This is a genomic window from Bradyrhizobium sp. LeoA1Lang (assembly GCF_055413685.1).
This window is the reverse complement of record NZ_JBVAPG010000045.1, coordinates 1-56,759: the sequence shown is the minus strand read 5'-3', so window position 1 is coordinate 56,759 and position 56,759 is coordinate 1. Positions and strand designations below refer to the sequence as shown.

The 56,759-nt window shown below is 63.9% G+C and carries 45 protein-coding genes and 1 pseudogene; 25 read left to right on the top strand and 21 right to left on the bottom strand.

The features are described from left to right. From ACZYOF_RS17375 to ACZYOF_RS17335, 9 genes and pseudogenes are all read right to left on the bottom strand, one after another. A pseudogene (locus ACZYOF_RS17375) lies at positions 1-506 on the bottom strand (IS4 family transposase); the annotation flags it as partial. A gap of 169 nt (positions 507-675) precedes the next feature. Continuing rightward, entirely contained in the window at positions 676-1,344 is a 669-nt protein-coding gene (locus ACZYOF_RS17370) for a P-loop NTPase family protein (RefSeq protein ID WP_282531637.1), read from the bottom strand. A 60-nt stretch (positions 1,345-1,404) separates the two neighbouring features. Continuing rightward, positions 1,405-2,154, bottom strand: coding sequence for a P-loop NTPase family protein (locus tag ACZYOF_RS17365; protein ID WP_463716514.1), 750 nt, complete (start codon positions 2,152-2,154; stop codon positions 1,405-1,407). 168 nt (positions 2,155-2,322) lie between these two features. After that, on the bottom strand, positions 2,323-3,549 hold the full coding sequence (locus ACZYOF_RS17360) for a M48 family metalloprotease (protein WP_463716513.1): 1,227 nt from the start codon (positions 3,547-3,549) through the stop codon (positions 2,323-2,325). A 170-nt stretch (positions 3,550-3,719) separates the two neighbouring features. Continuing rightward, positions 3,720-4,280, bottom strand: a complete 561-nt coding sequence (locus tag ACZYOF_RS17355; RefSeq protein WP_463716512.1) for a LemA family protein — start codon at positions 4,278-4,280, stop codon at positions 3,720-3,722. A 163-nt stretch (positions 4,281-4,443) separates the two neighbouring features. Further along, a complete protein-coding gene (locus ACZYOF_RS17350) occupies positions 4,444-5,412 on the bottom strand; it encodes a small ribosomal subunit Rsm22 family protein (RefSeq protein ID WP_463716511.1) in 969 nt (322 codons plus the stop codon). A gap of 133 nt (positions 5,413-5,545) precedes the next feature. Then, complete coding sequence (gene smc, locus ACZYOF_RS17345) at positions 5,546-9,007, bottom strand: chromosome segregation protein SMC (protein WP_463716510.1); 3,462 nt, start codon at positions 9,005-9,007, stop codon at positions 5,546-5,548. 205 nt (positions 9,008-9,212) lie between these two features. Further along, entirely contained in the window at positions 9,213-9,869 is a 657-nt protein-coding gene (locus ACZYOF_RS17340) for a DsbA family protein (RefSeq protein ID WP_463716509.1), read from the bottom strand. Positions 9,870-9,987: 118 nt separating this feature from the next. Beyond that, entirely contained in the window at positions 9,988-10,467 is a 480-nt protein-coding gene (locus ACZYOF_RS17335) for a DUF721 domain-containing protein (protein WP_282531643.1), read from the bottom strand. Positions 10,468-10,575: 108 nt separating this feature from the next. On the opposite strand from ACZYOF_RS17335, the gene mutY reads away from it, so the two are divergent. From mutY to ACZYOF_RS17320, 3 genes are all read left to right on the top strand, one after another. Continuing rightward, positions 10,576-11,718 (top strand): A/G-specific adenine glycosylase, encoded by a 1,143-nt coding sequence (gene mutY, locus ACZYOF_RS17330; RefSeq protein ID WP_463716508.1) that lies wholly within the window; start codon positions 10,576-10,578, stop codon positions 11,716-11,718. 61 nt (positions 11,719-11,779) lie between these two features. Next, on the top strand, positions 11,780-12,199 hold the full coding sequence (locus ACZYOF_RS17325; protein ID WP_130584166.1) for a PaaI family thioesterase: 420 nt from the start codon (positions 11,780-11,782) through the stop codon (positions 12,197-12,199). 77 nt (positions 12,200-12,276) lie between these two features. Then, positions 12,277-12,894, top strand: coding sequence for a glutathione S-transferase family protein (locus tag ACZYOF_RS17320; protein WP_463716507.1), 618 nt, complete (start codon positions 12,277-12,279; stop codon positions 12,892-12,894). A gap of 979 nt (positions 12,895-13,873) precedes the next feature. Here ACZYOF_RS17320 and ACZYOF_RS17315 read toward each other — a convergent pair. Next, positions 13,874-14,788, bottom strand: a complete 915-nt coding sequence (locus ACZYOF_RS17315; RefSeq protein WP_463716506.1) for a LysR family transcriptional regulator — start codon at positions 14,786-14,788, stop codon at positions 13,874-13,876. Between the two features lie 94 nt (positions 14,789-14,882). Between ACZYOF_RS17315 and ACZYOF_RS17310 the strand changes: the two genes are divergently transcribed. After that, a complete protein-coding gene (locus ACZYOF_RS17310) occupies positions 14,883-15,326 on the top strand; it encodes a nuclear transport factor 2 family protein (RefSeq protein ID WP_463716505.1) in 444 nt (147 codons plus the stop codon). Positions 15,327-15,595: 269 nt separating this feature from the next. Here ACZYOF_RS17310 and ACZYOF_RS17305 read toward each other — a convergent pair whose 3' ends face one another. Both ACZYOF_RS17305 and ACZYOF_RS17300 read right to left on the bottom strand, forming a co-directional pair. Continuing rightward, a complete protein-coding gene (locus ACZYOF_RS17305) occupies positions 15,596-16,411 on the bottom strand; it encodes a tetratricopeptide repeat protein (protein ID WP_463716504.1) in 816 nt (271 codons plus the stop codon). A gap of 156 nt (positions 16,412-16,567) precedes the next feature. Beyond that, complete coding sequence (locus tag ACZYOF_RS17300; RefSeq protein ID WP_282526925.1) at positions 16,568-17,227, bottom strand: FecR family protein; 660 nt, start codon at positions 17,225-17,227, stop codon at positions 16,568-16,570. Positions 17,228-17,683: 456 nt separating this feature from the next. Between ACZYOF_RS17300 and ACZYOF_RS17295 the strand changes: the two genes are divergently transcribed. After that, complete coding sequence (locus tag ACZYOF_RS17295; protein WP_463716503.1) at positions 17,684-20,683, top strand: VCBS domain-containing protein; 3,000 nt, start codon at positions 17,684-17,686, stop codon at positions 20,681-20,683. A 100-nt stretch (positions 20,684-20,783) separates the two neighbouring features. On the opposite strand, the gene ACZYOF_RS17290 is transcribed toward ACZYOF_RS17295, so the two are convergent. Beyond that, positions 20,784-21,470 carry a glutathione S-transferase family protein gene (locus ACZYOF_RS17290; protein ID WP_463716502.1) on the bottom strand — a complete coding sequence of 229 codons (687 nt, stop codon included), beginning with the start codon at positions 21,468-21,470 and terminating at the stop codon, positions 20,784-20,786. A gap of 245 nt (positions 21,471-21,715) precedes the next feature. Between ACZYOF_RS17290 and ACZYOF_RS17285 the strand changes: the two genes are divergently transcribed. Further along, on the top strand, positions 21,716-23,476 hold the full coding sequence (locus tag ACZYOF_RS17285) for an EF-hand domain-containing protein (protein WP_463716501.1): 1,761 nt from the start codon (positions 21,716-21,718) through the stop codon (positions 23,474-23,476). A 51-nt stretch (positions 23,477-23,527) separates the two neighbouring features. On the opposite strand, the gene ACZYOF_RS17280 is transcribed toward ACZYOF_RS17285, so the two are convergent. After that, positions 23,528-23,854 (bottom strand): hypothetical protein, encoded by a 327-nt coding sequence (locus tag ACZYOF_RS17280; RefSeq protein WP_463716500.1) that lies wholly within the window; start codon positions 23,852-23,854, stop codon positions 23,528-23,530. Between the two features lie 269 nt (positions 23,855-24,123). Further along, positions 24,124-25,257: a site-specific DNA-methyltransferase gene (locus ACZYOF_RS17275; protein WP_282526929.1), complete on the bottom strand. Its 1,134-nt coding sequence runs from the start codon at positions 25,255-25,257 to the stop codon at positions 24,124-24,126. A 400-nt stretch (positions 25,258-25,657) separates the two neighbouring features. On the opposite strand from ACZYOF_RS17275, the gene ypfJ reads away from it, so the two are divergent. Together ypfJ and moaB are read left to right on the top strand one after the other, a co-directional pair. Further along, on the top strand, positions 25,658-26,587 hold the full coding sequence (gene ypfJ / locus ACZYOF_RS17270) for a KPN_02809 family neutral zinc metallopeptidase (RefSeq protein ID WP_282526930.1): 930 nt from the start codon (positions 25,658-25,660) through the stop codon (positions 26,585-26,587). 19 nt (positions 26,588-26,606) lie between these two features. Further along, complete coding sequence (gene moaB / locus ACZYOF_RS17265) at positions 26,607-27,170, top strand: molybdenum cofactor biosynthesis protein B (protein WP_130581446.1); 564 nt, start codon at positions 26,607-26,609, stop codon at positions 27,168-27,170. Between the two features lie 214 nt (positions 27,171-27,384). Here moaB and ACZYOF_RS17260 read toward each other — a convergent pair whose 3' ends face one another. Beyond that, the gene (locus ACZYOF_RS17260) at positions 27,385-28,308 is read right to left on the bottom strand and encodes a bifunctional helix-turn-helix transcriptional regulator/GNAT family N-acetyltransferase (RefSeq protein ID WP_282526931.1); all 924 of its coding nucleotides are present in this window, start codon (positions 28,306-28,308) and stop codon (positions 27,385-27,387) included. A gap of 205 nt (positions 28,309-28,513) precedes the next feature. Then, on the bottom strand, positions 28,514-29,095 hold the full coding sequence (locus ACZYOF_RS17255) for a glycosyltransferase (RefSeq protein ID WP_130581457.1): 582 nt from the start codon (positions 29,093-29,095) through the stop codon (positions 28,514-28,516). A 163-nt stretch (positions 29,096-29,258) separates the two neighbouring features. On the opposite strand from ACZYOF_RS17255, the gene ACZYOF_RS17250 reads away from it, so the two are divergent. The 3 genes from ACZYOF_RS17250 to ACZYOF_RS17240 all read left to right on the top strand — a co-directional run bounded on the left by ACZYOF_RS17250 (position 29,259) and on the right by ACZYOF_RS17240 (position 33,158). Next, on the top strand, positions 29,259-30,422 hold the full coding sequence (locus tag ACZYOF_RS17250) for a PA0069 family radical SAM protein (RefSeq protein WP_130581444.1): 1,164 nt from the start codon (positions 29,259-29,261) through the stop codon (positions 30,420-30,422). Between the two features lie 218 nt (positions 30,423-30,640). Then, positions 30,641-31,408 carry a ribonuclease HII gene (locus ACZYOF_RS17245; protein ID WP_463716499.1) on the top strand — a complete coding sequence of 256 codons (768 nt, stop codon included), beginning with the start codon at positions 30,641-30,643 and terminating at the stop codon, positions 31,406-31,408. A 247-nt stretch (positions 31,409-31,655) separates the two neighbouring features. Then, positions 31,656-33,158 carry a glycosyltransferase family 39 protein gene (locus tag ACZYOF_RS17240; RefSeq protein WP_282526933.1) on the top strand — a complete coding sequence of 501 codons (1,503 nt, stop codon included), beginning with the start codon at positions 31,656-31,658 and terminating at the stop codon, positions 33,156-33,158. A gap of 104 nt (positions 33,159-33,262) precedes the next feature. On the opposite strand, the gene ACZYOF_RS17235 is transcribed toward ACZYOF_RS17240, so the two are convergent. Continuing rightward, on the bottom strand, positions 33,263-34,087 hold the full coding sequence (locus ACZYOF_RS17235) for a uracil-DNA glycosylase (RefSeq protein ID WP_463716498.1): 825 nt from the start codon (positions 34,085-34,087) through the stop codon (positions 33,263-33,265). A gap of 143 nt (positions 34,088-34,230) precedes the next feature. Here ACZYOF_RS17235 and ACZYOF_RS17230 point away from each other — a divergent pair, with 143 nt between their 5' ends. The 3 genes from ACZYOF_RS17230 (at position 34,231) to ACZYOF_RS17220 (ending at position 38,888) form a co-directional block, all read left to right on the top strand. Next, entirely contained in the window at positions 34,231-35,889 is a 1,659-nt protein-coding gene (locus ACZYOF_RS17230; protein WP_130582917.1) for an electron transfer flavoprotein-ubiquinone oxidoreductase, read from the top strand. A 298-nt stretch (positions 35,890-36,187) separates the two neighbouring features. Beyond that, positions 36,188-37,972: a tetratricopeptide repeat protein gene (locus ACZYOF_RS17225; protein ID WP_463716497.1), complete on the top strand. Its 1,785-nt coding sequence runs from the start codon at positions 36,188-36,190 to the stop codon at positions 37,970-37,972. A gap of 28 nt (positions 37,973-38,000) precedes the next feature. Continuing rightward, a complete protein-coding gene (locus ACZYOF_RS17220; RefSeq protein WP_130582919.1) occupies positions 38,001-38,888 on the top strand; it encodes a 4-(cytidine 5'-diphospho)-2-C-methyl-D-erythritol kinase in 888 nt (295 codons plus the stop codon). A 147-nt stretch (positions 38,889-39,035) separates the two neighbouring features. Here the strand turns inward: ACZYOF_RS17220 and ACZYOF_RS17215 are convergent, their stop codons facing one another. After that, complete coding sequence (locus ACZYOF_RS17215; RefSeq protein WP_130582920.1) at positions 39,036-40,046, bottom strand: polyprenyl synthetase family protein; 1,011 nt, start codon at positions 40,044-40,046, stop codon at positions 39,036-39,038. 169 nt (positions 40,047-40,215) lie between these two features. Between ACZYOF_RS17215 and ACZYOF_RS17210 the strand changes: the two genes are divergently transcribed. From ACZYOF_RS17210 to ACZYOF_RS17180, 7 genes are all read left to right on the top strand, one after another. Continuing rightward, the gene (locus ACZYOF_RS17210) at positions 40,216-40,443 is read left to right on the top strand and encodes a putative signal transducing protein (RefSeq protein WP_028166900.1); all 228 of its coding nucleotides are present in this window, start codon (positions 40,216-40,218) and stop codon (positions 40,441-40,443) included. Then, positions 40,436-41,191, top strand: coding sequence for a methyltransferase (locus tag ACZYOF_RS17205; RefSeq protein WP_463716496.1), 756 nt, complete (start codon positions 40,436-40,438; stop codon positions 41,189-41,191). Before ACZYOF_RS17210 ends, ACZYOF_RS17205 begins: the two co-directional genes overlap by 8 nt. 233 nt (positions 41,192-41,424) lie before the next feature. Further along, positions 41,425-42,336 carry a S49 family peptidase gene (locus tag ACZYOF_RS17200; protein WP_463716495.1) on the top strand — a complete coding sequence of 304 codons (912 nt, stop codon included), beginning with the start codon at positions 41,425-41,427 and terminating at the stop codon, positions 42,334-42,336. Between the two features lie 214 nt (positions 42,337-42,550). Next, the gene (locus tag ACZYOF_RS17195) at positions 42,551-42,742 is read left to right on the top strand and encodes a hypothetical protein (RefSeq protein WP_130582922.1); all 192 of its coding nucleotides are present in this window, start codon (positions 42,551-42,553) and stop codon (positions 42,740-42,742) included. A gap of 284 nt (positions 42,743-43,026) precedes the next feature. Then, positions 43,027-43,974, top strand: a complete 948-nt coding sequence (locus tag ACZYOF_RS17190; protein WP_463716494.1) for a glycine--tRNA ligase subunit alpha — start codon at positions 43,027-43,029, stop codon at positions 43,972-43,974. Next, complete coding sequence (gene glyS / locus ACZYOF_RS17185; protein WP_463716493.1) at positions 43,974-46,427, top strand: glycine--tRNA ligase subunit beta; 2,454 nt, start codon at positions 43,974-43,976, stop codon at positions 46,425-46,427. The genes ACZYOF_RS17190 and glyS overlap by 1 nt, the downstream gene beginning before the upstream one ends. Before the next feature lie 232 nt (positions 46,428-46,659). Beyond that, positions 46,660-47,751, top strand: a complete 1,092-nt coding sequence (locus tag ACZYOF_RS17180; RefSeq protein ID WP_463716492.1) for a hypothetical protein — start codon at positions 46,660-46,662, stop codon at positions 47,749-47,751. A gap of 222 nt (positions 47,752-47,973) precedes the next feature. On the opposite strand, the gene ACZYOF_RS17175 is transcribed toward ACZYOF_RS17180, so the two are convergent. Further along, positions 47,974-48,336 (bottom strand): DUF1236 domain-containing protein, encoded by a 363-nt coding sequence (locus ACZYOF_RS17175; protein WP_463716491.1) that lies wholly within the window; start codon positions 48,334-48,336, stop codon positions 47,974-47,976. 351 nt (positions 48,337-48,687) lie between these two features. Here ACZYOF_RS17175 and ACZYOF_RS17170 point away from each other — a divergent pair, with 351 nt between their 5' ends. Continuing rightward, the gene (locus tag ACZYOF_RS17170) at positions 48,688-48,843 is read left to right on the top strand and encodes a DUF3096 domain-containing protein (RefSeq protein ID WP_080663951.1); all 156 of its coding nucleotides are present in this window, start codon (positions 48,688-48,690) and stop codon (positions 48,841-48,843) included. A gap of 69 nt (positions 48,844-48,912) precedes the next feature. Here the strand turns inward: ACZYOF_RS17170 and ACZYOF_RS17165 are convergent, their stop codons facing one another. Further along, positions 48,913-49,083, bottom strand: a complete 171-nt coding sequence (locus tag ACZYOF_RS17165) for a hypothetical protein (RefSeq protein WP_245476405.1) — start codon at positions 49,081-49,083, stop codon at positions 48,913-48,915. Between the two features lie 76 nt (positions 49,084-49,159). On the opposite strand from ACZYOF_RS17165, the gene ppdK reads away from it, so the two are divergent. The 3 genes from ppdK to ACZYOF_RS17150 all read left to right on the top strand — a co-directional run bounded on the left by ppdK (position 49,160) and on the right by ACZYOF_RS17150 (position 56,595). Next, a complete protein-coding gene (ppdK, locus tag ACZYOF_RS17160; RefSeq protein ID WP_463716490.1) occupies positions 49,160-51,883 on the top strand; it encodes a pyruvate, phosphate dikinase in 2,724 nt (907 codons plus the stop codon). Positions 51,884-52,232: 349 nt separating this feature from the next. After that, positions 52,233-54,794, top strand: a complete 2,562-nt coding sequence (locus ACZYOF_RS17155) for an ATP-binding protein (RefSeq protein ID WP_282526939.1) — start codon at positions 52,233-52,235, stop codon at positions 54,792-54,794. Between the two features lie 394 nt (positions 54,795-55,188). Then, positions 55,189-56,595 (top strand): cell wall hydrolase, encoded by a 1,407-nt coding sequence (locus tag ACZYOF_RS17150; RefSeq protein WP_463716489.1) that lies wholly within the window; start codon positions 55,189-55,191, stop codon positions 56,593-56,595. Positions 56,596-56,759 lie beyond the last annotated feature (164 nt).

The following is a 56,759-nucleotide window of genomic DNA, read 5'->3' as shown; positions in this document are numbered from 1 at the left end:
AAGTGCGCGTAGATGTCGCTTTCCCGGTCCGATACCACCGTGATGCTCGCAGCCTCCGCCAGCACCTCTGCGGCGCGCCTCGTGCTATCGAGCCAACGTTGCGATTCCTTCTGTTTCGTCGTTCGCGAACGTCGATGCTTGGCCTTGCCGCCCGTGCGGTTCCACACCTTCGCATCGACGAGGCCGATCACTCCGCCGTTGCTGGCATCGACCGCCAGGGCGGCATGCAGCAACAGGCCCCGCAGCGCTCCGCCTTTCCCGATCGGCCCGTAGCCGTTCGCTTTCGCACGCCGCCCTCCCAGCGAAAGCTCGCTGGTATCCTGGACCACGACGACATCACGTCCCCTCGCCCGCGCCGCTGTGCGTTCCGCCGCGTACGCGGCTATCTCTTCTGCCGTCACCGCGTCGTTGCGAAGAAAGCGCGTGAACTGAATCTCACGCGCGCGGCTGCATTGCGCCAGTTGACGGATGCACGAGCCTGGCCGCGCAACCAGCGCCGCATGCAAATGCGCCCCCCTTTTTCCAGCCGCGCATCGCCAAACCGACCCAGCCCGTAGTCCATCCCAGACATCGCTCACTCCCGCGAATCATCGTTCAACTCACGGAATCAGCGATCAAATTCCTTCGCAAGATGTGCGAATATGACAGCCGCAAGAGCGGGGCGAGGGAGCACACCTAGGACCGCTGCAGCATCACGCTCAATTCGAGATCGCGGAAGATCGTATAGTTGCGCCGGATCCACTGATGCAACTCGGTGGACGAGTCCTTCTCGTGCCGGAGATAGCCGGTGAAGGAGAAGTTCAGCCGGTCGATATAGGTCTTCAGGAACACCGGCAGCGCGCTGAGGCGGAGCACCCGGCCTTGGCCCATGGCCGCCGGCAGTTCGCCGCGCACCACGAATTCGTTGTCGATGGTCATAAGCGCCCGCGGCGGAACCTGCCGGCGCAGCATCTCATAGCTGCGCGCGGAGACGCGGTCGATATCGGCAACGAACAGGATGACCGGCGCGACGTGGCGGCGCAGCGCTTCCTTCATGAAGCCGATTTCGTCGATCATCTTGAAGAATTCGTCGAAGGCGTGGAAGCCGAGGTCGATCACCTTCGCCACGCCGTCATTGACGATCAGCCGGTCCATCAACTGCATCTTGCCGTAGGTGTCGATGACATCTGCCGTCTCGGTGGTTTTGGGCAGGTAGTCGAGCAGCGACGGCTCCTTCAGGTTGATGTCGAAGGAAATCACGTCGCCGTTCTTCAGCAGCAGAAATTCGCTCAGCAGCCGCGCGGCCAGGGTCTTGCCGACCTGGGGGCGGGGCGAGCAAATGATGTAGATGGGCGTAGCTGACATCGCCTGCTATATCAGGCGATTTTCCTGCCTAATCCAGCCCCGCATCCTCCGGGGGTGCGACTATTTTTCGCTGCCGCGCGTCACCGACTTGGCGCCGACCAGGTCGGTCAGCTTGATGCGGTCGAACTCGCTCCAGACGTTGGCGAGCCAGTGCCGGACATAGCCGCGGAGCACGAAAGAATAGTTCGCCGCCTCGTCGTGCGGGCCCTTGTTGGCGACGAATTTGAGGAACGGGACGGAAGCGACCTCGACCTGCTCATAGGCCATCTCGTTCAGCTTCGGGATGGTCAGGTCGGTGGCATCCTTGATGCGATGGAAATAGGAATTGTAGGTCGACTGGTCCCACTGGAAGAACTGCGTGTCGTTGATGAAGTTCTTCACCAGGAAGTATCTCGCGCCGCTCATGAAATTGGCGGTCTCCGCGATCTCGTCCAGCGAGGCGATCGAGGGGCCGAGGATATGGAACACCGCGAAGGTAATCTGGCCGGACCGGGCCGCATCCAGGAAGCCGATGTCGCGGAGCGAGGCGAGCGCAGGCGACAACAGGCCGGCGCGGACGTCGATCACGGTAACCATGGAGCCGGCGTTCAGGGTGTCGAAGATCTTCATCTGGTCCGCGGTCGTCGTCATATCGACGATCTCGGTGATCTCAGGATGGAAGCGCTTCAGCGTTCCCCGCGGCGATTCGGTGTCGAAGGCCCGCGTCCCGACGTTGTTCGCGTTGAAATAGTCCAGAAGCGTCCGCGACACGGTCGTCTTGCCGACCCCGCCCTTGTCCGCGCCCACTACAATCACGACTGGCTTTGCCATGGAAATCCCTTACGACCGCGCCCCCGACCGCGAGGGCGCGATCGGAAAGTCCCCATTCCTGCTTTGGGCGCGAACATGGCAGAAACAAGGGAGAATTCAATTCCTTGAATGCCAAGCAGCGCGTTTAGTAGGGATTTTCTTAATGAGTTGAAGGGCGTGAGGCCACAATCAAAAATGTCGGCCCCAGGGACCCTGAATCGGACCCTGAAGCGGCGGTTGCTGCGACGGGCCGACCGGCTCGGCTGCGTCGCCCCAAGGGCCGGGCAATGGACCGCGTGAAGGGCCGCGCGGAGCGGGAGGCGCAAGTTCGCCTTGTGCCGACGGTTCCTGTGCACCTTCTTCGGGACTAGCCGCGGGATCGTCCGGCAGGGCGATCGGTCCAGGATCATGGCCGCCGCCGAACTTCACCAATGCATCCACCCTCGATTGCACCGACGGATGGGTCGCAAACAGGTCGGCGAAGCCCTCCCGCGGATTGTCCACACATAGTTCCATCACCGCCGAAGTGGCGCCCGGCAGTTCGCCGCGATTTTCGATCTTGCGCAGGGACGAGATCATCGCATCGGGATTCTTGGTCAGCTCGACCGACCCGGCATCGGCCAGATACTCGCGCGATCGCGACAGGGCCAGCTTGACGACCTGCGACAACAGCCACGCCGCCACGATCAGGATGATGGCGATGATGATCACGATGATGGCGCCGCCACCGGAGCTCTTGCGATCGGACGAAGACGAGGAGGAGGAGGACGACGACGAGGAGGACGACCAGCCGCCGCCGGTTGAATTCCAGGATAGGTTGGTGAACATCCGGAAGAATAGTTCGCCGAAGAAGCCGACCGCGCCGGCGATGATGACCGCGATCACCATCAACTGCACGTCGCCGTTGCGGATATGGGTGAGCTCGTGACCGAGCACGGCCTCGATCTCCTGGTCGTTCAGCGCCCGCAACAGGCCCGTGGTGACCGTGACGGCATATTGGCGCTGGTTCAGCCCGCTCGCGAAGGCGTTCAGCGCCGGGCTGTCCATGATCTTCAGCTTCGGCATCGGGATGCCACGTGAGATGCAGAGGTTTTCCAGGAGATTATAGAGCCGCGGCTCTTGCTGCCGCGTCACGCTTTCGCCGCCGGTGACGGCGTCGATCATGTTCTGGTGGAAGAAGTAGGCGATCACGATCCAGAGCGCCGCGCCGATCGTCGCATAAGGGGAAGCCGAGATCAGGTCATGCAGCGCCCGCATCAGGTAATCGTCGACCGAGCGGCCGCTGTCGATCATGACTTCAGCGACCAGCGCGCCGGCATAGACCAGCACGTAGATCAGGACGAACAGCCCTCCGAGCAGGAGCATCGAACGGAACCTGTTCGACGCGATATGGGTGTAGAGACCGTAGGCGGCCATGCTGGACGTCCGCTAACCACTGTCATTCCGGGATGCGCCGCAAGGCGCAGGCCCGGAATCCATTTCACCGCATCGCCTGCGGCACGATGGATTCTCTGATGTGCAATTGCACATCATAGCTCGCGCATCGCGCGCCCCGGAATGACGGAGAAGATGCAGCGTCATCTCGCTCAGAACTTCACGCTCGGCGCGGTCTCGACTTGGCTGCGGTTGGCGCCGAGGTCGAAGAAGTCCTTGCGGGTGAAGCCGAACATGCCGGCGAACAAAGCGGCCGGCATCTGCTGGATGCCGGTGTTGTATTCCTGGACCGCGTTGTTGAAGAAGCGGCGGCTGGCGGCGATCTTGTTCTCGAGATCGGAGAGTTCGCTTGCGAGCTGCTGGAAATTGGCGTTGGCCTTCAGGTCCGGATAGGCTTCCGACAGCGCGATCAGCCGGCCGAGGGCGCCGCTTAGCTGGTTCTCCGCGGCGGAGACCTGCGCCGGTCCCTGCGCTGATATCGCGGAGTTGCGTGCCTTGATCACGTCGTCGAGCGTGCCGCGCTCATGGGCGGCGTAGCCCTTCACGGTCTCGACCAGGTTCGGGACCAGATCGTGGCGCTGCTTGAGCTGGACGTCGATGTCGGCAAAGGCCTGGTTGACGCGCTGGCTCAGCGCCACCAGCCGGTTGTAGGCGGCAAACGCAAACAGCACGAGGACGACGATGACGCCGAGAACGATCCAGCCGGTCGACATGGAAAAACTCCTGATGGGATTGCGCGCGAAGCCTAGAGCATGATCCGGAAAAGTGGAAACCGGTTTTCCGAAAAGATCATGCTCAAACAAAGAGATAAACGGCGGCGCGCGTCAGCCTGCCCAGCGGCAGGCATGCGTTGGTCGGACCGGGCAGGGCATTAGTTCAAGCGCCCGTCACGGCGTCGCCCCATCGCCAGCGCCGGGCGCGGGCATAGTCGGCCTTGGCGCGGCGGGGGATCTTTGCAATCGAAAGGCCGCTCGGGGTGCAGAGCTTTGCGGTCACCTCCGCCTTGCCGACGACGGGCTGCGCCAGCACGCGGGAGGGATGGCTCGCAATCGGCGTCCGCGTCAGCGCGACATAGGCGAACCGCTCGTCCTCGAACGGCACCTCCGCGCCCTTCACCTGCATGTGCGCGCGCGAGCGGGCCAGCCGCTGGCTGAAATGGCACCAGTCCGGCGCTTCAAGCGGGCATGCTTCGTCATGCGGGCAGGGGGCCGCGACATATGCGCCGGCCGCGATCAGTTGCGCCCGCAGCGCGATGATCCGCGCATAGCCCGCGGGCGTGCCGGGTTCGACGATCACAAGCGCCTCGCCCGCCTTCTCCCACATCAGGCGTGCGAGCGCGGTTCGCTCGGCCTCATCGATTTCGCCGATCATGTAGCTCGCGACGACAAGGTCCGCCCGCTCGGCATCGGCGAGCAGCTTCCGGGCCGGTCCAAGCTCATAGTGCGCCTCGCGCAGCCGCGTGGCGGCGAGCTCAAGCGCCAGCGCGCGCAAGCTGGCGTTGGCATCGAGCAAGACGAATCGTTGCAGCGACGAGAAGGCTTGCGCCACCGCCCAACTCGCCGTGCCCGGTCCGGCGCCGATATCGAGCAGCGACGTCGGCGCGAAATCCGGCCTGATCTCGACGAGCACATTGAGGCTGGCGGCGACGGCGGCATAGGTCGCCGGCATTCGGGCCAGCGCGTAGGCGAGGGCATCGGTTTCGGATTTGATCGTGCCCGAGCCGCCGCCGTCGCGGTAGGTCCGCGAGATCGCGGCAGCGCGGCTTGCCGCCTCATTGCGCGAGAACCCCTGCAGCCTCGCGTCGAGTGCCGCTTTCAGTTCGGCGGGAAGGTCGGGCGAGATCATCTGTTCGTCACGTCACGACGCGCTCTCCCGTCATTGCGAGCGGGGCGAAGCAATCCACTTCTCCGCTCGCGGCGCTATGGATTGCGTCGCTTGCGCTCGCAATGACGGCAGGACCAGCGGCGGGCGTGCAACCTCACGCCACGTGCTGGTCCAGGATGCCGACCGCGCCTTCGAGGTCGACCGAGACCAGTTGCGACACGCCGCGCTCGGCCATGGTCACGCCGAACAGCCGGTTCATCCGCGCCATGGTGATCGGGTTGTGGGTGATGGTGATGAAGCGCGTTTCGGTCGACGACGTCATCTCGTGCAACAGGTTGCAGAAGCGCTCCACGTTGTGGTCGTCCAGCGGCGCGTCGACCTCGTCCAGCACGCAGATCGGCGAGGGGTTGGTCAGGAACACCGCGAAGATCAACGCCAGCGCGGTCAGCGCCTGCTCGCCGCCCGAGAGCAGCGACAGCGACTGCGGCTTCTTGCCCGGCGGCTTTGCAATGATCTCGAGGCCGGCCTCGAGCGGATCGTCGCTCTCGATCAGGTGCAGCGCGGCCTCGCCACCGCCGAACAACTCGACGAACAATCGCTTGAAGTGGTTGTTGACGGTCTCGAACGAGGTGAGAAGGCGCTCGCGCGCTTCGCGGTTGAGGCTCTGGATGCCCTGGCGCAGGCGCTTGATCGCCTCCACCAAATCGTCGCGCTCGGTGGTGAGCCCGGTGTGCTGGGTCTCCACCTCGCGCAGCTCTTCCTCGGCGCGCAGATTGACTGCGCCGAGGCGCTCGCGATCGCGGCGCATCTTTTCCAGCTCTTCCTCGATCTGGCCGACCGGCGGCAGGTCGGCGCCCGGCTCGATCTCGGCGAGGCCGGCCAACGCCTGTGGCTCGACCTCGAGCATGTCATGGACCTCGCGCTCGATATCGGCGAGCCGACGCCGGGTTCCTTCCGTCCGCTCCTCGGCGCGGGCGGTCGCCTCGCGGGCGCTCGACAGCGCTTCCAGCGAGGCCTTGGCGGCGCGGTCGGTCTCCGCCATCGCGGTCTCGGCAGCGGCGAGCGCGTCGGCGGCGCCGCGGCGATCACTCTCGGCGTACTCGATCTCGCTGATCAGCGCGCTGCGCTTCTCCGCAAACACCTCCGGCGCATTGACGAGCTCCTCGCGCTCCGCCGTCACCTCGGTGATGCGGGCCTCGATCGTTCCGATCTGCGAGGCGCCGCTTGCTTTGCGGTTCTGCCACTCGTTGCGCTCGGCGAGGATCGCCTGCACGCGGCGGTCGGCGAGTTCGGCTTCACGGGCCAGCGCCTGCGCTTCGGCGCGCACCTGGGCGGCCACGCGGCGCCGGTTCTCGATCTCGGCGCGGACGGCGGCAAGTTGGGCTTCGGTCTCCACGCTCGGCGGCAATTCGGAGAGCGCCGCATCGGCGTTCTCGTGTGCGGCCTCGGCTTCGGCGCGGTCGGCGGCAAGGCGGTTGTGCGCTTCCGTCAGCGCGGATTTGCGCGCGGCGTGACGGTTGATCTCGCGCTCGGCCGCGGCATGGCGCTCGCGCGCGGCATCGGCCTCGCGGCGCGCGGCACGCACCGCCTCGCGCGCGGCCGTCTCGGCGGCGGAGGCGGCGCGCAATTCGGCTTCCGCATTTTCCAGCGCCTGCCGCTTGGCGATCACCTCGCTGCGCGCCTGCTCGAGCTCATGCTCGATGTCGACGAGGCGGGCACGCTCGGCGAGGCGCCGCGCCGCGCCTGTCGGGGCATGGGCGGCGGTGACAAAACCGTCCCAACGCCAGACGTCGCCCTCGAGCGACACCAGCCGCTGGCCGGTCTTCAATTGCGACACCAGCTCCGCGCCGCGCTCCTTCGCCACGACGCCGATCTGGGCGAGGCGGCGCGCCAATTCCGGCGGTGCCTGCACATGGTTGGCAAGGCAATCGACGCCTTCGGGCAGCGCCGGGTCCTCGCTGGCGGGGACGTTGGTCCATCGCATCGGCGCCGAGGGATCGACGGGCGCATCGAGATCATCGCCGAGCGCGGCGCCGATCGCTTTCTCATAGCCCTTGGCGACTGTGATGCCGTCAATGATCGGCGGCCACAGGTTCTTGGTCTCGCCATTGAGGATCTTGGAGATGGTGCGCGCCTCGGTCTCGAGCCGCTGCACGCGCTTCTCTGCTTCGGTCAGCGGGCTGCGGGACGCTTCCAGTGTCTGCCGCGCGACCACGTGACCGGCTTCGCTCGCCTGCACGGTGGCTTCGGCCTCGGCCAGCGTCTGCTGCGCGGTCTCGACCGTGGCCGCGAGCACATCGATGTCGCCGAGCGAACCGGTCTCCTGCGCGAGCCGCTCTTCCTCGGCCTGGACGCTCGCGATCTCGTGGTCGAGTCGGGCGAGCCGGTCGCGATGGGTGCGCACGCCGGCTTCGAGCTGATTGCGCTTGGCGGTGAGGTCGGCGAGCTCTGTGGTCAGCTCGGCAAACCGACGCTCGGTTTCAGCAAGCATGGCTTCCGCTTCCGCGACGCGCTCGTCGACGCCGGAGCGTTGCTCGACCCGAGACTTGATCTCTTCCTTCAGCTCGGCATCCTCGGTGTCGAGCCGCTGCAGCGCGACGTCGGCGTCTGCCGTCTGTTGTTGCTCGCGCGCGATGTCGGCGACGAACTGCGCCAGGCGCCGGTCGAGTTCGGAAACGCGTTCCTTGGCACGCTCCTCTTCGCGGTCGAGCAGCTCGCGCGCATTGTTGAGCCGCTGCAGGCCCGCCGCGGCGCGGGCTTCCGCCTCGCGCAGTGCCGGCAGTTCGGCGGCGCGGATCGCCTGGATGCGCGCGGATTCCGCTTGCTCACGGGTGCGCTCGGCCGCCTCGCGAACCGCGAGATCATGCGTCTGCGCGGCATCGTTGACGTCGGCATGAGCCTCGATCCAGCGCAGATGGAACAGCATCGCCTCGGACTTGCGGACCTTCGCCGCGACCTCGCGGTAGCGGATCGCTTGCCGCGCCTGCTTCTTCAGTCCGTCCATTTGGCCGGTGAGCTGGCCGATCACGTCCTCGACGCGGGTGAGGTTGGTCTCGGCCGCCTTCAGCCGCAGTTCTGCTTCATGGCGGCGGGCATGCAAGCCGGCGACGCCGGCGGCATCTTCGAGGATGCGGCGGCGCTGTTCAGGCTTGGCCTGGATGATCTCGCCGACCTTGCCTTGGTGCACCAGTGCCGGCGACCGCGCGCCGGTTGCGGCATCGGCGAACAGGAGCTGCACGTCGCGCGCGCGCACGTCGCGGCCGTTGATGCGATAGACGGAACCCGCTTCGCGCTCGATGCGGCGGGAGATTTCCAAGACCTGGCTGTCGTTGACCGCCGCCGGTGCCGTACGATCGGCGTTGTCGATCGTCATCACGACTTCGGCGTGGTTGCGCGCCGGGCGATTGCCGGAACCGGCAAAGATCACCGCGTCCATGTCGGCGGCGCGCAGCGACTTGTGCGAGGTTTCGCCCATCGCCCAGCGCAGCGCTTCCACCAGGTTGGACTTGCCGCAGCCGTTCGGCCCGACCACGCCGGTGAGGCCCGGCTCGATCATGAAGTCGGTGGGTTCAACGAACGACTTGAAACCGTGGAGGCGTAGGCGCGTGAGCTTCATGAACACAAATCTCTGTTGGCCGGGCGCGAATCTCCCTGCCGTGACAATACCATGGAAGGCAATGTCGGTATGTAGGTGGTCCGCTCGCTGCGGCCCTCATGGCCGCGACAATGGCGAGGCCGGGGCGTACCGGCAACCGCCGCCTCGAGCTTTTCCCAAGGCTTTTGCTTGGTTTATCGCGCGCTAACGAATAGCTGTGGACGAATCAGCTTTTCAACAATGAATTGATGCGCTTGCTGAATTCGTCGAACGAGGTTTCGCCCTTCAGCATCTCGCCATTGATGAAGAAGGTCGGCGTCGAATTCACCTTCAACACGTCATTGGCGTATTTCTGGTCGGCTGCGATCTTGTCGAGCAGCGTCTGGTCCTTCAGGCAGTCCTCGACCTGCTGCTGGCTGAGGCCCGCCTGCTTGCCGATTCGCGTCAGCGTCTCCGTGGTGTTCTTCATCACCCAGTCGTTCTGCTGGCGGAACAACAGGTCGATGACCGCGAAATATTTCGGTGCGTCGTCCTTGGCGATGCAGCGCGCCAGCATCGAGCCGGCGGCGGCCTTGATGTCGAGCGGGAATTCGCGGAACACGTAGCGGATCTTGCCGGTGTCGATGTATTCCGACTTGATCTTCGGGAACACCGTGTCGTTGAAGTTCGCGCAGTGCGGGCAGGTCATCGAGGCGTATTCGGTGATGGTCACCGGGGCATTCTGCGGGCCGAGCGCCATGTCCGGCAGCGATTGCGGCTTGGCGACATCGGCGGCGGTCTGCGCCATCGCCTCCGAAATCAGCCGCAGCGGCGAGAGACCGATCAGGGCGGCAAGACCAGTCAGTGACAGAGCGGCGGTGAAGGCGCGGCGCGTGATGATCAAGGTCGGCTCCCGGATTGGCGCATTCACGCCTAAAGAGGTCTAAAAAAGCGAGCTTTCGCTAGCTTGAAATGGTGATTGTGGCAATGCTGCGCTCCAAGGCCTGCCACGCAAAAAAGTCTCAATTTCGCTTGATCGAGGCCCCCAATCGCGCCAGCGCGGCGCGTAGCGCCTCGTCCTCCACGGCGGACAGGGTCTTTTCGACCGCCGCCACCGCCTTGGCGTCCGGCGGCCGCGGCCGCACCACGCGCTCCCGCCGCGACAGGGGGGCCTGCCGCAGCGCCAGCCGGCCGACCGCGTGCCAGCCGAAGAAGCGGTTGACCCGCTCCAGGATGCGGTCGGAGGAATGCTGGATCTCCAGCGCCATCGGCCCCTCGACCCGGAGCACCAGCGTTGCCGGCTCCTGCGGCTGCCCCTCCACCGGCCGCGGCCATTGCATCTTCATCGGCTCCGAATACCGCGCGATCTCGACCCCCGCGATCTCCGCCCACCGCGTTACCAGCTCGCGCGCGGCGAACCCCTGCTTGGCGTAGGCGTCCGAGAAGACGTCGTTGAGCAGGATGGAGAGCGGCTTTGCGCTGATCGGGCCGGGCTTTGACATAGTTTGTCATATCACCTCGCAACGATCCCAGGAATAAAGACGTGGATGCCCCGGCACAGGCACGGGCATGACGTGGAGAGATTCGTGCTCCGACATTAAGATAGGCTCATGAGCTCTCGCGCCGCCGCCAGGACCAAGCCACGAGAAGCGCCTGACGCGCTCGCCGCTCGTCCCGCCCTTCTGCTCGCCTGGTATGACCGGCATCGCCGCCGGTTGCCGTGGCGGGCGGGGGCTGGCGAGGCGGCTGATCCGTACCGGGTGTGGCTGTCGGAGATCATGCTGCAGCAGACGACGGTCAAGGCGGTCGGGCCCTACTTCGAGAAATTCGTTTCCCGCTGGCCGGACGTCGCTTCGTTGGCGCGCGCTTCGCTGGACGATGTGCTGCGGATGTGGGCCGGGCTCGGCTACTATTCCCGGGCGCGTAACCTGCACGCCTGCGCGGTGGCGGTGCTGCGCGACCACAGCGGCATCTTTCCCGATAGCGAGGAGGGGCTTCGCACGCTGCCGGGGATCGGGCCATACACGGCGGCCGCGATCGCTGCGATCGCCTTCGACCGCCGCACCATGCCGGTCGACGGCAATATCGAGCGCGTGGTGTCGCGGCTGTTCGCGGTCGAGGAGGCGCTGCCGCAGGCCAAGCCGCTGATTCAGCAATTGGCGAGCACCTTGCTCGGTCCTTCCCGTGCCGGCGACGAGGAGTCTCGCGCCGGCGACGAGAAGTCTCGCGCCGGCGATAGCGCGCAGGCGCTGATGGATCTGGGCGCCTCGATCTGCTCGCCGAAGAAGCCGGCCTGCGCGCTCTGCCCGCTCAACAACGACTGTGCGGCGCGCGCCCGCGGCGATCAGGAGAGCTTTCCGCGCAAGGCGCCGAAGAAGACTGGCGCGCTGCGCTCCGGCGCGGCCTTCGTCGTCACCCGCGGCGATGAGCTCCTGGTCCGCACCCGCCCCGAGAAGGGCCTGCTCGGCGGCATGACGGAAGTGCCGACCTCCGAATGGCTGGCCGGGCAGGACGATGCGGCCGCACTTGAGCAGGCGCCATTTCTGAAGGGCGTGACGCGCTGGCACCGCAAGGCCGGCGTCGTCACCCACGTCTTCACGCATTTTCCGCTCGAGCTTGCGGTCTATACCGCGACCGTTCCACCGCGTACGCGGGCGCCGGAGGGGATGCGCTGGGTGCCGGTCGCAACGCTTGCGGACGAAGCGTTCCCGAATGTGATGCGCAAGGTGGTCGCGCATGGGCTCGGCATGTGAGGCTGCTGACAGCATGCTGGCAGGAGGCCTGCGTTAGGTAGGAGCGACAACGGAGGCTTCGATGATCGCGACCGCGCTTGACCGTCTCGCCGCGCCACCCTGCTCCAAGCTGCTCGGCTGGCGCCCGCTCGACGCACGCCCGGGCGAAGGCTGGATTCGGATCGGCTTCGAGGGCAAGCCGGAGTTCTGCAACCCGGCCGGCTTTATCCAGGGCGGCATGCTGTCGGCGATGCTCGACGACACCATGGGCCCGGCTGTATTCGTCATGACCGACGGCAAGCTCTACACCGCGACCATCACGATGACAGTGAATTTCCTGGCGCCGGCGAAGCCGGGTCCGATCATCGGCGAGGCCAGGGTCTCCCAGCTCGGCAAGACCGTCGCCTTCGTCGAAGGCAGGCTGATGGCGGAAGATGGCGCAGTGCTTGCGACGGCATCGACCAGTGCGCGCCTGGTGGAGACGGCAAAGGCTGTTCGCTGAGCCCATCAGTCAGAGCAGGGATGGACGGGCCAAGAGCACGCCGTTAACTTCGCGTCCCTCTGAATGAGGGATGGAACATGCTCAAGCTCTATTACACCCCCGGCACCTGCGCGCTCGCCTCGCACATCGCGCTCGAAGAGGCCGGCGCGCCCTATACGATCGAACGGGTCGACTTCAAGACCAACCAGCAGAACAGCCCGGAATATCTCAAGGTCAACCCGAAGGGACGGGTGCCGGCGCTGGTCACCGATCATGGCGTCCTCACCGAGACGCCCGCGGTGCTCGCCTTCATCGCGCAGAGCTTTCCGAAGGCAAAGCTCGCGCCGCTCGATGACGCCTTTGCGTTCGCGCAGGCGCAGGCGTTCAACAGCTATCTCTGCTCCACGGTGCATGTCGCGCATGCCCACAAGATGCGCGGCTATCGCTGGGCTGCGGAGGAATCCTCCTTTGCCGACTTGAAGCGCATGATCCCGAAAACGGTCGGCGCGAGCTTTGCGCTGATCGAGCGCGACATGCTGAAAGGCCCGTGGGTGATGGGCGAGGCCTTCTCGATCTGCGACATCTATCTCTTCACGATGGCGCAGTGGCTGGAGGGCGACGGCGTCGATCTCGCGCCGCTGTCGAAAGTGGTCGATCACCGCAACCGCATGGCCGCGCGGCCTGCCGTGAAGAAGGTGCTGGACGCGGAAGCGTGAGCGGTTTGCAAGAGCGGCGTGGCTTTGTCGTAGGATGGGTAGAGCGCAGCGAAACCCATCGCGATGGAGCAAGCCGCGCGAATGATGGGTTTCGCGGCGCTCTACCCCATCCTACGATTCTCGTCGTCGTCCCCGCGAAGGCGGGCCCATAACCACCGATGTGTGTTGTGGCGCGAGCAAGCGGTTGCGTAGGGTGGGCAAAGGCGCACTTGCGCCGTGCCCACCATCCAGCACCGTGCTCACGAGGGTGGGCACGCTTCGCTTTGCCCACCCTACGGCGTCGTCGCGAGTTATGATTCAAAATTTCAAACAGCGGTGAGGATGTGAGTTCGCATTCTCGCGGCGTGATGCGCCCGAGGTTTGCTTCACTTTTCACCCTCCTCGATATCAGAGGGTGCAGGGAAAGCCGGGTGCCGGTTGCACCCATGGGTCCCGTGCAACAAAAAGCACGGGGGTAGGACCACAGGTTCAACCGAAGCATTCCGGCTTTCCCTGCGCGATGGTGTTACGGCTTATTTCGTGCTCTCCCCGGTGACCGGGCTTTCTTGCCACCGTCATCTCAAGCGCGAACTTTTTCGCGCGAAAAACTTAGCGCCAGCGTCGGGGCGCCAGGACCACACGACTTCGCCGTCCGCACTGCGCGTGCTCGTCAGTCACACGCATCGCGTCCACCGCATCCCACCGCAACGTTCGTGACGATCGCGACCCGCCCCTCATTCGCCGTGAGACGCGCGGAGTTAAATCACTGATTTGCCCGACGGCGAAAGCGGAATGTTTTTTGCGCGAGGGCTGGATGGGGCAAATCAGGTTGGAATCGCTGGTGAATTTTTCTCCGCCGTCATTCCGGGGCATCGCGAAGCGATGAGCCCGGAATCCATGTCTCCGCTCGCGCCGGTGGCGCAATGGATTCCGGGCTCGTCCTTCGGACGCCCCGGAATGACGGAGGGCGGGGTGACACGCTGCGTTTCCCAATGCGGACCTACATTTTTCGCCCGCCCAACTCCCGTCCCGTCTCCAGCATCAATTGGCGGAGCCAGATCGAGCCGGGATCCATCTGGGCGCGGGTGGGGTAGAACATGTACTGCTCGTCGATGCCGGGATCGAGCGGTGGCGTCACGGTCAGCAGTGATAACTGCCTGGCGAGTGCTATGATCAGGCGGCGCGGCACGAAGGCGACGAGGTCGGTGCGGGCTGTGACATGCAGCGCCTCGATATAGCCTGGCACCACGAGAGCGATGCGCCGCTCGATGCCCTTGGAGCGCAGCCAGCTATCGATCAGATCCTCGTTCTGGCCGCGGATCACGACGGCGACATGCCTTGCCGCGAGGAACGCCTCGCGTTTCTTCAATCTCGCGCCGACCGGATGGCCGCGGCGCACCGCGAGCGCGTCGCTGTCGACATAGAGGCGCTGGCGGTGAAAGCCCTTGAAGGCGTCGCCGATCGAGATCACGAGATCGATGGTGCGGGCGAATTCCGCGGTGAAGATCGCGGGCCCCCGCCACGGCACCACGTCGATCGTCACATGCGGCGCGATCTGCGTGATCTTCTCCATCAATGGCGGCATCAGGAGCTCGACCCCGAGGTCCGGCATCATCAGCCGGAAATGCCGGTCGCTGCTGATGGCGTCGAACGCGTCGGGGACGAACAGCGCGCGCACCTGGTCGAGCGCCTGCGCCAGCGGCGCGCGCAACGTCTGCGCCCGCGGCGTCAGCTCCATGCGGGCGCCGTTGCGCACCAGGAGCGGATCGCCGATCAGATCGCGCAGGCGCTGCAGCGCGTGGCTTGTGGCCGGTTGCGACAGACGAAGCCGCATCGCGGCGCGGCTGACACTGGCTTCCCGCAGCAGCGCGTCGAGCGCGATCAGGAGGTTGAGGTCGAGCGAATTCAAATTCATCGGGTGAATAGATATCATATCGGCTATCGATTTGAAGAATGATCCCTACCGCGGCACAAAGAGGCGTACTCAGTCAGTCACCGGAGACGTCGCCATGAGCGCAGCCGACAACAAGAACCTGATGCAGCAGATCTTTGCCGCAGCCGGAAATCCCGATCCCGATGCGCGCGACCGCGCGCTGTTCACCACGAGCCTTGCCGAGGATGCGACATGGACGGTGACGGGACAGTATTCCTGGTCGCGCACGTTCAGCGGCAAGCAATCGATCCTCAACGACCTGCACGGTCACGTTCGTTCGCTATTGGCGGAACGCACGCGTACCGTCGCCCATCGCTTCATCGCCGACGGCGACCATGTCGTGGTCGAAGCCAAGGGCGACAATGTCACCAAGGACGGCGTTCGCTACGACAATGACTATTGCCTGGTGTTCCGGCTCGAGGACGGCAAGATCAGGGAGATCAGGGAATATTGCGACTCGGTGCTGACCGAGAAGGCGCTGGGGCAGTTTCCGGCGCCGCAGGTCCGCGCGGCGCGTTGAGGCGTCCTCCGCTGTCATTCCGGGATGCGCCGCTAGGCGCAGGCCCGGAATCCATCGCGCTCCCGGTGCCGAGGCGAAATGGATTCCGGGTTCTCGCTTCGCGAGCCCCGGAATGACGGAAGCAATTGGTCAGGTGGGCAGAGCAACTTGTCCGCAGTAGCTCGAAGAGCGAAGGCGGAAGCGTGCCCACCATTCTTGTCCGTGCAAGGGATGGTGGGCACGGCGCGGTGCGCCTTTGCCCACCCTACAATGCTAACCGTCGCTGGTACCTACCGCACCCCATAGCGCGTGAAGTCGTTGCCGATCTTGACCTGGATCGTCTTTGCCAATGCAATATCGGCGTTGCTGCCCGCTTTGTCGCCCGTCTTCAGCCTGGCAAACCCGCGCCCATAGAGCGCGCTTGCCAGCTTCGGGTCGAGCTGCAGCGCAGAACTGTAGTCATCGATAGCCGCATCGAATTTGCCCATTTTGAGGTAGATCAGTCCACGCGAGTCATACGTTGCGGCGTTGTTCGACGCTAATTGAAGCGCCTTATTGCAGTCCTCCAATGCCGCCTCCAACGCGCCGAGGATAGCCTGCGTCCAACAGCGTCCGCTCCACACGGCTTCCAAATTGGGTTCAAGACGAATTGCCTCGTCATAGTCCCGGGCCGCGCGATCATACTCGTGCTTTTTCAGGTAGGCTCTGGCACGGTTGGCGAAAGCGCTGCCGTAGCTGGGATTGAGCTGGATCGCGCCATCGAGAGCTTTGATGGCAAGGTCGTATTCGCCTTTCTTCAAATAAGCCACGCCGCGATTGTTGAAGGCCTTGACGTAAGTTGGATTGAGCTGGATCGATTGATCGAAATCCTGGATGGCGCGGTCGTAGTCTCCCTTTGCCGCATAGGCGTTGCCACGATTGTTGTAGGCGATTGCCAAGGCAGCCGTCTTGCCGTGACCGGAAGCGATGAGCGCCGTGCAGCCATTGACCCTGGCTTCAAGCGAGGCGTGATCCGTGCCGTTGCACAACGCAATGTCAGTCAGATAGTTGCTCTTCTTTGCATCCTCCGCCGCCGCGGGTGAGCCGAGCAACAGCAGGATGAGCATGCATGCGACGCCGTCAATGATGCCTCCCCTAGTACTCGCGTCCATATCAGGCTTCCTGACTTTGGAAATTGGGGAATCCGCGATCGTCGCTTTTTCGCGGAAAGGCGTCACGTCCTGCTGGTGCCCTGCGCCGAGACTGGCTTCCGAACAAATGGCCTAGCACCCTCGGCAGATATTCAGATTGGACTTGCGATTGGCTTTCTGTTCGGATTGCTGCGCTGTCGATGGGCCGGGCTTTTTCGTAAGCTTGTTCTTGCCCTCTTCGATAAGGGTTGAAAACTTGACTGTCCCGTCATCCGAAATTTCGACATGTGGAGTCGTGCCCCGAATACCCATTGTTGCGACTGGGGTATCGACCTTCATGTCGCCGGTCTTCGCGATATTGCCGGCGACAAACGTAAGTGTTCCGTTGGTTACCTTGAACAAGGTCGAGTTGGATTTCCCATTTGGGTCGTACACGAATTCGTCCAACGCCATACGGGCGTTGCTCGATAGTTTGAACGAACTGCCATCGGCAAAGTTGATCCCGACCCGGCCATCGGCCCCGGTCTGCACCACATCGCCGAGGTAAACGATATCACCCACCTTCGTCTGGACGATCTGGCCGGCGACATTTGCCTGAATGACCATCGCACCCACGTGCTCGATCGTCACCGAGCCGGTTGTGGTTACAACTGTTCCGATGGGTTTTGCTGATGCGAGATCCTGAACCGCCGGCCCGGGAGGATTGGTCTGCGCATCGGCTGCATCAACCAAAAGGCTGGCCAACGCCAGAGCCAAACTCGCCACCGACGCGATAATCGTATGCGTGCGCATGATCCCCTTCCTGAGAAGATCCTTTTTGCCGCGTGACAGCCCGCTGACTTCAATGGTCAGCCGGGTCGCTATAATTCATGCAGTACGCGCAATGTCAGGGCGGCCATGAGTGGCCACCTCATTTTAAATTTTTGTCATATTAATCCCGGAGCCGGTTCAAATGCTACCAAAACGTTGCATCTTGAGGCGGCTATAATTGCGGCGCTCCAGAGAGGGGAAACGACGCGCTCCAGGGAAAAATGATTTAATTCCTGCGTCGGGCGATTTAAATCAGGCATTGAATGCATCGGATGTTACGGATATGTTTGATTAAATTTGGATCAGGATGTTGCGGCGGGCTAGCCTAGGGTTGCCGACGCGAAGATTGTTTTGACCTCGTGGCGTAGGCAAAGCCAGAGCAAGAAAAGTGCGGCACCACGCTGGGCCTGAAAGTACTCAGCAGGCGAGGTCGAAGCCATGTTCGTTGCGTCTTGCGTCGAGTCCGGGGGCGACCGCAACGCCATTGTCGCCCAGCTTCCCCAGATCATAGGTCATGTTCAGATCGCGATCGGTTGCTGCACCCTCAGCCGTGCGACCGGCGTTGCCGTTCAACTCACGGCTGGCGATCCCGTTTATCAGGGAGACGTGATCGAGACGGCGGACGACGCGCAGGTCGGAATTCGCTTTATCGACGGCACTGTGTTCAACCTCTCTCCCGGCACCCGTCTGGTGTTGAACGAATTGATCTGTGACGCCAACGGCACCTCGCATTCGGCCCTGTTTGGCGTGACCAGAGGCACCTTCGCTTTCGTTGCCGGACGGGTGGCAACGACTGGTTGCCTCACGGTTGATACGCCTGTTGGAAGCATTCGGGGCCGCGCTCATGGCGGCGGGATCGGCACGTTGACGCTCGCGGCACTGGCCTTCGCCGTTATGAACGAAGTCCATGCGGCAGAGCCGGACGTCACATATCTCGATGACGACAGCATCGCATACAAGGATCTCGAGCATGGCGTATTCGAGCTCGTGACCAAAGAGCCGATCCCGCGACACATCATTGTCGAGGATCCCGGAGAGACGACCATCCTGAGCAGGAGAGGGTCCTCGGTCAGCGTCAACCAAACCGCGAATAGTGCGACTCGAATGGAGGAGTTGCATGCCGCCCGGCAGGACGTGCTGGCCAATTTCGCGAAGGAACAGGTGGCGCCCGGGTCGAGCACGCCTCCCTCGACGATCAATGTGCTGCCGGTGCAGCCGATCAATTTTATTCAGACCGATACTCTCCAGATCCATAATTCGCTCGCGCCGCTGCCGTCGTCGACGGCAGCTCCTGACCTGTTTGTCCTGCGTTCGGCGCCGGTGTTCACCGTCGCGACGGGACCGACGGAAATTGATACATCGGTGTTTGACCATTTCGCCGCAACGAGCGGAGCTTTCGTTGCCAGCAGCTCCAACAGCGGCGCTGCACTGACCTTCGGCATCAGTGGCGGAATTGCCGGCAGCACGGTGCTGGGAGGGGTGACATACGACGTATCGAGCGCCGGTCCCTATGGCAGGCTCTACCTCAACAGCGCGACGGGCGCCTACACCTTCGTTCCGGACAGCGGCGCGATCAATGCGCTGACCGCGCCGACGACTGAGAGCTTCATTATCACGGTGTCAGACGGCACACTCTCGACCAACCAGGTCTTCACGATCGCCATCGATGGCGTCAACGACGCGGCCATCATTTCGGGCTCCACGACTGGCGCGGTGATCGAGGCGGGCGGTGCTGGGCACGGTATACCTGTCGCAACCGGCACGCTCACCGACGTCGACGTCGACAATCCGCCGAATACTTTCACCGTGGTCGCCTCGCCGAAGGCGAGTGCCGGCGGCTACGGCACCTTCACGGTGACGGCGGCCGGCGTGTGGACCTACACGGTCAACGAGAGTAACCACGCGGTGCAGGCGCTCAATGTCGGCGGCCATCTGACCGACATCTTCATCGTGACCACCGTGGATGGCACCCCTCAGGTGGTGACGATCACCATCAACGGCACCAATGACGCGGCCGTCATTTCCGGCGCGACGACCGGCTCAGTGATCGAGGCGAGCGGCGCTGAGCCGGGCAAGCTGACCACGACCGGCACGCTCACCGATAGCGACGTCGACAATGCGCCCAACACCTTCACGGCGGTCAGTTCGCCGACGGCAAGTCATGACGGCTACGGCACTTTCACGATGACCGCGGCCGGTGCGTGGACCTATACGCTCAACGACGCCAACAGCGCGGTGCAGGCGCTCAATGTCGGCGACCACCTGACCGACACCTTCACGGTGACCACCGCGGACGGCACTGCACAAGTGGTGACGATCACCATCAACGGCACCAACGACGCGGCCGTCATTTCTGGCGCCACCATGGGCTGCGTGATCGAGGCTGGGGGCGTCGCCAATGCCAAGCCGGGCGTGCCGACCGCGACCGGCATGCTCACCGATAGCGACGTCGACAATGCGCCCAACACCTTCACGGCGGTCACTTCGCCGACGGCAAGTCATGGCTACGGCACCTTCACGATGACGGCGGCTGGTGAGTGGACCTACACGCTCGACAACGCCAACGGCGCGGTGCAGGCGCTCAACGCCTGCGACCACCTGACCGACAGCTTCACGGTGACCAGCATCGACGGCACCGCACAGGTGGTGACGATTACCATCCATGGCACCAACGACGTGGCCGTCGTTTCGGGAACGACGACCGGCACGGTGACCGAAGCTGGCTGCGATACGTCCGGCACGCCAACGGCGACCGGCGCGCTTACCGATACCGACGTTGACAATCCGGCGAATACCTTCACCGCGGTCTGCTCGCCGACGAAGAGCGATGGCGGTTATGGCACCTTCACGATGACGGCGGCCGGCGTGTGGACCTACACGCTCGACAATACCAACTGCACGGTGCGGGCGCTCGACGCCTGCGACCACCTGACCGACACCTTCACGGTGAAGACCATAGATGGCACCGCGCAGATGGTGACGATCACCATCAAAGGCGCCAGTGACGCAGACCCCGACGATTTCGTATGGCGTGCCCTGTCTGCTGACGGCGGCAGTCATTCGACCCCGGGCGAAGCAGGCACAGACGGCATTGCTGCCAAGCATGGTGGCAGCGCGGCGGATTTCCAGCGATCCTCGACTGCCGATGCGATGTTTGGGTCAGAGGCAGCCGGAACGCGCGTGCTTGGAGACGCATTCCACTTCAAGGACAAGAACTCAGGTCCCGGAGGTTCAGACGGCTTCGACCTCGGAAATGCCGACCATGGCCCGGCATCGAGCAGCCATCACGAAGACGCTGCCGGAAGCCACGGACGAGAGGGCGCACAGCCCATCGAGCTAGCTTTGCACGAGCAGCACTCGGCTGACGGTTTCGGTGTCGTTCCCGACCTTGCAGGGCACGCTGTCGTCCCCCATGCGCCGCACGATCTGATGATCTGACGCAATCGGAAGGTGGGCACGGTGCGTGGCCCTTTGCCCGCCTTCCCAATTTGCATCGCGATTCACACGCGAGGCGCGTGCCGGCACGCCGGAAGGGCGCTTAAGCCACCTTGGTCTTGAGGTGGCCGAACATGAAGTTCTTCGCCTCGTCGTCCATCTCGGCCTTGAAGGTGAACTTGTCCTTCAATGCGATCGCGCGTGCGGCGGCTGGCCGCGCCGAGATCTCGTCGACCAGGCGCTTGACGTTCGGGTACTTCGCATAGCCCTCCTCGCCGAGCACGAACGACGCCAGCCGCGCCCAGCCCCAGAACGCCATGTCGACGATGCTGTAGCTGTCGCCGACCATGTAGCGGCTCTTGGCGAGATGGTCGTCAAGGATCTTGTAGTGACGATGCGCTTCGTACTGGTAGCGGTTATGCGCGTATTCCAGTTCCTTTGGCGCCGCCGTCTTGAAATGCACCGCCTGACCCGAATAGGGGCCGAGACCAGTGGCGATGAACATCAGCCAGGACAGCGTCAGCGCGCGGTTGGCCGGCGTGTTGGCGGGAAGGAATTTTCCGGTCTTCTCAGCGAGGTAGAGCAGGATCGCGTTGGAGTCGAACACGAACACGCCGTCATCGTCGATCGCCGGCACCTTGGCGTTCGGGTTGACCTTCAAAAATTCCGGCTTGAACTGCTCGCCCTTGCGGGTGTCGACCGGTATTGCCTCGAAGGCGAGGCCGGATTCTTCCAGGAACAGTGCGACCTTGTTCGGGTTCGGTGCTCCGTTGAAGTAGAATTTGAGCATCAAGTCTCTCCCTTATGCTTGTTGCTGGTAGGTCAGGATGGGCGCCTTCATGCGTCGGCGCCTTCGAAAGTGCAACCGAAGATGTCGTGAGGACGGGCGATCCGGCGGTCGAATAGTAAGGACCGAACCGGGAATGCCGCATGCCTCGGCAATCAAGCGTTTACTGTCCCGCGTTTCAACAACAGGTAGCAACTTGCTTTGAGTGCATCTTTCGCTTATTGGCCGACAGGTTCGGAGATATGGACATGCATCTGTTTCCGCAATTGCGCTCTGCCCGCTTGATTGGTCTCGTCGCCGCCATTGTTGCTGGCCCGACGGCGGCGGTTTCGCAGGGATCGACCGCTCAGCCTCCAGCGGCGCGCGCCGTCATACCGGACGGGGAGATGCTGCTGCTCTCTCAGATGCCCACCAGCGTGGCGCTCGACCGCTATCTCGAACAATTGCGCACCGATTTTTTCATCCTCGATGCCGATAGCGACGGAAAGATCATACAGCGCGATGCCGATCTGCACACGTTGATGGAAACGATCGAGATGCGGACCAATTCGTGGACAGCGGTGATGCGCTACGACCTCGACGGAGATGGCTCGGTGACCGAGGACGAAGCCCGCCGCGTCGCAAGGTACGACCACAGGACGTCTCGCGCGGCGGCCGCATTTGGCAAATCACCGCCGGGCAACGCTGAGGAGTTCGTCGAGCGGATCGTCGGTTCGATCATGGAGCTCGATACCGACAAGGATGGCAAGGTCGGTCTTGCCGAAGCCGGTAAATTCCGCCAGTCCAGCAAGCAGCAGTACGTCGCGCTGAACGGTCAGTCGGGGCGCGTGCGCCGGGCGCTGACACTTGAGGGCGCGGCGGGAGAGCTATCGCTCGCCAACTATCAGGCGGCGGGTGAAATGCTGTTTCGCAAGATCGACGCGGACAATGACGGCAAGATCTCGCCGCAGGAACTGGACAACTATAGGCGTAGGCCCGAGCCGGCCGACGCGAAGTCCGGAAATGACGCGGCCGAAGCCGCGCAGAAGCACTTGCGCGAGCAGGCGGAGATCGCGCGCAAGAAGCAGGAGGCGATCGACGCGGAACGGGCGGCATGCGCGATGCCAGCGGCTTCCGAGAAAGCTAAAATTGTGCTTTTGGGCTCCTATGAGACCGAGGCGCTATCGAGCGTCACCATCGGCTCGCAGGATGCCGTTGTGCATGCGGGACGTGTCAATGTCGAGCCGGGAGACGATCCACTCTATGTGGTGATCGCAAGCTACAGGCCAACCATCTGGCAATTCAGCGGCGCGGTGGAGCGGGTCGAGCGGGTGGTGCTGACCAGTTTGAGTAGCGGTCGGAGCAGCGGCAATGCGCAGCAGTCACCGGCCGTCGGCGCGACAGGTATCCCGCGTGAGCGCATCAGCCTCTTCTCGCGATCCAACTGCTTGAGCTATTTCAGCGAAGCTCCTTCAAGCGGGTCGCTGCAGGCGGTTGCCGCCATTCGCCTTTCGGCGGGCAAGTCGCCGGACGTTGTTGCGGCCAAATATTCGGTGGGCGCCTACAACATTCCGTCCGGAAGGATCGATACGGTGAGAGAGCAGCGCAAGCAGGGGCTCGTCATCCGCAAGAGCGAGGGCACACTCAACATCATCGGCAATACCAGCAACATCCTCATCGAGGCCGGCCCGAGCCGCGCGCGAGATGATATGCAGAGCTACTGGCCCGGCGGAGTTGTCGAAATTGATCCGAAGGCGGTCGTCGCCAGCGAGCCTGTTGCAACCTATGAAGTGCTTCCCGCGCAGGCGGGCCTGGTGCAGTTGCTCGCGAACGGAACTGTGACGCAGAACAGCTCAGGCGAATTCATCGTTCGCAAGAACATCCGCTTTCCACCGGGGCTCTATGGCGCGCATTCCGTCACTTTCCTCATTATGAAAGGGGCGCCGTATCCTGAAGGCGATCCGGGACACTCCTGCGTGATCGTGGAAGAGACCGGCGAAAGCAAGGGCGCTGTCTGTCGCTCGCGCTGATCGTGCCTGCGACTGCCCGCTGCTTTTGGAGCGGACGGCGTGCAGCGTCGATCAGCCGACGTAGAACAGACCAACCGCGCTCGCGACGATCAGCGCGACGCCCGCCAGGTCCAGTAGCGCCGCAAAACGGGTTGCCGTGTGCAAATCAGAGACGTGAGCGGCACGCTCGGCGCTGCGCCCATAGCCGTGCGTGATGATGTCCTCGGTGAACTGGCCATGCGCCTCCAATGCGCTCGTCAGTCCGACGGAGACCAGAAGGACGCCGAAGATGCCGAGGCCGAAAAAGCCGAGCAGACCGAAAAGCAATATCGGGAACATGCCGACAAAGAAGATCGGCAACAGCGGCACAAGCAGAAACGTTTCGGATTGTCTGCGCATCGGGCAATCCAATCGAAACAGCGACCGATAATGGGAGTCTAGGCCCTTTGTTCGGGCCGAATCAAGGCACGAACGTTCAACACGGCGTCATCTTGGCGCGCAGATATTGGTGGGCACGCTTCGCTTTGCCAACCCTACCGTTCCGTCATTCCGGGATGCGCCGTCAGGCGCAGGCCGGGAATCCATTGCGTCGCAGGCGCAGGTGGTGAAATGGATTCCGGGTTCTCGCTTGCGCGAGCCCCGGAATGACGGAGAGATTTCGAGGAAGTTCAGCCCACGGCCATCCCGGAGCGGATTTCGGCGCGCAATTCGTCGATCAGCCTGAGGCCGTTCTTGGTTTCGACGTGCCAGAAGGTCCAGCCGTTGCAGGCGCCGGAGCCTTGGGCGACCGCGCCGATGCGGTGGATCGAGCCGACCTTGTCCCCTAACATGATGGCGCCGTCGGCGCGCACGAGGGCGCCGACCCGCTTCTTGGCGTCGACGAGTTTCGCGCCCGGCATGATCATGCCGCGCTCGATCAGTTCGGAGAAGGCGACGCGCGGCGCCTCGCGCGCGGTCATGAACGGGGCGAGCGTTTCCTGCGGCAGCGGCTCGATGGCGGCGATGCGCGCTTCGGCGGCGGCGGCATAGGCCGCATCGCGCTCGATGCCGAGATAGCGGCGGCCGAGACGTTTCGCCACGGCGCCGGTGGTGCCGGTTCCGTTGAAGGGATCGAGCACGAGATCGCCGGGCTTCGACGAGGAGAGCAGCACGCGCGCGAGAAGCTGTTCGGGCTTCTGCGTCGGATGCACCTTCTTGCCGTCCTTGCCCTTGAGGCGCTCTTCGCCAGTGCAGAGCGGGATCAGCCAGTCGGAGCGCGCCTGCACGTCCTCGTTCGCTGCCTTCAGCACCTCGTAATTGAAGGTATAGCCCTTGGCCTTCTCATCACGCGCAGCCCAGATCATGGTCTCGTGCGCATTGGTGAAGCGGCGGCCGCGGAAATTCGGCATCGGGTTCGACTTGCGCCAGACGATATCGTTCAGGAGCCAGAAGCCGAGGTCCTGCATGATCGCGCCGACGCGGAAGATATTGTGATAGGAGCCGATCACCCAGATCGTCGCCGACGGCTTCATGACGCGACGGGCGGCGAGCAGCCAGGCACGCGTGAAGTCGTCATAGGCGGCAAAGGAAGAGAACTTGTCCCACTCGTCATTGACGGCATCGACATGGGATTCGTCGGGGCGTTTGAGGTCGCCCTTGAGCTGCAGATTGTAGGGTGGGTCTGCGAACACGACGTCGACAGAACCGGCTGCAAGCTTCGACATCTCGGCGACGCAATCGCCTATGACGATTCGACTCGAAGACGTGGATTCAAATTTAGTGCGGGGCGCCCTTGCAGACGCCCCGCGACGCGACTCAACCATGACTCATAACTCTGACTCAGGCGACGCTGTCGGCGACGCGGGACTAAACAACCGACTGGCGTCACCATGATCCGCCAAAGTAAAAATCGACTTAATCGAAAATGCCACGCGACAAGTTCTGCGCATTTCGATCGCGGCGTTTTCAGATTCGAAATCGAGCGCTGCCTTGCAGCATGCATTATGCGAATTGCGCCAGCGACGGCGGAATCGGAAGAATCGAAAATCGGGTTCGTTTGCAGGCAAGCTCATGCGATTCGTGAGGACGTTGGCCGCATCAGCCATGCGCGGATAGGGCGGCGTCGCACTAGGCAATAATTGCCGGGCGGGCTATTGATTAACGGAACGGAAATTTTACGTCTGTTCCGCGTTTGCACAGGATAGGACTTAAGGGGAAGCCGCCATGCGTTACGATGATTTCCGTCGCAGCGACGACATCGAGGATCGTCGCGACCAGGGCGGATCTGGTGGCGGCGGAGGCTTCGGCCTCCCGATGGGCGGGGGCGGGCTCGGCATCGGCACCATCATCGTGCTCGGCCTGCTCGGCTATGCCTTCGGCATCGACCCGCGCATCCTGATCGGCGGCGCCGAAATCCTGACCGGCGGCGGTCAGGCGCCGACCTACCAGACCGACCGCCGGACGGCGTCCGGCAAGACCGGCGCGCCGACCGACGAAATGGGCAGCATGATCTCCGGCATCCTGGGCGAGATCGACGATCGCTGGACCGAGATCTTCCAGGCCAATGGGCAGACCTTCGCCGGTCCGAAGATCGTCTTGTTCCGTAACGCCACCAATGGCGGCCGCTGCGGCATGGCGCAGTCGGCGATGGGTCCGTTCTACTGCCCGCCGGACAAGACCATCTATCTCGATACCGGCTTCTTCCGCGAGGTCGAGACCCGGTTCCGCGGCTGCTCGGGCAGCGCCTGCAAGTTCACCGCGGCCTATATCATCGCCCATGAGGCCGGCCATCACGTGCAGAACCTGCTCGGCATCATCCCGCGCGTGACGCGGCTGCAACAGGCGGCCGACAGCAAGGCCGAGGCCAACGCGCTGCAGGTGAAGGTCGAACTGCAGGCCGACTGCCTCTCCGGCGTCTGGGTCAACCGCGAGGAGAAGAAGCGGCCGGGCTTCCTCGAGGCCGGCGACATCGACGCGGCGCTCAAGACGGCCACCGCGATCGGCGACGATACGCTGCAGCGGCAGGCGACGGGCAGGGTGGTGCCGGACTCCTTCACCCACGGCTCGGCGCAGCAACGGCGGCAATGGTTCATGACCGGCTACCAGCAAGGTACGGTGTCGGCCTGCAACACCTTTGGCCAAGGGGCGCTGTGAGATTTGGATAGCGATTGTCATGGCCTCCACAGACGAATCAAAACCGTTCATTCCGCTCAACATCGCGGTGCTGACGATTTCCGACACAAGGACGCTCGCCGACGACAAGTCCGGAACGACGCTGGCGGATCGCATCATTGCGGCCGGCCACAAGCTGGCGGCGCGCGAGATCGTCACTGACGACGTCGAGGCGATCCGTGCGGTGGTGAAGCGCTGGATCGCTGACGAGGGCGTCGATGCGATCATCACCACCGGCGGTACCGGCTTCACCGGCCGCGACGTGACGCCGGAAGCGATCGAGCCGCTGTTCGAAAAGCGGATGGACGGTTTCTCGATCGCCTTCCACATGCTGAGCCACGCCAAGATCGGCGTCTCGACGATCCAGAGCCGCGCCACCGCCGGCGTCGCGGGCGCGACCTACATCTTCTGCCTGCCCGGCTCGCCCGGCGCCTGCCGCGACGGCTGGGACGGAATTCTGGCGGCGCAGCTCGACTACCGCACGCGCCCCTGCAATTTCGTCGAGATCATGCCGCGGCTGGATGAGCACCTGCGCCGGCCGAAGGCGCAAGGCGCGACGGTCTAGTTTTCACCACGACCGTCATTCCGGGTTCGCGCTGCGCGCGCCCCGGAATGACGGCGGCGGCGATAGCACCGGTTGTGAACGATCCTCACCAGCCAAGCATACAACGCGCGCATCGTCGCGCGATAAGCCTCAGCCCGGAGCGCATGCGCTCGCTCGATATGGAAGGCGAGAAGTTCCGGGGTGACGCGCCGCGGTGGACCGCGACGCGTCAACTTCACAGCGCCCGCTCCCAGGTCTCGCCGACGAGGTCCTGCCCGAAGCTGCGATGCGGCTCGCTTTTCACCAGCACGAAGCCTGCGTCCTGATAGATTTTTCGCGCGGCGATCAGGATGCTCTGGGTCCACAGCGTGATCTTGCGGTAGCCGCAGGCCCTGGCGAAGCTGATGCATTCGCCAACCAGCCGCTTGCCGAGCCCCTGGCCGCGCCCGGCCGGGTCGATCAAGAGCAGCCTGAGCTTGGCGATGTCGTCGGAATGCCTGACCAGGAACACCGAGCCGACCGGTATCCCCTCGAGATCGGCGATCCAGCAGCGTTCGCGCGAGGCGTCGAACGAGGTCAGGAATTTTGCGACGATCTCGGCGACCAATGCCTCGAAGGATGAATCGAAGCCGTATTCGCTGGCATAGAGCGCGCCATGGCTCTGCGCCACCCAGCCCATATCGCCCGGCCGCGGATCGCGCAGCACCGCGCGTGGGGCTGCGGCCTCGCCGAGCAGCCGCTCGATGGTGCCCATCGCCCCTGTCAGGCGGACGCGATCGTCCGGCGGAAACCGCGCGAGCATCGATGCGACCTCATCGTGCGAGGTGCGGTTGATCCTGGCAAAGGTCTGCCGCCCCTTTGCGGTGAGGCCGAGCTGGTATTGCCGGCGATCGGAGGCGAGGGGGCTTCGGGTCAGAAGCCCGTCCTCATCGAATTTCTGGAGGATGCGGCTGAGATAGCCGGGATCGAGCCCGAGCTCGGTCCCGATCTCCTTCGCCGATATTTCCTCGCGATGGGCCAGCTCATAGAGCACCCGCGCCTCGCTGAGCGAGAACGGGCTTTTCAACAGATGCTGGTCGAGGACGCCGAGCTTGCGGGTGTAGAAGCGGTTGAACGCCCGCACCGCGGCGACCTGGGTTTCGGAATCCGGCTCTGACATAGGGGGCACCTCGATAGTTGCTATTGTCAAATAATTATTTGACTTTGGCAAGTATCAAGGCGCTGTCATTCCGGGGCGCGCGAAGCGCGAGCTATGATGTGCAATTGCACATCAGAGAATCCATTCATCTGCACGGTGTGCGGCCCGATGGATTCCGGGCCTGCGCCTTCGGCGCATCCCGGAATGACGAGGGAAACGTAACGTCCTACGCGACGATGATCCGGCTGCGCAGCATGGTGCGGGAGGAGCGGCCAAGCTGCCGCAATAGCCGCGCCTCGGAGCGGCGGGCATCCGGGCGGTAGCCGCCGAGCTGCTCATAGTGATCGCGTGCAATCAGGAGGCCCTGTTCGGCGGTCGGGCCGGTCAGCATGCGGGCGACGAACTTGAAGCTGTCGCGCAGGCGGGTGTCGGCGTAGGGCGAGCGGGCGTAGCGGAAGATGCCGGCGCGCGGCCGGCCGCTCATCGCGACCCCCTGGATGAACTGGGTGGTCTCCTCGATCCAGCCGCTGTCGAGCACGGCGCCGGCATGCAGGAACATCAGCCAGGGCGAGCGCGCCTGACGGGCTCCGGCCGCCAGCGCTGCGGCGCGGGTGCCGTCGAACGCCATGAAGCGGCAACCGGCGACATCGGCGACGCGTTCGATCACGTCGGACTTGGCGCCGTTCTTGGCGCGATCGACCAGCAGCACCTCTTTCACGATTCCGGACGCGGCACCCGGAACCAGCGCCGCAAGGGTCGCCACCGCGGTCCGCTCGTCGCCCTCGGTTGGAATGATCACGCTCAGCATCAACAGCGGCTTCGTTGGCTCGAAATGGGTGGAAAGCTCGAAAATTGTTATCACCTTGTCACAATCAAAACAGCCGTAGGGGTGCAGTTTTTTGCGGCAGCGCCATTGTGGAATTTCGCGAATGTGTTCTTGATTTGTTCTCACGACATGCTAGCTTCAGAGCATGAGCCGAGCATCCTCTCATGCCCTCAAGCACCCGCCGGTGACGGCGCCCTCCACACCGGCGGGTGCGCCCTCCGCGTTTCCCGAACTCGCGGTCGCGATCGAGCGCGAACGGCGGCGCGGCCGAGGCGCGCAGTCCAATGCGAGCGGCCGCTACGAGGCCGAGGCGCGCGTTACGTTCGACGACGGCTGGCAGAGCCTGGAAGACCTGCCGCCGTTCAAGACCACTGTCTCGCTCGACACCTCGCGCAAGGTCATCGCGCGCAACGACTCGCCCGACATCGGCTTCGACCGCTCGATCAATCCGTACCGAGGCTGCGAGCATGGCTGCGTCTATTGCTTCGCGCGGCCGACCCACGCCTATCTGGGCCTGTCGCCGGGACTGGATTTCGAATCGAAGCTTTTGGCAAAACCCGATGCGCCGGCGCTACTCGAGAAGGAGCTGGCCACGCCAGGCTATGAGCCGCGCATGATCGCGATCGGCACCAACACCGATCCGTACCAGCCGATCGAGCGCGAACACAAGATCATGCGGGGTATCCTCGAAGTGCTGGAGCGTGCCGGCCATCCGGTCGGCATCGTCACCAAATCGGGACTGGTGGCGCGTGACATCGACATCCTGCAGCGGATGGCAAAGCGCAACCTGGTCAAGGTCGCACTGTCGGTGACGACGCTCGATGCCAAATTGGCGCGCACCATGGAGCCGCGCGCCTCGACGCCACCGAAGCGGCTGGAAACGATCAAGCGGCTTTCGGACGCCGGCATCCCCACCACCGTGATGGTCGCGCCCGTGATCCCCGCGCTGAACGATTCGGAGATCGAGCGCATCCTCGATGCCGCAGCGCATGCCGGCGCCAAGGAAGCAAGCTACGTGCTGCTGCGGCTGCCGCTGGAAGTGCGCGACCTGTTCCGGGAATGGCTGCTCGCGAATTATCCCGATCGCTACCGCCACGTCTTCACCCTGATCCGCGACATGCGCGGCGGGCGCGACTACGACTCGCAGTGGGGGACGCGGATGAAGGGCACCGGGCCGATGGCCTGGATGATCGGCCGCAGGTTCGAGATCGCCTGCGAGAAGCTCGGCCTGAACAAGCGTCGCTCGAAGCTGACGACCGACCATTTCGTCAGGCCGAAGCAAAGCGGCGAGCAACTGAGCCTGTTCTGAGAGGCGTCATTGCGTCCCTCTCCGTCATTGCGAGGAGTCAACGGGTCCCGCATCTGGCGGGCCCGATGACAGGCTCCGCGACGAAGCAATCCATGCCTCCGCAAGCGGAGAGGTGGATTGCTTCGCTGCGCTCGCAAAGACCGGGGAATGCTGAATAATGGGGACGAGCGCCGGGTTCCCGGTTGCGCAGGTGCGGCTGCTTCAGCACAGTCGCGCCCATGATTCGGGATAAGTCCGAGAAGAAAAAGCCTGTCAAACCGGCGAAGGGCGTGATCGCGGTGACGCCGCCGAGCTTTCGGCGCGAGCGTGCGCTGATCAAGCGCGGCGTGTGGCCGATTGCCGGCTGCGACGAGGCCGGGCGCGGCCCGCTGGCCGGTCCCGTCGTGGCCGCGGCCGTGGTGCTCGACCCGAAACGCATTCCAAAAGGCATCGATGATTCGAAGCGGCTGACGGCGGAACGGCGGGAAGAGCTGTTCGAGCAGATCTGCGCGACGTCAGCCTTCGCTGTCGCCTTCGCCTCGCCCGCGCGAATCGATCGCGACAATATTCTGCGCGCCTCGCTCTGGGCGCTGGCGCGCGCGGTGCAGGCGCTGCCCGAGCAGCCCAAGCATGTCTTCGTCGACGGCCGCGACAAGGTCGCCGTCACCTGCGATTGCGAGGCCGTAATCGGCGGTGACGGCATCGTGATGTCGATCGCGGCCGCCTCCATCATCGCCAAGGTGACGCGCGACCGGCTGATGTGCGCGCTGGCGATGGATTGCCCCGGCTATGGCTTCGAGCAGCACAAGGGCTATGCGGTGCCGGAACATCTGGAGGCGCTGGATCGCTTGGGGCCGAGCGCGCATCACCGCAGCTTCTTTGCGCCCGTGATCGCCGCCCGGCAGAAGCATTTCCCGGAAACGATCGAGCCCGATCTCTTCACGGTGGACCCGACGGTCGAGACGGTGGACCCGACAATCGAGGCCGAGGCGACCGCCGCGATCTAGATCGCGTCGGAACCTAAGTTGCTCTCAGCCCGTCATCGCCCGGCTTGGCCGGGCGATCCAGTATTCCAGAGACGGCAGTGCTTGAACCGAGAAGCCGCCGTGTACTGGATGCCCCGCTTGAAGCGGTGCATGACGGCGGAGTGCGTCGTTGGCAATCGAGCTGTCCTCACGCCGGTTGCTTCCGTCGCGTGCGGCCTTTATCAAGTTTGCGGGTCGATTGAGGGCTGGTTCTGGGCATTTTGGGCGCATGCGTTTCACCTCCCTGGTCGTCGAACTGATCCGCGCCCGGCCCCGGCTCGTGGTCTGGATCGTGGTGCTGGCGCAGGCGGCGCTGTGGCTGCTGGTGCCGCTCTTGATCTATCGCAGCCCGCCCGGCGACGTCGCGACCGTGCTCGCCTTCGGCCGGGAATATCAGGTCGGCACCGATCTCGGCCCGCCGCTCGCGTTCTGGCTCGCCGACATCGCGTTCCGCGCCGCCGGCAATCACGTTTTCGGCGTCTATCTCCTGGCGCAGATTTGCGGGATCGCGACCTTCGTGAGCCTCTATCACCTCGGCCGCGCCATCATCGGCGGGCAGCAGGCGGTGCTGGCCGTGCTGCTGACGATGACGGTCGCCGCCTTTTCTTCGCCCGGCCTCGAGTTCGGGCCGCTGGTGTTGGCACGGCCGTTGTGGGCGCTCTTGCTGCTGCATTCCTGGCAATTGTTCGGCCAGAACCGGCGCAGCGCCTGGTTTGCCTGGTCGATCGATTGCGGCCTGTTGTTGCTGACGACGCCGGTGGCGATCGGGATGATCCTGTTGGTCGCGGCCTTTGCGCTGGCGACCGCGCGCGGACGCCGCACGCTGGCATCGCTTGATCCGCTGTTCGCGCTGCTCGTGGTGATCGTGCTGGCGCTGCCTTATTTGATCTGGCTGATGCGGTCGGATGTTGTGACGCTGCCGCCGCTGCCTGATGTCGCGGATTTGCGCGCGCGGGTGATGCGCTCCGGCGTCCTGCTCGGCGGCCTGGTGGTGTCGATGGCCGGCATCGCGCTGCTGCTCGCCGTCAATTCTCCCTGGTTCGCCCGCAAGCCGGAGGAGGCGCCGATCATCAACCGGCCGCCGCTTGATCCCCTGGGACGGCAGTTCGTCTATTTCTTCGCCTTCGCGCCGGCGCTGATTGGTAGCCTGCTCGCCGGCCTGTTCCGTCTCGACCACGTGGTCGGCGGCGCCGGCGTCGCGCTGCTGCTGTCGGGATTGGCCGTGATCGTCAACGCCGGCGATCTCATCCACCTCTACCGCCAGCGGTTCCTACGCTCGGCCTGGGCGGCGACGATTGCCGCGCCGGCCTTGGCGGTTCTCGCGGCGACGCTGTTCGTGCCCTGGACCGGCACAGCCGAAGTGCGGACCTCGATGCCGGCCGCCTCGATCGGGCATTTCTTCGCCGACAGTTTTGAGCGGCGCACCAACCAGCGGCTGCGCGCGGTGGCCGGCGATCCCGAGCTTGCGGGCCTGATCGCGATGGACCCGCAGCGCCCGCATCTGTTGCTGGAAGGAAAGCCGCGGACGCCCTGGCTTTCGCCGGCGAAGTTCAACGAGACCGGCGGGCTGATCGTCTGGCGCGCGTCCGACACATCGGGCATGCCGCCGCCCGAGATCGCGCAACGTTTCCCCGGACTGGTGCCGGAAGTGCCGCGATCGTTCGAATGGCTGGTCAACGGCCGTCAGCCGCTGCTCAGGATCGGCTGGGCCATCGTGCGGCCGAAGGGGTAGGTGAGAAGCGCTAGGGTAGGCAAAGCGCAGCGTGCCCACCATCTAACGGCGTGCTCGGAATGGTAGGCACGCTGCGCTTTGCCCACCCTACCGGCCTTTGCCCCCTACGCGGGAGTCTGCCCCAACACCTTCGCGATGGCGCGGAGGTCTTGCCATGACATCCGCTTGTAGGAGGGCGAGCGCAGGAGATAGGCGGGGTGGAAGGTGGCGATGGCGCGGATCACCCGGGTGCCGGTGTCGTAGTCGGACCATTTCCCGCGGGTGCGCATGATGCCCTCGCGCGTGCCGATCAGCGCCTGCGTCGAGGGATTGCCGAGCGTGACCAGCACGTCGGGATTCACGAGCTCGATCTGGCGCTGGATGAAGGGCAGGCACACCTGCGTCTCCTGCGGCGTCGGCGTGCGGTTGCCCGGCGGCCGCCACGGGATCACGTTGGCGATATAGGCCTTGCTGCGGTCGAGCCCGATCGCCGCGATCATGCGGTCCAGGAGCTTGCCGGAGCGGCCGACAAAGGGCAGCCCCTCGATGTCCTCGTCACGCCCGGGCGCTTCGCCCACGAACATCACCCGCGCCGCCGGATTGCCGTCGGCGAATACCAATTTCGTCGCGGTATGCTTCAGCGCGCAGCCGTCGAAATTCGCAAGCAGCGTCCGCAGCGCGTCCAGCGTCGGCGCGGTCCGCGCCGCCTCGCGTGCGGAGGCAACCGCCGCATCCGGCGCGATGGTGATTTCGCCGCGCGGAACTGCCGGCGCCGCAGGCGGCACCTCCCGCTGCGGACGCGGCGGCGTCATCTCGCGCGGCGGGGCGGCGGGAACAGGCTCCGCCTCCGCAAGCCGGTTGACCGGCTCGTCAACAAGCGCGCAATCGACCCCGGCCTCGAGGTAAAAGGCCAGCAATTGCTTTAAGGTAGGGGCGGGCTCGGGCGTCATGGTGGGATACAGGTCCTCCGCCCGCAATTTAGGATGCATCGCGCCGCCGCGAAATGCATTTCAATGGTTGTCCTCGCGACAAAAATCGGAAACAACGCAGCCTAGCCAATTAGAAGCGTTCTCAACCGGGCTGAGAAGAGACCATGAGCACCGAAGAATTACCGCCCCGCGAATCCATGGAATTCGACGTCGTGATCGTCGGCGCCGGACCGTCGGGCCTCTCGGCTGCGATCCGGCTGAAACAGCTCAATCCCGATCTCAACATCGTCGTGGTGGAGAAGGGTTCCGAGGTCGGCGCGCATATCCTCTCCGGTGCGGTGATCGATCCGGTGTCGCTCGACAAATTGATTCCGGACTGGCGCGAGGATGCCGACTGTCCGCTGAAGACCCAGGTGAAGGACGACCGCTTCTACTGGATGACGGCGGCCGGTGCGATCCGGCTGCCGGCCTTCATGATGCCGCCGTTGATGAACAATCATCACTGCTATATCGGCTCGCTCGGCAATGTCTGCCGCTGGCTGGCGCCGAAGGCGGAAGCGCTCGGCGTCGAGATCTATCCGGGCTTTGCTGCCGCCGAAGTGCTCTATGACGACAACGGCAATGTGCGCGGCATCGCCACCGGCGACATGGGCATCGCCAAGGACGGCTCGCACAAGGACTCCTACACCCGCGGCATGGAGCTCGTCGGCAAATACACGCTGTTCGCCGAAGGCGCGCGCGGCAGCCTGTCGAAGCAGCTCATCGCGAAGTACCAGCTCGATGCGAAGAGCGAGCCGCCGAAATTCGGCATCGGATTGAAAGAGGTATGGCAGATCGATCCCGCCAAGCACCAGAAGGGCCTGATCCAGCATTCCTTCGGCTGGCCGCTCAACAATTCCACCGGCGGCGGCTCGTTCCTCTATCACTACGACGACAACCGCGTCGCCGTCGGCTTCGTCGTGCATCTCAACTACGACGATCCGTATCTGTCGCCGTTCGACGAATTCCAGCGCTTCAAGACGCACCCTTCCGTCCGTGCCGTGCTCGAAGGCGGCAAGCGGCTCGCCTATGGCGCGCGTGCCATTACCGAGGGCGGCTATCAATCGGTACCGCGGCTGACCTTCCCGGGCGGCGCGCTGATCGGCTGCGCGGCCGGCTTCGTCAACGTGCCGCGCATCAAGGGCGTGCACAACGCGATGGGCAGCGGCATGCTCGCCGCCGAGCATGTCGCGGCGGCGATCGGCGCCGGCCGCGCCAATGACGAACTCGTGGAATATGAAAACGCCTGGCGCGATTCCGCCATCGGCAAGGACCTGCATCGTGTCCGCAACGTCAAGCCGCTATGGTCGAAGTTCGGCACTGTGATCGGCGTCGCGCTCGGCGGCTTCGACATGTGGTGCAACACGCTGGGCTTCTCGCTGTTCGGAACCCAATCGCACGCAAAGCCCGATCGCAAGACGCTGGACCCGGCGAAACAGCACACGTCGATCGCCTATCCGAAGCCGGACGGCAAGATCTCGTTCGACAAATTGTCCTCGGTGTTCCTCTCCAACACCAACCATGAGGAGGACCAGCCGGTTCATCTCAAGGTCGCCGACATGAACCTGCAGAAGACGTCGGAGCACGACGTCTACGCCGGCCCCTCCAATCGCTATTGCCCGGCCGGTGTCTATGAATGGGTCGAGGAAGCCTCAGGCCCGCGCTTCCAGATCAACGCGCAGAACTGCGTCCACTGCAAAACCTGCGACGTGAAGGACCCGAACGGTAACATCACCTGGGTTCCGCCGGAGGGCGGTGGCGGGCCCAACTACGAGGCGATGTGACCGCGGCGATATAGGAATGGCCGGCCCGACCACGATTGTGTGAGTGGAGGCCCGGATAATCCGGCAAGACCGGTCACGATACCGCCACACTGAAGGCGTTTCGGGTATTAACGGTCAAATCGGCGGCTTTGAGGGCTATTCTGCTAATTGATTCGCCACCCGTGTCCTTGCGATTGGAGGCCAAAAACGGCATTGTCGCTGGCCGGGATGCCGCCGCTTGGGTTCGCATTCGACACTGATCCTGAGAGATCGCCGCCGTTAATCCCGCCGTTAATCCCTTGGAGCAAGGCGAACCGTGATGCTTTCTACACGCTTTAACCGCTGGACGATTGCTGCTCTCAGCCTGGCCATGCTCGCCGCACCTGGCGCGCTCTATGCGCAGACGCCGGATCATCCCGCCGACAACGCGGCGCAGTTTCCGAGCAAGAACGACCTGAAATCGCTGACCACGGCCGGCAGCTATCTCGCCGCCCGCCACGCCAGCGTCGAGCGCGACGCGGCGTCCGCTGCGGCATTTTACCGCTCGGCACTCCGTACCGACCCGAAGAACAACGAACTGCTCGACCGCGCCTTCATCTCCTCGCTGGCCGAAGGCGACATCGACGAGGCCGTCAAGCTCGCGGACCGCATCCTCGCGCAGGACAAGTCCAACCGCGTGGCGCGGCTCGTCGTCGGCGTGCGCGACCTGAAGCTGAAGAAGTACGCGGCCGCGCAGGTCAGCGTCAACCAGTCGATCCGCGGACCGATCACCGACCTGGTCGCGACGCTGCTGGCAGCCTGGGCGAGCTATGGCGCGGGCGATGCCAAGGTGGCGGTCGCCAACATCGACAAGCTCACCGGTCCGGAATGGTATCCGCTGTTCAAGGATCTCCACGCCGGCATGATCCTGGAGCTTTCCGGCAAGGAGAAGGACGCGGGCACCCGCTTCGAGCGCGCCTACAAGCTCGATGATTCCATGTTGCGGATCGTGGACGAATATGCGCGCTGGTCGTCGCGCAACAAGGATGCGGCTGCCGCGACGTCCCTCTATGAGGCCTTCGACAAGAAGTTGCCGCGCCACCCGCTGGTCCAGGAGGGCATCCGCGAGGCCAAGGCCGGCAAGAAGCTATCGCCGCTGGTCGATTCGGCGCAGGCCGGCGCGGCCGAAGCGCTCTATGGCATCGGCGCGACGCTGACGCGCCGCGGCGGCGAGGATCTGGCGCTGGTCTATCTGCAGCTTGCGCTGTACCTGCAGCCCAATCATCCGCTGGCGCTGCTCTCGCTCGCGGACCTCTATGAGAGCGTCAAGAAACCGCAGATGGCGATCAAGATCTATGAGCGGATGCCGGCCTCATCGCCGCTGAAGCGCAACGCGCAGATCCAGCTTGCGACCGATCTCGACGCCGCCGACCGCAGCGACGAGGCGATCAAGATCCTGAAGGAGCTCACCTCCGATTCGACGAAGGACATCGAGGCCATCATGGCGCTCGGCAATATCGAGCGTGGCCGCAAGAAATTCGCCGATTGCGCCGGCACCTACACGCAGGCGATCGATGCGATGCCGACGGCCGGCGACAAGAACGCCTGGGTCACCTACTACTACCGCGGCATCTGCGAGGAGCGCTCCAAGCAGTGGACCAAGGCTGAAGCCGACATGCGCAAGGCGCTGGAGATGCAGCCCGAGCAGCCGCATGTGCTGAACTATCTCGGCTATTCCTGGATCGATCAGGGCATCAATCTCGACGAAGGCATGAAGATGATCAAGCGTGCCGTCGAGCAGCGCCCCGACGACGGCTACATCGTGGATTCGCTCGGCTGGGCCTATTACCGCATCGGCAATTACGATGAGGCGGTGAAGCAGCTCGAGCGCGCCATCGACCTCAAGCCGGAAGATCCGACCATCAACGACCATCTCGGCGACGCCTATTGGCGGGTCGGCCGCACGCTGGAAGCCAAGTTCCAGTGGGCGCATGCGCGCGACCTCAAGCCGGAGGCCGACGAGCTGCCGAAGATCGAAGCCAAGATCGAGAACGGCCTGCCGGAGGACGCCCCTAATAACGCCGCCGCCGTCGAGAAGAAGAAAGAAGACGGCAAGGGCGGCTGATCCAAAGAGATTATGGGGCGGTTTGTCGATGCCGGCGCTGATTGAGGACGCACGTGCCAAGGTCAACCTGACCCTGCGGGTGATCGGGCGGCGCGTCGACGGCTACCACGACCTTGAAAGCGTGGTGGCGTTCGCCGATTGCGCCGATCGCCTGACGCTGACGCCGGGCGAAGAACTCACGCTCACGACCTCAGGGCCGATGGCGGAGGCTTGCGGCGAGACCGCTGATAATCTCGTGCTGAAGGCCGCGCGCCTGCTCGGCGAGCGCGTTCCCGGCCTGAAGGCCGGCAGCTTTGCGCTGGAGAAGGTGTTGCCGGTGGCCGCCGGGATCGGCGGCGGTTCGGCCGATGCCGCGGCGGCGCTGCGGCTGCTCGCGCGACTGAATGATCTCGCCCTCGACGACGAGCGTCTGCGCGACGTTGCGCTGAAAACCGGCGCCGACGTGCCGGTCTGCGTCGCCTCGCATGCCTGCGACATGACCGGGGTCGGCGAGACGCTGATGCCGTTGAACCTGCCGAAGCTGCCGTGCGTCATGGTCAATCCGCGGATCCCCGTCGCCACCAAGGACGTGTTCGCGGAGCTTGGCTTGCGCCCCGGCGACCTCCTGGTCGGCGCCACCGACGTGATGCTGCAGGCGCCGTCCTGGCCGGAGCAGGGCGGCTCGCTCGACGAGTGGGTCGAGGCCCTTGCCGCCAGCTCGAACGATCTGGAAGCGCCGGCGGTGCGCATCCAGCCCGTGATCGGCGCGGTGATCGCCGCGCTCAACGCCACCGATGGCGCCTGGCTCGCGCGAATGTCCGGCTCGGGCGCCACATGTTTTGCGATCTACGAGAACACCGCCGACGCCCAGCGCGCGGCCGAGAAGCTCCGCCGCGAGCACCCCATCTGGTGGGTGCATTCGGGCGTGCTGAGCTGAAGTAGCGCAACCTGCTCTATCTATCCTACGCGGCTGTCGTCACCCGCGAAGGGGGGTGACCCAGTATTCCAGAGACGTCAGAGCAGAATCGAGAAGCCGCCGCTTACTGGATACCCCGCCTTCGCGGGGTATGACGGCGGAACAAACTCAATGCGAGCGCGCCAGGCAGAAGGCCACGACCTGCTCCAGGGCGGTCTTCATCGGGGAGGGCGGAAACAGCGCCAGCGCGTCGACGGCCATGGCGCCGTAGTGGTGGGCGCGGGTCAGTGTGTCCTCGAGCGCGCGGTGCTTGGTCATCAACCCGATCGCGTGGTCGAGATCGCCGCCGCGGATTTCGCCCTGCTCCAGCGCGCGGACCCAGAACTCGCGTTCGCTGTCATTGCCGCGGCGGAAGGCCAGCACCACCGGCAATGTGATTTTGCCCTCGCGGAAATCGTCGCCGACGTTCTTGCCGAGCTTGGCGGACTTGCCGCCATAGTCGAGCACGTCGTCGACGAGCTGGAAGGCGATGCCGAGATTCATGCCGACCGAACGGCACGCGGTCTGCTCCGCCTTCGGCCGGTTGGCGATGACGGGGCCGACCTCGCAGGCGGCGGCGAACAATTCCGCGGTCTTGCCGCGGATCACGGCGAGATATTCGTCCTCGGTGGTCGCGGTGTTCTTGGCGGCGGCAAGCTGCATCACCTCGCCCTCGGCGATGGTGGCAGCGGCCGAGGAGAGGATGTCGAGCGCGCGCAGCGAGCCGACCTCGACCATCATGCGGAAGGCCTGGCCGAGCAGGAAGTCGCCGACCAGGACGCTGGCCTCGTTGCCCCAGAGCATCCGCGCCGACAATTTGCCGCGCCGGAGCTCGCTTTCGTCGACCACGTCGTCATGCAGCAGAGTTGCGGTATGCATGAACTCGACGGCGGCGGCGAGCTTGATATGGCCGTCGCCGGAATAGCCGGAGAGCTGGGCCATCGCCAATGTCAGCATCGGCCGCAGGCGTTTTCCCCCGGAGGAGATCAGGTGGTTGGCGACCTCCGGGATCATCGTGACCTCGGAGCCGGTCCGCGCCAGGATGGTCGCGTTGACGCGTTCCATGTCGGCGGCGACCAGGGCGACCAGCGGGTCTATCGAAGCGTTCGACGGGTTTTCAAAGGGGACAATAACCGCCACGCTGGTCTCCAAATTTGCCGAAATCACACTATCCTAGGGCGTGACCCGGCAAGTCGATCACTGCGCCTAAAGACTACAATAGAAACTGCGCGCTGGGGCGGCAAGGGTACGAAGCTGTTGACATCTGTCGCATGGTCTGCGCTGGGCATGAAACATGGAGAACGAACACTTGCGGGAATTGGTCCGAACCAATGACATGGTGCTGGTGTCTGCGATCACCGCATTGCTCGACAGCGCCAATATCCATCATCTGGTGCTGGACCAGAACATGAGCGTCATCGAGGGATCGCTCGGCATCCTGCCGCGGCGTATCCTGGTCCATGAGGACGACAACCGCGCCGCGCGTGAGTTGTTGGCCGATGCGGGTTTCGCGCATGAATTGCGCGCCGATGAGTGAAGACGTCAGCGAGGACGCCTTTCTCGGCGGACGATTGCTGCTGCGACAGCTCAAGTCGGGTCACCGCGCCGGACATGACGCCATGCTGCTCGCCGCCGCGACGCGCGCGCGTCACCGCGATCGCGTGGCCGATCTGGGCGCGGGCGTCGGCGCCGCCGGCCTTGCGCTGGCCAAACGTGTTGCCGGCATCGACCTGGTGCTGGTCGAGATCGACGCGCAGCTTGCGGCACTGGCGCGCGCGAACGCGGCCGCCAACGCGATTGCCGCCGACGTGATCGTGCTCGACGTCGAATCGTCAGCGGAGGCCTTTGCCGCCGCCGGCCTGCCGCCCGACAGCGTCGATGTCGTGCTGATGAATCCGCCGTTCAATGATTCCAGACGCCACCGCGCTTCGCCGGACCGGGCGCGCGAGGTCGCGCACATCGCGTCGGCCACGACCCTGCAAAGCTGGATCCATGCCGCGCGGCGCATCCTGAAATCCGGAGGAGAATTGACGCTGATCTGGCGCGCCGATGGCATTGCCGAGGTGCTGGCCGCGCTCGATCGCGGATTCGGCAGCCTCGAGATTCTGCCCGTTCACGCCGATGTGACCGCGGTGGCGGGCCGCATCCTGGTTCGCGCGGTCAAAGGCGGGCGCGCGCCGACGCGCCTCCATGCCGCTCTCGTGCTCAATGACGAGTCTGGCGTGCCTAATAAAGAGGTACAGGAGAGCTTGATGGGGAAGGGGATATTGCCGCTTGCCGGGTGAAGATGCCGGACCGCGGACCTGTCCTTTACTATTGCGGGAGCGTGTCCGACTGCCGTTCGGGTGCTGCGGTAAAGTGAACCGCCGCGAGCAGGGTACCGATCAGCAAAATCAGCAGATAGATTTTCATCTTGCTCTCCGCTGCGCGATTGCAGCTAGAACACCGCGATGCAAGGGGCGTTCCATCAGTGGATGACAGTGGTGGGATAAAAAACGGTTAATTCGAGGTAACGGGAATGAGTGAACAAAGAATTGATCGCCCCGGACTGCCGGGCCTCTTCGAGAGGCTCGAGGGCTGGCTCCCGGCACGGCTGCAGCGTGGCATGGCCGTGGTGCCGGTGGTGCGACTGTCGGGCGTGATCGGCGCGGTGACGCCGCTGCGGCCCGGCATGACGCTCGCCGGCATCGCGAAGACGCTCGAACGCGCGTTTGCGATCCGCAACGCCAAGGCGGTGGCGCTGGTGATCAATTCGCCCGGCGGATCGCCGGTACAGTCGCGCCAGATCTATTTGCGGATCCGGCAGCTCGCCGCCGAAAAGAAGCTGCCGGTCCTGGTGTTCGTCGAGGACGTCGCGGCCTCCGGCGGCTACATGATCGCCTGTGCGGGTGACGAGATCTTCTGCGACCCGTCCTCCATCCTCGGTTCGATCGGGGTGGTCGGCGGCAGCTTCGGTTTCCAAGAACTGATCCGCAAAATCGGCGTCGAGCGGCGGCTCTATACCGCCGGCGAGCACAAGGCGATGCTCGATCCATTCCTCCCCGAGAAGCCCGAGGAGGTGGCGCGGCTGAAGTCGATCCAGCGCGAGATCCACGAGATCTTCATCGCACTGGTGAAGCAGAGCCGGGGCGCACGGCTGAAAGGCGCCGACGATGTGCTCTTCACCGGCGAATATTGGGCCGGCGAAAGTTCTATTGCGCTCGGACTTGCGGACGGGATCGGCGACCTCCGCTCGACCCTCCGTGCCCGCTATGGCGAGAAGGTGCTGACGCCGGTGATCGCGCCCGCAAGCGGACTTTTGTCGGGCCTTCTGGGACGGCGATCGCCCGGAGCCGGCTCGCTGGCGGCGCTGGACCGGCTCGGAGGACTGCCGGATGATTTGATCTCGGCATTGGAAACGCGCGCGATCTGGGCCAAATTCGGGTTCTAGAGCTTCGGTTCTGATTGAAATCAGAACCGAAGCTCTAGATTCTTTGTTTTGACGCGTTTTCTTCACGCGAACCGGTGTCCACTTCGCTCGAAAACGCTTTGAAGATGCTGCCGTTTGCCGCATCCGTTACCAAAAGGTTGATTGCGGACCGCCTCAGCTCAAGCGAAAATACCAGCTATTGGGGGCCTGAGAGGTGAACGACAAGGATCGACCGATGCCAGCCATGATCGCATTTGCGGGCGTTTTGGGAGGGCTCGCCGTGGTCCGCTGGGCCTATCGCACGGCCGTGCGGATCAACGAGGAACTGGAAGAGGCGCGTCGCGCCCACATGGCCGAGGCCGTCAGCCGCAGCGAGATTCCGACCCTGCGCCGCGACCCCGTCACCGGCGCCTACCGCCCGGGCTAGGGACTCGCATACTCGTCATGCCCGGGCTTGCCCATCTTCGCTATGGCTTCGCCGGACTGAGATTAGAGTGCCCGGCGAAGCCTCGGCGTAGCCGGGTCCCGGGCATCCACGCCCTTCCTTCCTGCTGATGCCAAAGACGTGGATGGCCGGGACAAGCCCGGCCATGACGGCCACGTGGGACGCGTCTTTCGCGCAATCGGCAGGCGCGTTCGCCTTGATTCCCCGTCTCCCCGCCGATACGGTCCGCGCGCTTTCAAACCCTCATCGCGAGACCGATGCCGACGATGGATTCCCTGCCTGCCCATATGCGCCCGGAACGTTCGTTCCAGGGACTGATCCTGACGCTGCAGCGCTACTGGGCGGATTACGGCTGCGTGATCCTGCAGCCCTATGACATGGAGGTCGGCGCCGGCACCTTCCATCCCGCCACGACCTTGCGCGCGCTGGGGCCGAAGCGCTGGAACGCGGCCTATGTGCAGCCCTCGCGCCGGCCGAAGGACGGCCGCTATGGCGAGAACCCCAACCGTCTCCAGCATTATTACCAGTTCCAAGTGATCCTGAAGCCGTCGCCATCAGACATCCAGGAACTCTATCTGAAATCGCTGGCCGCGATCGGCGTCGATTCGGCGCTGCACGACATCCGCTTTGTCGAGGACGACTGGGAGAGCCCGACGCTCGGAGCCTGGGGACTGGGCTGGGAATGCTGGTGCGACGGCATGGAAGTGTCGCAGTTCACCTATTTCCAGCAGGTCGCTGGCGTCGAATGCGCGCCTGTCGCGGGTGAGCTCACCTACGGGCTCGAGCGGCTGGCGATGTATGTGCAGGGCGTCGACCGCGTCTACGACCTCAACTTCAACGGCCGCGAGGGCGCCGAGAAGGTGAGCTATGGCGACGTGTTCCTGCAGGCCGAGCAGGAATATTCGCGGCACAATTTTGAGATTGCCGACACCGCGATGCTGTTTGAGCAGTTCAGGATGGCCGAAGAAGCCTGCAAGAAATATCTCGCGGCCGGCTGGCAAGAAAACTCGAACTTGGGCGGCAACCAGCGCGAGCACCTGATGGCGCTGCCGGCCTATGACCAGTGCATCAAGGCAAGCCACGTGTTCAACCTGCTCGACGCGCGCGGCGTGATCTCGGTGACGGAGCGGCAGAGCTACATCCTGCGGGTGCGCGAACTGGCGAAGGCCTGCGGCGAAGCCTGGATCCACACCGAAGCCGGCAGGGCCGCCTGATGCCTGATCTTCTGCTCGAACTGTTCTCCGAGGAAATCCCCGCGCGCATGCAGGCGAAGGCGGCGGACGATCTGCGCCGCATGGTGACCGACAAGCTCGTCGCCGAGGGATTGGTCTACGAAGGCGCCCGCGCGTTCGCGACGCCGCGGCGGCTGGCGCTGACCGTGCACGGCATTCCGGCGCGGCAGCCGGACTTGAAGGAAGAGCGCCGCGGCCCCCGCGTCGGCGGGCCTGAGCCCGCGATCCAGGGATTCTTGAAGGCCACGGGTCTTGCCTCAATCGAGGATGCAAAAATCCAGAGCGACAAGAAGGGCGATTTCTACATCGCGCTGATCGAGAAGCCGGGCCGGCCCGCGCTCGACGTGCTCGCCGAGATCCTGCCGGTCATCGTCAGAACCTTCCCTTGGCCGAAATCGATGCGCTGGGGCGCGCGTTCGGCGAGGCCCGGCGCGCTGACCTGGGTGCGTCCGCTGCACGCGATCACCGCCACCTTCGGTCCCGAGACCGAGGAGCCCGATGTGGTGAATTTCTCGGTCGATGGCATCGAGGCGGGGCAGACGACGTTCGGCCACCGCTTCATGGCCCCGGCTGCGATCTCCGTGCGCCATTTTCATGACTACGAAGCCAAGCTGCAGGCGGCCAAGGTCGTGCTCGATCCACAGGCGCGCAAGGACGTGATCCTGGCGGATGCAAAGACGCTGGCGCAGGCACAGAACTTTGAATTGGTCGAGGACCAGGGGCTGCTGGATGAGGTCGCCGGCCTCGTCGAATGGCCGGTCGCGCTGATGGGCGCGTTCGACAAGGAATTCCTGTCGATCCCGGACGAGGTGATCCGCGCCACCATCCGCAACAACCAGAAATGCTTCGTGGTCAGCGATCCCAATACGGGCAAGCTGACCAACAAGTTCATCCTCACCGCCAACATCGAGGCCACCGACGGCGGCAAGGCCATCGTCGCCGGCAACGAACGCGTGATCCGCGCGCGGCTTTCCGATGCGAAGTTCTTCTACGAGACGGACCTGAAGACGAAGCTCGAGGACCGGCTGCCGAAGTTCGACCAGATCGTGTTCCACGAAAAGCTGGGCACCCAGGGCGAGCGCATCAAGCGGATCGAGCGTTTGGCCGCGGAGATCGCACCGCTGGTCGGCGCCGATGTCGAGAAGACGAAACGCGCCGCGCATTTGGCGAAGGCGGATTTGCTGACGGAAGTCGTCGGCGAATTCCCGGAGCTGCAGGGCTTGATGGGCAAGTACTACGCGCTGGCGCAGGGCGAGGATGCGTCCGTCGCTGCCGCGAGCGAGGAGCACTACAAGCCGCAGGGGCCCGCGGATCGCGTGCCGACTGATCCGGTGAGCGTGGCAGTCGCGCTGGCGGACAAGATCGATACGCTGGTTGGATTCTGGGCGATCGACGAAAAGCCGACGGGGAGCAAGGATCCGTATGCGCTAAGGCGCGCCGCTCTGGGCGTTACGCGATTGCTGGTTGATAATCAGGTTCGCTTCAATCTTGGTCCGATCCTAGCTAACCATTTCAGAGCGGCCGTCATTTCTGAAGCCGAACAAGTGGAACAGCTCTACCATTCGCTTGGTGACAGAAATTGGGGGAAAGACGGGCTATTTGTTTCCGACCTTGATGCTCTTTTCGCGGTTCATTTCACAACTTGCCTGCTTGCGCACGATGGGAGTGCGCAACCTGCTTATGCCAACTATCAAGAGGCCAAACGGTCTGGCCAAAGCAATCTTCCGTATGATGCGATCAACAAGGCTCTCTTGGAAAAATTCTTTATCGTTCGCGATTTCATGGAAGCCGCAATTCCGGATAGGCGAACAAGAATTGAAGCGGACCTGAGCGAACTAGATAAGGCCGATTACCTAAGGAAGTGGAATACCGCGGAGAATTTCGTAAAAGAGGTAGTTGACCTCGCATCAAGCGACCTCCTCGCCTTCTTCGCCGACCGCCTGAAAGTCCAGCTTCGCGACCAGGGCGCGCGGCACGATCTTGTCGACGCCGTGTTCTCGCTCGGTGGACAGGACGATCTGCTGCTCGTCGTCCGCCGCGTCGAGGCGCTCGGCAAATTCCTCGACAGCGACGACGGCAAGAACCTGCTTGCGGGCACCAAGCGCGCGGGCAACATCCTTGCGATCGAGGAGAAGAGGGACAAGCGCACGTTCGATGGTGCACCCGATCCGTCGCTCTATCGGCAGGACGAAGAGAAGGCGCTGGCGAAGGCGATCGATCAGGTCAAGCGTGAGGCGAGTGCTGCGGTCGCGGCCGAGGACTTCGCCGGCGCGATGAGCGTGATGGCGACGCTGCGGCCGGCGGTCGATGCGTTCTTCGACAAGGTCAAGGTCAATGATGACGATCCGAAGGTGCGCGAGAACCGACTGAAGCTGTTGAATGAAATTCGCGCCGCGACACGGGCGGTCGCGGATTTCTCGAAGATCCAGGATTGATCCTGACGCTGTCATTCCGGGGCGCGCGAAGCGCGAGCCCGGAATCCATCGGGCAGCAGAGCACGCGGCGAAATGGATTCCGGGCTCGTCCTTCGGACGCCCCGGAATGACGGCGTGGGGCAGGCAGAAATATCCCGCAACATTTACCCCTCATTAACCACGTCCTGCGAAGGTCGTGCCGGGTGAACGGTTTCTTAAGAAATCGCCCGCGCGCAAATGCAGGAATTTCCCGATGACCTCCATCGGCACGGCGCTCAATCCTTACGCCCAATATGGTTCGGCCTATGCGCGGGCGGCGGCGACGCCGTCGCTGGCATCGACGCTGTCCAACGACAGCGCGAATAATGATCCACTCGCGTCCAACAGCGCGACCAACCTGACCTTGTCGGAAGCGGCCCGCGCGCAACTCGCAAAAGGATCGCTGCTCGACTTCACGACGGTCACGAACGACGCGCGCGCGACGCTCGACCGGCTCTACACGGCAGCCGGCGTGAAGGGACCGCTGGTCGATGGCAAGACCACGATCGATCTCTCGAGCCTGGATCGCCGCTCGCTGTTTGCGATCTCGACCAATAATGGCGGCAAGTTCACTTCCGATGAGCAGGCGGTGGCGGCCGGCGCGTTGAAGCAGCGCTTCGATGCCGCGCTGGCGCCGTCGCTGGCGACCACGCGCCTGACCGGCGACTACAATGTCAGCTACAAGGCGGCGCTGGATTATCTCGACGGCGCCAGCCCCGAAGAGAAGGCGACCGCGACCTGGGCGGCCCAGCGCGGCGCGGTGTTCAAGGGCTATCAGGCGACGCAGACGGACCCGACGGTAGCACCAACGGGAATTGCCGGCGATCCGATCGCGGCCGCGCTCGCCGGCACGACCAGTCCCACGACCGGCAAGAGCCGCGACTTCGGCGATATCGCCAGCGACGTGCGCGGGTTTCTCGACCGCCAGAAGAGCGAGGCGGCAAGCAATGGCAAGGAGCTGGTCTATGACCCCGGACGAAAAACCGGGCAATTGGCCGATCTGTCTCCGCTCGACAATCGCTCACTGTCGGCGATCGCGCTGAACAAGAACAATCGATTCTCCGTCGAGGAGGTCTATGCCGCCAAGCAGGAATTGAATGCTCGGACGCGCGCCTCCGTTCTCGACGCGCTGAAGGAGAGCCAATCGACCGGCGATCCGCGTCAGCTCAGCCTCGGCATCCTGAAGGCCTATTCCTCGATGAGCTCCGAAGAGCGGCAGGCCGCGAACTGGACGCCCCAATTCCAGGATGCCGCGATCAAGAACTACAAGTCGACCTCGACGCTGCTCTCGATGCTGCGATCGTAATCGCTAGAGCTTCGGTTCTGATTGAATCAGAACCGAAGCTCTAGCTAGATTCTTGTTTTGACGCGTTTTCTTCACGCGAACCGGTGTCCACTTCGCTCGAAAACGCTCTAGGCAGAAAGCAAAGCCCCGCCTGGAGGGGAGGGCCAGGCGGGGCTCTTGGGTCCGGTCGCAGTCGCGCACATCCGCTCGCACGGCGCCCGGACTACTCGCTAACGTCCAGGGTCAGTCGATCACCTGAACGATGCGACGCGAGCGCGGCTCGACCAGCACGGTCTCACCGTTCACGACGGTGTATCGGAACGGGGTTCCACCGAAGCGTTGCGGCACGTCGTAATAGATCACGCCGGTTTCCGGCAGCACGGTGCCAACTGCCACGCGGTCGGAAATCGTGTAGTCCGGCACGCGTTCGCGGACGACATATTCGCGGAACGCCGGCCGCTGATCGACCGTGATCCCGCCACCTTCTTCCACCACAACGGTATTGCCGCCGACAACGCCGGTGGTGACGCTGCCTTGCGCCTGCGCCGCGACCGGTGCACTGATCGCGCACGCCATCGCTGCAACGGCAAGGAATCGGTTTCGCATGGCTCACTCCTTCGCGACGATTTTGCTTTGAGGCGGGGTCTCCTTTGAGACGCCGCGAGTGCCGGCTTTTTGCCGATGCACAATGTGGGGCCAATGCATCGCGCGCGCCGATGTTCCGCAAAAAGCGCGGCCATATCCGCGGCAATTTTGAGCAATTTTCGTGGATAGCGGAACCGATTGAACCGTCGAACGTCTCAAATATTGGGCCGTGGTGGCGGGCGGGGCCGATTCTCGGTCTGACGCGTTTCCTTCATGCGAAACCGGTAACACTTCGCTCGAAAACGCGATGCCAGTACAATACCCGCCTCGATTCGATTTCCTTCCCGAACAAATCTGCTGGAGCTTCCTCAAATGGTCATCACCGCTGCGCATGTCCCTGCCATCGTGGCCCTGATCGCAGGCATTCTGATCCTGGTCATGCCGCGGCTGCTGAACTTCATCGTAGCGATCTATCTGATCTTCGTGGGCTTGGTCGGCATGGGGCTTTTGCGCTGGCTGCATTTGTAGGATCGAAAGCCCGTTCGCAGCTTGCGCCCGACACACCAAAGTGGTGTAAGGCGCCCATCTTCTTGCCCCTCACTCCGGATTGTTGAAAGCCATGGCCAAAGCCGTTGCCAAGTCCAAGAAAGCAGCAGAGAAAAGCGCAGCGAAATCAAAGCCATCCGCCCCGGCCCGCAAGGCCGCGCCGGCGGCGCGAAAGGCGCTGAAGAAGAGCGCGCCAAAGGTGGCGGCGAAGGCTCCGGTCAAGGCTCCCGCCAAGTCTCCTGTTAAGACTCCTGTCAAGGCTGCTGCTAAGGCCCCCGCCAAGCCGGTGGCGAAGTCCGTGACGAAAGCGCCGGCGTCAAAGCCGGCCGTGGCGGCGATCAAGCCCAACAAATGGGTCTTCACCTTCGGCGACGGCAAGGCCGAGGGCAAAGCCGAGATGCGCGATCTGCTCGGCGGCAAGGGCGCCAACCTCGCCGAGATGGCCAATCTGGGCCTGCCGGTGCCGCCCGGCTTCACGATCCCGACCTCGGTCTGCACTTATTTCTACGAGCACGAGAAGACCTATCCAAAAGAGCTGAAGGCGCAGGTTGAGAAGGCGCTCGACTATGTCGGCAAGCTGACCGGCAAGATCTTCGGCGACGCCAAGAACCCGCTCCTGGTCTCGGTCCGCTCCGGCGCCCGCGCCTCGATGCCGGGCATGATGGACACCGTGCTCAACCTGGGGCTGAACGATCAGACCGTGGAGGCGCTGGCCGATCTCTCGGGCGACCGCCGCTTTGCCTATGACAGCTACCGCCGCTTCATCACGATGTATTCGGACGTGGTGCTCGGTTTTGAGCACCATCACTTCGAAGACATCCTCGACGCCTTCAAGGACAGCCAGGGCTATTCGCTGGACACCGACCTGACCGGTGACGACTGGGTCGAGCTGGTCGGCAAGTATAAGGAAGCGGTCGAGCGCGAGACTGGCCATCCGTTCCCGCAGGATCCGCACGATCAGCTCTGGGGCGCGATCGGCGCGGTGTTCTCCTCGTGGATGAACGCGCGCGCGGTCACCTACCGCAAGCTGCACGACATTCCGGCGACCTGGGGCACGGCCGTCAACGTGCAGGCGATGGTGTTCGGCAATATGGGCGAGACGTCGGCGACCGGCGTCGCCTTCACCCGCAATCCCTCGACCGGCGAGAGCAAGCTCTACGGCGAATTCCTGATCAACGCGCAGGGCGAGGACGTCGTGGCCGGCATCCGCACGCCGCAGGACATCACCGAGTACGCGCGTCAGGAGAGCGGCTCCGACAAGCCGTCGATGGAAACCGCGATGCCCGACGCGTTCAAGGAGCTGACGCGGATCTACACGCTGCTGGAAAAGCACTACCGCGACATGCAGGACATGGAGTTCACGGTCGAGCAGGGCAAGCTGTGGATGCTGCAGACCCGCGGCGGCAAGCGCACCGCGAAGGCGGCGCTGCGCATCGCCGTCGAGCTCGCCAATGAGGGCCTGATCTCGAAAGAAGATGCGGTGACGCGGATCGATCCGGCCTCGCTCGATCAATTGCTGCACCCGACCATCGATCCGGCGGCGAAGCGCGATATCATCTGCACCGGCCTGCCGGCCTCGCCGGGTGCGGCTTCCGGCGAGATCGTGTTTTCCTCCGACGAAGCGGCCAAGCTGCAGGCTGACGGCCGCAAGGTCATTCTCGTCCGTGTCGAGACCAGCCCGGAAGACATCCACGGCATGCACGCGGCCGAGGGCATCCTGACCACCCGCGGCGGCATGACCTCGCATGCCGCGGTGGTCGCGCGCGGCATGGGCAAGCCCTGCGTCTCCGGCTGCGGCGCCATCCGCGTCGATTACGGCCGCGGCACGATGAGCGTCGGCTCGCGCACCTTCAAGGCGGGCGACGTCATCACCATCGATGGCGGCATCGGCCAGGTGCTGGCCGGGCGCATGCCGATGATCGAGCCGGAGCTGTCGGGCGAGTTCGGCACGCTGATGGGCTGGGCCGACGGCGTGCGCCGGCTGGGCGTCCGCGTCAACGGCGATACCCCCGACGATGCGCGCACCGCGGTGAAGTTCGGTGCCGAGGGCATCGGCCTCTGCCGCACCGAGCACATGTTCTTCGAGGAGACGCGCATCCGCACGGTGCGCGAGATGATCCTGTCGGAAGACGAGCAATCGCGCCGCGCCGCGCTGTCGAAGCTGTTGCCGATGCAGCGCGCCGACTTCGTCGAGCTGTTCGAGATCATGAAGGGCCTCCCCGTCACGATCCGCCTGCTCGATCCGCCGCTACACGAGTTCCTGCCGCACACCCAGGCCGAGATCGAGGAAGTCGCGCGCGCGATGAACACCGATCCGCGCCGGCTCGCCGATCGCGCCCGCGAACTCGCCGAGTTCAACCCGATGCTCGGCTTCCGCGGCTGCCGTCTTGCGATCGCCTATCCTGAGATCGCCGAGATGCAGGCGCGCGCGATCTTCGAGGCGGCGGTCGAAGCCGGCAAGCGCACCGGCAAGGCCGTCGGGCTCGAGGTGATGGTGCCGCTGATCGCCACCAAGGCCGAGTTCGACCTGGTGAAGGCGCGGATCGACGCCACCGCGCATGCGGTGACGAAGGAGACCGGCGCCAAGCTGACCTACCAGGTCGGCACCATGATCGAGCTGCCGCGCGCCTGCCTGATGGCCGGCAAGGTCGCCGAGACCGCCGAGTTCTTCTCCTTCGGCACCAACGACCTGACCCAGACCACCTACGGCATCAGCCGCGACGACGCCGCGAGCTTCCTCGGCACCTACATCGCCAAGGGTATCCTCGAGATCGATCCCTTCATCTCGGTCGATCGCGACGGCGTCGGCGAGCTGGTCAGGATCGGTGTGGAGCGCGGCCGCAAGACGCGGCCCAACTTGAAGGTCGGCATCTGCGGCGAGCATGGCGGCGATCCCGCCTCCGTCGCGTTCTGCCACGAGGTTGGGCTCGACTATGTCTCGTGCTCGCCCTACCGCGTGCCGATCGCGCGGCTGGCCGCAGCCCAAGCCGCGCTCGGCAAGGCGATCGCGAGCCAGGCGTGACGTTCTTCACCTCTCCCGCAAGCGGGAGAGGGAGTGCAGCATTGATCGCGGATGCAATTCGATATTCTTCATGCGCTAACTGAGAATGGCCGGGGATTTCCCGGCCATTTTCTTTTGTGCGCGACGTCCGCCGGATGGTCCTGCGAGCGCGCGGGCAAGGAAAGACGCGTTACAGGCGTAACCCAACTTTCCGCGTGCTGAAATCGAACTGTAACCCGCGCTCACAATCCTGTGCCAGTAGAGTGAGGTTTGGTATGGGATGCTTCAGATTGTTTTTGCGTATTCAATTGAGATCAGCGCAGCGACGGCGCGATGGCGGGCGAGCGTCAGGATTGGGGCGTGATGGGAAGTGACCCTTCTATCACGGCTGCTTGTGCTGGTGGCTGTCGCTCTGCTGCCGGCAATAGCGATCCAAGCGTATAATGAATTCGACCTGCGTCGCGCGCGTCAGATCGAGGTGCAGAACCAAGCGCTCAATCTGGCTGAACTTGCCGCCGCGGAGCAACGGCAGATCGTTCAGGGAATTCATCAGGTCCTGATCACGCTGTCGGAGCTTCCGTCGATCAAGGCGAAGGACGGCGAGTCGTGCAATGCATATATGGGCGCTATCAAGCAGCGATTCCCGGCTTTCCTCACCGTTGTCGTCACCGATTTGAACGGCATCACGTTCTGCACCCCTGACAATAATCGCAAGCCGGTCGATGTCTCGGGCCGGGCCTATTTCGCCAACTTGCGGAAAACCGGCGCATTCTCCGTCGGCGAGTTCTCGCTGGGCCTGTCATCCGGTCGAAAGGCCATTCAGTTTGCATTGCCTTTCTACGAACAGGACGGGCAGATGGGGGGTGCCATCATCGCAACCCTCAGCCTGGATTGGCTCGCCGACTACATTGCGCGAAAGGGCGCGCCGGCGGGAGCTGCGCTCGGAATCATGGACCGCAACGGGAGGTACCTTGCCCGCTATCCCGACAACGCGCGCTTTGTCGGGCGGACCCTGAGCGAAGGGCATGAACCACACCTTGAGAAATCCGGTGCGGCCGACACCACGGAGCTCGACGGCGTGGAGCGGATCGTCGGCTATGCAGCCCTGCCGGACAGTTCCGGAGGCCTTCTCATCAGCTTCGGCCTGGACAAGGACCAGGCATTCACCGCAATCCAGCACGGCACGCAGCGCGGCGTCTTCCTGATCATCCTGAGTACCGCGCTGGTGCTGATCCTGACATCCTTGGGCGCCCGTCGGTTCATCCGTCGCCCGCTTGGGCAATTGGTCGACGCCGCCAACCGATGGCGGCTCGGCGATTTTACCCGGCGGGTGGACATCCATGGCACTTCCGAAATCGCGCGGGTCGCCGATGCATTCAACACCATGGCCGATGCGCTGGAACACCGCGAGCAGGAATTGTCCGATGCGAGGAAGAAAGCGGAGGAAGCCGCGGCCCGGATCACGATGATCTTCGAGAGCACCACCGACAGCGTGCTGATCATCGATCAGGACTGGCGCCTCACCTATCTCAACGGACCCGCCTGGACAGACCTTGCGGAGGGGCAGGATGTCAGGGGCCTGACGTTGTCGGAGGCATTTCCAGACGCCGATGACCTCGATATCACCAACCAGATCCTGGAGGTGACATCAACGCAGCGGCCGGCATTCCTCGAAGTGTTCTGTACGCGTCGGCAGGTCTGGTACGCGGTCAATGCGTTTCCCTCCAGCCAGGGTCTCGTGATCTTTCTTCGCGACATCACCGATCACAAGCATGCGGTGGAGGCGCGCCGGCTGATCGAGGAGCAATTCCACCAGAGCCAAAAGATGGAGTCGGTCGGTCAGCTCACCGGGGGGATCGCGCACGACTTCAACAATCTGCTCACGGTGGTCTCGAACAGCCTCGACCTCATCGAGGATGCCGCCGACATCGGCAAGGTCCGGCAGTACGCCGCGGCGGCCCGTCGCGCCACCCAGCGAGGGGAGAAGCTGACGTCGCAGCTTCTCGCCTTCTCGCGGCGGCAGATACTCAATCCCAAACTCGTCAACGCGAATCAGCTCATTGCCGAATTCCAGGGTCTGATCCAGCAAGCGGTCGGGGGAGGCTGCGAGGTCAGGCTGCGGACCGACGAGCAATTGTGGCTGTGCCATGTCGATCCTTCATCGCTGGAGACCGCTCTTCTCAACCTTGCGCTCAATGGGCGCGATGCGATGCCGGACGGCGGCGTGCTCGAGATCGAGACGCGGAATGTCGAACTCGAGCAGGGGGCCGTGGCCGAGTGTCAGGCAGGACCTTATGTGTGGCTGGCCGTCAAGGATTCCGGCTGCGGGATGCCGCCCGAAGTGCGCGACAGGATCTTCGAGCCCTTCTTCACGACCAAGGAAGTCGGCAAGGGGACCGGGCTTGGCCTCAGCATGGTCTATGGCTTCGTTCGACAGTCCGGCGGGCACGTCACTGTCGAAAGCACGCCGGGAGCAGGGACTACGGTCGCACTCTACCTGCCCAAGGCCGACAAGGCCCCGGAGGCGCCGGTGCAAGAACGGAAGGCACGAGCTATACCGGGAGGTTCGGAGCGGATCCTCGTCGTCGACGACAATGAGGATCTGCTCGAGGTCACCTCGGCGATGTTGAGCTCGTTCGGCTACGAAGTTGTCTGTGCCCGCAACGGACTTGAGGCCCTGAAGATGTTGAGGGGCGACGAGGACTTCGCGCTCCTGTTCAGCGACATCGTGATGCCGAGCGGCATGAACGGCATCGAGCTGGCGCGCGAAGCGAGACGGCTGTGCAGGGACATCAAGATCCTGCTCACCTCCGGTTATGCCGGAGATGCATTGGAACGGCACCACGCCGTGGACGAGTTTCCGATCATCGAGAAACCCTTCCATGTCGCGGACCTTGCCCGGCGCCTGCAGGCGCTCCTGCACGAAGACTAGAGCATGATCCTATCAGGCTGCTGGACAATTGAATCAGAGCCCACCCCACGTCGTTGCGAGCGAAGCGAAGCAATCCATGCCGCCACTCGGCGAGAGATGGATTGCTTCGCTCCGCTCGCAATGACAACGGATAGAGCCGCTGACACGTCCCGAGCATCTTCACGCGGTGAAGACTTTCTTCACCACGTTCGTTGACCTCATATTTACCACTTTCATCCGCGAGGCATTTACCAATGCATTCGATGCGTCGCGCAAAATCTGTGCGATCTCTTGTGTGTAGCGGACAAGCCACGCCGATTAACCCCGCGGCAACCTAAATTCGATACCAACAAATTTGGTCGAATGGCACGGATGGACTGCGTTCGGTCGTTGTAAGTGTTGCGTGAGCGTATCGATGTTAGTGTTGCGTAACCATCCGAAGGGCGCACGGTTCGCGCTCTTCGGACTCGGTCTTAGCATCTTCGCATTGATGCCGACCGAGACCGGATATCAGGACATCGCGTCACTGCTTGCCCGCCAGCCCGGGGTCGCCGAGCGCTGGCAGAAGCGCATGTTCTCCGCCATGGGCACGATCCACGTCGCCGCCTACAGTTTCGGCCGACCGATCGGGACGTCCTCGCCGCAAGTTGCCACCTATCGGCTGGCGCGGCTCGACAGCCAGGGCGGCGACCTCACCGGTTCCATCACCCGCAACCCGATCGTCGCGCAGCCGCCGCGCTACGCCGCCTCCGATTTCCCCACGGTCGATCGCACGCTGAAGGGCGATCGTCTCGCCGTCGCGCCCCCGGCTGAAGCTGCGCCCAGCGAGTCCGCGCCTGCAAGCGAAGATCCCTCGACCTCGAACTCTTCGGTCAGGGGCATGAAGACCGCTGCGCGCGCACCCGCCGCACATGTGCCGCTCGATCCGGAATTGCAGGACGCGCTGAACGCGCCGCCATTGCCGCAATATGCGCCGTCGCAGCCGGCGTCACCGACGGCCGCTCCCGAGACGGCGCCTCCGGCGCGCGATGCGTTCGCGTTCAAGACCTCAAACCTGTTCTTCGGCTCGTCGCTCGGAACGCCCGAGACCATGGAGCGCTGGCAGCCGGGCGAGGAGCCGACGATCGTCGCGCCCGATGCCTCGCCCGATCCGGACATGAAGGCGATGGCCTCGCTGCCCGTCGATGCCGACGGCCCGGTGCGCGCCGGCGACATGGGTGAGAGCATTGCGCCGAAGGGCGAGGTCAATGCCGACGACCAGCACGCCAAGACGCCGGCCGAGCGGCTCGGCCTGTTCGACGAGAAGTCGCGCGCCAAATCCGAAAAGTGCCTTGCCGAAGCCGTCTATTTCGAAGCGAGGGGCGAGGCGGTGCGTGGCCAGATCGCGGTGGCGCAGGTGGTGTTGAACCGCGCTTTCTCCGGCAAATATCCGACCAACGTCTGTGGCGTGGTCTACCAGAACAAGTATCGCCACTTCGCCTGCCAGTTCACCTTCGCCTGCGACAACGTCCGCGACGTGATCCGCGAGCCTGATATGTGGGACCGCGCGCGGAAGATCGCCAAGGCGATGCTGGATGGCCGGCTCTGGCTGCCCGAGGTCGACAAGTCGACGCACTATCACGCCTATTGGGTGCGCCCGTCCTGGGTCAGCGAAATGAAGAAGACGTACAAGTTCGGCGTCCACACCTTCTATCGCCCGCGCGCCTGGGGCAATGGCAGCGACGCGCCGAGCTGGGGAAACCCGGCCGAGACCGCGGAGATCTCGGCAGAGCTCGCCGAGGCCGCACAAAGCTCCGCCGAGCAGGCCAGCGCGAAGCGGTAAGCGTCACCGGCGATAAGTCTTGCGTCGTCCCGGCGAAGGCGGGGACCCATATGTGGACGGCCCCCGTGGCACAAGAGCTTTTGAGGTGATCGGATCGCTTGCATCCATATGTCCGGCCTGTTTGATGCGATCGGATGATCGCTGGCCAAGATGGGATGCGCGAG

Bases quoted from the DNA above. Each gene is read 5' to 3' on its own strand.
- ACZYOF_RS17200 (WP_463716495.1), top strand. From the start codon at position 41,425: ATGAGTGAACAAAGAATTGATCGCCCCGGACTGCCGGGCCTCTTCGAG.
- ACZYOF_RS17335 (WP_282531643.1), bottom strand. From the start codon at position 10,467: ATGTCAAAGCCCGGCCCGATCAGCGCAAAGCCGCTCTCCATCCTGCTC.
- ACZYOF_RS17205 (WP_463716496.1), top strand. From the start codon at position 40,436: ATGAGTGAAGACGTCAGCGAGGACGCCTTTCTCGGCGGACGATTGCTG.
- ACZYOF_RS17325 (WP_130584166.1), top strand. From the start codon at position 11,780: ATGATCGCGACCGCGCTTGACCGTCTCGCCGCGCCACCCTGCTCCAAG.
- ACZYOF_RS17320 (WP_463716507.1), top strand. From the start codon at position 12,277: ATGCTCAAGCTCTATTACACCCCCGGCACCTGCGCGCTCGCCTCGCAC.
- ACZYOF_RS17180 (WP_463716492.1), top strand. From the start codon at position 46,660: ATGACCTCCATCGGCACGGCGCTCAATCCTTACGCCCAATATGGTTCG.
- ACZYOF_RS17315 (WP_463716506.1), bottom strand. From the start codon at position 14,788: ATGAATTTGAATTCGCTCGACCTCAACCTCCTGATCGCGCTCGACGCG.
- ACZYOF_RS17235 (WP_463716498.1), bottom strand. From the start codon at position 34,087: ATGACGCCCGAGCCCGCCCCTACCTTAAAGCAATTGCTGGCCTTTTAC.
- ACZYOF_RS17260 (WP_282526931.1), bottom strand. From the start codon at position 28,308: ATGTCAGAGCCGGATTCCGAAACCCAGGTCGCCGCGGTGCGGGCGTTC.
- ACZYOF_RS17360 (WP_463716513.1), bottom strand. From the start codon at position 3,549: ATGGCCGCCTACGGTCTCTACACCCATATCGCGTCGAACAGGTTCCGT.
- ACZYOF_RS17225 (WP_463716497.1), top strand. From the start codon at position 36,188: ATGCTTTCTACACGCTTTAACCGCTGGACGATTGCTGCTCTCAGCCTG.
- ACZYOF_RS17305 (WP_463716504.1), bottom strand. From the start codon at position 16,411: ATGCTCATCCTGCTGTTGCTCGGCTCACCCGCGGCGGCGGAGGATGCA.
- ACZYOF_RS17300 (WP_282526925.1), bottom strand. From the start codon at position 17,227: ATGCGCACGCATACGATTATCGCGTCGGTGGCGAGTTTGGCTCTGGCG.
- ACZYOF_RS17355 (WP_463716512.1), bottom strand. From the start codon at position 4,280: ATGTCGACCGGCTGGATCGTTCTCGGCGTCATCGTCGTCCTCGTGCTG.
- ACZYOF_RS17230 (WP_130582917.1), top strand. From the start codon at position 34,231: ATGAGCACCGAAGAATTACCGCCCCGCGAATCCATGGAATTCGACGTC.
- ACZYOF_RS17285 (WP_463716501.1), top strand. From the start codon at position 21,716: ATGCATCTGTTTCCGCAATTGCGCTCTGCCCGCTTGATTGGTCTCGTC.
- ACZYOF_RS17150 (WP_463716489.1), top strand. From the start codon at position 55,189: ATGTTAGTGTTGCGTAACCATCCGAAGGGCGCACGGTTCGCGCTCTTC.
- ACZYOF_RS17365 (WP_463716514.1), bottom strand. From the start codon at position 2,154: ATGGCAAAGCCAGTCGTGATTGTAGTGGGCGCGGACAAGGGCGGGGTC.
- ACZYOF_RS17310 (WP_463716505.1), top strand. From the start codon at position 14,883: ATGAGCGCAGCCGACAACAAGAACCTGATGCAGCAGATCTTTGCCGCA.
- moaB (WP_130581446.1), top strand. From the start codon at position 26,607: ATGGCCTCCACAGACGAATCAAAACCGTTCATTCCGCTCAACATCGCG.
- glyS (WP_463716493.1), top strand. From the start codon at position 43,974: ATGCCTGATCTTCTGCTCGAACTGTTCTCCGAGGAAATCCCCGCGCGC.
- ACZYOF_RS17245 (WP_463716499.1), top strand. From the start codon at position 30,641: ATGATTCGGGATAAGTCCGAGAAGAAAAAGCCTGTCAAACCGGCGAAG.
- ACZYOF_RS17250 (WP_130581444.1), top strand. From the start codon at position 29,259: ATGAGCCGAGCATCCTCTCATGCCCTCAAGCACCCGCCGGTGACGGCG.
- ACZYOF_RS17220 (WP_130582919.1), top strand. From the start codon at position 38,001: ATGCCGGCGCTGATTGAGGACGCACGTGCCAAGGTCAACCTGACCCTG.
- ACZYOF_RS17170 (WP_080663951.1), top strand. From the start codon at position 48,688: ATGGTCATCACCGCTGCGCATGTCCCTGCCATCGTGGCCCTGATCGCA.
- ACZYOF_RS17350 (WP_463716511.1), bottom strand. From the start codon at position 5,412: ATGATCTCGCCCGACCTTCCCGCCGAACTGAAAGCGGCACTCGACGCG.
- ACZYOF_RS17280 (WP_463716500.1), bottom strand. From the start codon at position 23,854: ATGCGCAGACAATCCGAAACGTTTCTGCTTGTGCCGCTGTTGCCGATC.
- mutY (WP_463716508.1), top strand. From the start codon at position 10,576: ATGAGCTCTCGCGCCGCCGCCAGGACCAAGCCACGAGAAGCGCCTGAC.
- ACZYOF_RS17370 (WP_282531637.1), bottom strand. From the start codon at position 1,344: ATGTCAGCTACGCCCATCTACATCATTTGCTCGCCCCGCCCCCAGGTC.
- ACZYOF_RS17290 (WP_463716502.1), bottom strand. From the start codon at position 21,470: ATGCTCAAATTCTACTTCAACGGAGCACCGAACCCGAACAAGGTCGCA.
- ACZYOF_RS17195 (WP_130582922.1), top strand. From the start codon at position 42,551: ATGCCAGCCATGATCGCATTTGCGGGCGTTTTGGGAGGGCTCGCCGTG.
- ACZYOF_RS17175 (WP_463716491.1), bottom strand. From the start codon at position 48,336: ATGCGAAACCGATTCCTTGCCGTTGCAGCGATGGCGTGCGCGATCAGT.
- ACZYOF_RS17295 (WP_463716503.1), top strand. From the start codon at position 17,684: ATGTTCGTTGCGTCTTGCGTCGAGTCCGGGGGCGACCGCAACGCCATT.
- ACZYOF_RS17190 (WP_463716494.1), top strand. From the start codon at position 43,027: ATGGATTCCCTGCCTGCCCATATGCGCCCGGAACGTTCGTTCCAGGGA.
- ACZYOF_RS17240 (WP_282526933.1), top strand. From the start codon at position 31,656: ATGCGTTTCACCTCCCTGGTCGTCGAACTGATCCGCGCCCGGCCCCGG.
- smc (WP_463716510.1), bottom strand. From the start codon at position 9,007: ATGAAGCTCACGCGCCTACGCCTCCACGGTTTCAAGTCGTTCGTTGAA.
- ypfJ (WP_282526930.1), top strand. From the start codon at position 25,658: ATGCGTTACGATGATTTCCGTCGCAGCGACGACATCGAGGATCGTCGC.
- ACZYOF_RS17255 (WP_130581457.1), bottom strand. From the start codon at position 29,095: ATGCTGAGCGTGATCATTCCAACCGAGGGCGACGAGCGGACCGCGGTG.
- ACZYOF_RS17275 (WP_282526929.1), bottom strand. From the start codon at position 25,257: ATGGTTGAGTCGCGTCGCGGGGCGTCTGCAAGGGCGCCCCGCACTAAA.